Origin of the sequence: Streptomyces sp. NPDC003038 (genome assembly GCF_040611115.1) — a bacterium.
In the GTDB taxonomy this organism is placed as follows: Bacteria; Actinomycetota; Actinomycetes; order Streptomycetales; family Streptomycetaceae; genus Streptomyces.
On sequence record NZ_JBEXNN010000009.1, the window covers coordinates 171,568 to 227,785 of the forward strand.

At 72.9% G+C, this 56,218-nt stretch carries 54 protein-coding genes and 1 riboswitch (2 of these 55 running past the window's edge); of the genes, 32 read left to right on the top strand and 22 right to left on the bottom strand.

What is annotated here, in order from left to right:
* Window positions 1-1,472 carry the 5' portion of an endonuclease/exonuclease/phosphatase family protein gene (locus ABZX75_RS14660; protein WP_355410514.1) on the bottom strand. Its footprint begins 373 nt before the window's first position, so only the first 1,472 of its 1,845 coding nucleotides appear in the window; it begins with the start codon at window positions 1,470-1,472; the stop codon falls past the left edge of the window.
* A gap of 260 nt (window positions 1,473-1,732) precedes the next feature.
* On the opposite strand from ABZX75_RS14660, the gene ABZX75_RS14665 reads away from it, so the two are divergent.
* The gene (locus tag ABZX75_RS14665) at window positions 1,733-3,316 is read left to right on the top strand and encodes a hypothetical protein (protein WP_355410515.1); all 1,584 of its coding nucleotides are present in this window, start codon (window positions 1,733-1,735) and stop codon (window positions 3,314-3,316) included.
* A 240-nt stretch (window positions 3,317-3,556) separates the two neighbouring features.
* Window positions 3,557-4,996, top strand: a complete 1,440-nt coding sequence (locus tag ABZX75_RS14670) for an alkaline phosphatase PhoX (protein WP_355410516.1) — start codon at window positions 3,557-3,559, stop codon at window positions 4,994-4,996.
* A gap of 108 nt (window positions 4,997-5,104) precedes the next feature.
* Here ABZX75_RS14670 and ABZX75_RS14675 read toward each other — a convergent pair whose 3' ends face one another.
* The 4 genes from ABZX75_RS14675 to ABZX75_RS14690 form a co-directional block, all read right to left on the bottom strand.
* Window positions 5,105-5,281 (bottom strand): hypothetical protein, encoded by a 177-nt coding sequence (locus ABZX75_RS14675; RefSeq protein ID WP_355410517.1) that lies wholly within the window; start codon window positions 5,279-5,281, stop codon window positions 5,105-5,107.
* Window positions 5,282-5,382: 101 nt separating this feature from the next.
* A complete protein-coding gene (locus ABZX75_RS14680; RefSeq protein WP_355410518.1) occupies window positions 5,383-6,642 on the bottom strand; it encodes a TerD family protein in 1,260 nt (419 codons plus the stop codon).
* A 53-nt stretch (window positions 6,643-6,695) separates the two neighbouring features.
* Window positions 6,696-6,917, bottom strand: coding sequence for a hypothetical protein (locus ABZX75_RS14685; RefSeq protein WP_355410519.1), 222 nt, complete (start codon window positions 6,915-6,917; stop codon window positions 6,696-6,698).
* A 173-nt stretch (window positions 6,918-7,090) separates the two neighbouring features.
* Complete coding sequence (locus ABZX75_RS14690) at window positions 7,091-8,629, bottom strand: aldehyde dehydrogenase (NADP(+)) (protein WP_355410520.1); 1,539 nt, start codon at window positions 8,627-8,629, stop codon at window positions 7,091-7,093.
* A gap of 145 nt (window positions 8,630-8,774) precedes the next feature.
* Here ABZX75_RS14690 and ABZX75_RS14695 point away from each other — a divergent pair, with 145 nt between their 5' ends.
* The 10 genes from ABZX75_RS14695 to ABZX75_RS14740 all read left to right on the top strand — a co-directional run bounded on the left by ABZX75_RS14695 (window position 8,775) and on the right by ABZX75_RS14740 (window position 18,816).
* Entirely contained in the window at window positions 8,775-9,557 is a 783-nt protein-coding gene (locus ABZX75_RS14695) for an IclR family transcriptional regulator (RefSeq protein ID WP_355410521.1), read from the top strand.
* A gap of 93 nt (window positions 9,558-9,650) precedes the next feature.
* A complete protein-coding gene (locus ABZX75_RS14700) occupies window positions 9,651-10,634 on the top strand; it encodes a hypothetical protein (RefSeq protein WP_355410522.1) in 984 nt (327 codons plus the stop codon).
* A gap of 86 nt (window positions 10,635-10,720) precedes the next feature.
* Window positions 10,721-12,031 (top strand): histidine kinase, encoded by a 1,311-nt coding sequence (locus ABZX75_RS14705; protein ID WP_355410605.1) that lies wholly within the window; start codon window positions 10,721-10,723, stop codon window positions 12,029-12,031.
* Window positions 12,028-12,693, top strand: a complete 666-nt coding sequence (locus ABZX75_RS14710) for a response regulator transcription factor (RefSeq protein ID WP_355410523.1) — start codon at window positions 12,028-12,030, stop codon at window positions 12,691-12,693. Before ABZX75_RS14705 ends, ABZX75_RS14710 begins: the two co-directional genes overlap by 4 nt.
* A gap of 62 nt (window positions 12,694-12,755) precedes the next feature.
* Window positions 12,756-14,204: a penicillin-binding protein 2 gene (locus ABZX75_RS14715; protein ID WP_355410524.1), complete on the top strand. Its 1,449-nt coding sequence runs from the start codon at window positions 12,756-12,758 to the stop codon at window positions 14,202-14,204.
* A gap of 63 nt (window positions 14,205-14,267) precedes the next feature.
* Window positions 14,268-14,753, top strand: coding sequence for a GNAT family N-acetyltransferase (locus tag ABZX75_RS14720; RefSeq protein ID WP_355410525.1), 486 nt, complete (start codon window positions 14,268-14,270; stop codon window positions 14,751-14,753).
* A 103-nt stretch (window positions 14,754-14,856) separates the two neighbouring features.
* On the top strand, window positions 14,857-15,075 hold the full coding sequence (locus ABZX75_RS14725) for an antitoxin (RefSeq protein ID WP_355410526.1): 219 nt from the start codon (window positions 14,857-14,859) through the stop codon (window positions 15,073-15,075).
* Between the two features lie 112 nt (window positions 15,076-15,187).
* Window positions 15,188-16,246, top strand: a complete 1,059-nt coding sequence (locus tag ABZX75_RS14730; protein ID WP_355410527.1) for an aminotransferase class V-fold PLP-dependent enzyme — start codon at window positions 15,188-15,190, stop codon at window positions 16,244-16,246.
* Between the two features lie 209 nt (window positions 16,247-16,455).
* The gene (locus ABZX75_RS14735) at window positions 16,456-17,574 is read left to right on the top strand and encodes an amidohydrolase family protein (protein ID WP_355410528.1); all 1,119 of its coding nucleotides are present in this window, start codon (window positions 16,456-16,458) and stop codon (window positions 17,572-17,574) included.
* Window positions 17,575-17,892: 318 nt separating this feature from the next.
* Window positions 17,893-18,816 carry an SCO1860 family LAETG-anchored protein gene (locus ABZX75_RS14740; RefSeq protein ID WP_355410529.1) on the top strand — a complete coding sequence of 308 codons (924 nt, stop codon included), beginning with the start codon at window positions 17,893-17,895 and terminating at the stop codon, window positions 18,814-18,816.
* Between the two features lie 110 nt (window positions 18,817-18,926).
* Here the strand turns inward: ABZX75_RS14740 and ABZX75_RS14745 are convergent, their stop codons facing one another.
* The gene (locus ABZX75_RS14745) at window positions 18,927-20,156 is read right to left on the bottom strand and encodes a CapA family protein (RefSeq protein ID WP_355410530.1); all 1,230 of its coding nucleotides are present in this window, start codon (window positions 20,154-20,156) and stop codon (window positions 18,927-18,929) included.
* Window positions 20,157-20,320: 164 nt separating this feature from the next.
* A complete protein-coding gene (cobC, locus tag ABZX75_RS14750; protein WP_355410531.1) occupies window positions 20,321-21,745 on the bottom strand; it encodes an Rv2231c family pyridoxal phosphate-dependent protein CobC in 1,425 nt (474 codons plus the stop codon).
* Between the two features lie 110 nt (window positions 21,746-21,855).
* On the opposite strand from cobC, the gene ABZX75_RS14755 reads away from it, so the two are divergent.
* Entirely contained in the window at window positions 21,856-22,581 is a 726-nt protein-coding gene (locus ABZX75_RS14755; RefSeq protein ID WP_355410532.1) for a ZIP family metal transporter, read from the top strand.
* A 128-nt stretch (window positions 22,582-22,709) separates the two neighbouring features.
* Here the strand turns inward: ABZX75_RS14755 and ABZX75_RS14760 are convergent, their stop codons facing one another.
* The 7 genes from ABZX75_RS14760 to ABZX75_RS14790 form a co-directional block, all read right to left on the bottom strand.
* Window positions 22,710-24,185, bottom strand: coding sequence for a cobyrinate a,c-diamide synthase (locus ABZX75_RS14760; protein ID WP_355410533.1), 1,476 nt, complete (start codon window positions 24,183-24,185; stop codon window positions 22,710-22,712).
* Complete coding sequence (cobO, locus tag ABZX75_RS14765) at window positions 24,179-24,778, bottom strand: cob(I)yrinic acid a,c-diamide adenosyltransferase (RefSeq protein ID WP_161296251.1); 600 nt, start codon at window positions 24,776-24,778, stop codon at window positions 24,179-24,181. Before cobO ends, ABZX75_RS14760 begins: the two co-directional genes overlap by 7 nt.
* Window positions 24,778-27,024, bottom strand: coding sequence for a putative cobaltochelatase (locus ABZX75_RS14770; protein ID WP_355410534.1), 2,247 nt, complete (start codon window positions 27,022-27,024; stop codon window positions 24,778-24,780). The genes cobO and ABZX75_RS14770 overlap by 1 nt, the downstream gene beginning before the upstream one ends.
* Window positions 27,025-27,271: 247 nt before the next feature.
* On the bottom strand, window positions 27,272-28,792 hold the full coding sequence (locus tag ABZX75_RS14775; RefSeq protein WP_355410535.1) for a cobyric acid synthase: 1,521 nt from the start codon (window positions 28,790-28,792) through the stop codon (window positions 27,272-27,274).
* Window positions 28,789-29,748 carry a cobalamin biosynthesis protein gene (locus ABZX75_RS14780; RefSeq protein ID WP_355410536.1) on the bottom strand — a complete coding sequence of 320 codons (960 nt, stop codon included), beginning with the start codon at window positions 29,746-29,748 and terminating at the stop codon, window positions 28,789-28,791. The genes ABZX75_RS14775 and ABZX75_RS14780 overlap by 4 nt, the downstream gene beginning before the upstream one ends.
* 58 nt (window positions 29,749-29,806) lie before the next feature.
* Window positions 29,807-29,896: riboswitch (cobalamin riboswitch) on the bottom strand.
* Window positions 29,897-30,050: 154 nt separating this feature from the next.
* The gene (locus ABZX75_RS14785; protein ID WP_355410537.1) at window positions 30,051-30,272 is read right to left on the bottom strand and encodes a hypothetical protein; all 222 of its coding nucleotides are present in this window, start codon (window positions 30,270-30,272) and stop codon (window positions 30,051-30,053) included.
* A gap of 26 nt (window positions 30,273-30,298) precedes the next feature.
* The gene (locus tag ABZX75_RS14790) at window positions 30,299-31,567 is read right to left on the bottom strand and encodes an inorganic phosphate transporter (RefSeq protein WP_355410538.1); all 1,269 of its coding nucleotides are present in this window, start codon (window positions 31,565-31,567) and stop codon (window positions 30,299-30,301) included.
* A gap of 355 nt (window positions 31,568-31,922) precedes the next feature.
* On the opposite strand from ABZX75_RS14790, the gene ABZX75_RS14795 reads away from it, so the two are divergent.
* Window positions 31,923-33,053: an alpha/beta fold hydrolase gene (locus tag ABZX75_RS14795; RefSeq protein ID WP_355410539.1), complete on the top strand. Its 1,131-nt coding sequence runs from the start codon at window positions 31,923-31,925 to the stop codon at window positions 33,051-33,053.
* 223 nt (window positions 33,054-33,276) lie between these two features.
* Entirely contained in the window at window positions 33,277-34,719 is a 1,443-nt protein-coding gene (locus ABZX75_RS14800) for a hypothetical protein (RefSeq protein WP_355410606.1), read from the top strand.
* A gap of 67 nt (window positions 34,720-34,786) precedes the next feature.
* Here ABZX75_RS14800 and ABZX75_RS14805 read toward each other — a convergent pair whose 3' ends face one another.
* Complete coding sequence (locus tag ABZX75_RS14805) at window positions 34,787-35,182, bottom strand: VOC family protein (protein ID WP_355410540.1); 396 nt, start codon at window positions 35,180-35,182, stop codon at window positions 34,787-34,789.
* Window positions 35,183-35,242: 60 nt separating this feature from the next.
* Complete coding sequence (locus tag ABZX75_RS14810; RefSeq protein ID WP_355410541.1) at window positions 35,243-36,133, bottom strand: neutral zinc metallopeptidase; 891 nt, start codon at window positions 36,131-36,133, stop codon at window positions 35,243-35,245.
* 262 nt (window positions 36,134-36,395) lie between these two features.
* On the opposite strand from ABZX75_RS14810, the gene ABZX75_RS14815 reads away from it, so the two are divergent.
* The 8 genes from ABZX75_RS14815 to amaP all read left to right on the top strand — a co-directional run bounded on the left by ABZX75_RS14815 (window position 36,396) and on the right by amaP (window position 41,981).
* Window positions 36,396-37,994: an ABC-F family ATP-binding cassette domain-containing protein gene (locus ABZX75_RS14815; protein ID WP_355410542.1), complete on the top strand. Its 1,599-nt coding sequence runs from the start codon at window positions 36,396-36,398 to the stop codon at window positions 37,992-37,994.
* Window positions 37,995-38,346: 352 nt separating this feature from the next.
* Window positions 38,347-38,568 (top strand): helix-turn-helix domain-containing protein, encoded by a 222-nt coding sequence (locus ABZX75_RS14820; RefSeq protein WP_030010789.1) that lies wholly within the window; start codon window positions 38,347-38,349, stop codon window positions 38,566-38,568.
* A 140-nt stretch (window positions 38,569-38,708) separates the two neighbouring features.
* Window positions 38,709-39,488, top strand: coding sequence for an enoyl-CoA hydratase/isomerase family protein (locus ABZX75_RS14825; RefSeq protein WP_355410543.1), 780 nt, complete (start codon window positions 38,709-38,711; stop codon window positions 39,486-39,488).
* A 245-nt stretch (window positions 39,489-39,733) separates the two neighbouring features.
* A complete protein-coding gene (locus tag ABZX75_RS14830) occupies window positions 39,734-40,183 on the top strand; it encodes an Asp23/Gls24 family envelope stress response protein (protein WP_355410544.1) in 450 nt (149 codons plus the stop codon).
* Window positions 40,184-40,215: 32 nt separating this feature from the next.
* Window positions 40,216-40,407 carry a hypothetical protein gene (locus tag ABZX75_RS14835; RefSeq protein ID WP_355410545.1) on the top strand — a complete coding sequence of 64 codons (192 nt, stop codon included), beginning with the start codon at window positions 40,216-40,218 and terminating at the stop codon, window positions 40,405-40,407.
* 7 nt (window positions 40,408-40,414) lie between these two features.
* Window positions 40,415-40,807 (top strand): hypothetical protein, encoded by a 393-nt coding sequence (locus ABZX75_RS14840; protein ID WP_355410546.1) that lies wholly within the window; start codon window positions 40,415-40,417, stop codon window positions 40,805-40,807.
* Entirely contained in the window at window positions 40,804-41,418 is a 615-nt protein-coding gene (locus tag ABZX75_RS14845; RefSeq protein ID WP_355410547.1) for a DUF6286 domain-containing protein, read from the top strand. Before ABZX75_RS14840 ends, ABZX75_RS14845 begins: the two co-directional genes overlap by 4 nt.
* The gene (amaP, locus tag ABZX75_RS14850) at window positions 41,415-41,981 is read left to right on the top strand and encodes an alkaline shock response membrane anchor protein AmaP (RefSeq protein WP_355410548.1); all 567 of its coding nucleotides are present in this window, start codon (window positions 41,415-41,417) and stop codon (window positions 41,979-41,981) included. Before ABZX75_RS14845 ends, amaP begins: the two co-directional genes overlap by 4 nt.
* 35 nt (window positions 41,982-42,016) lie before the next feature.
* On the opposite strand, the gene ABZX75_RS14855 is transcribed toward amaP, so the two are convergent.
* The 5 genes from ABZX75_RS14855 to ABZX75_RS14875 form a co-directional block, all read right to left on the bottom strand.
* Entirely contained in the window at window positions 42,017-42,772 is a 756-nt protein-coding gene (locus ABZX75_RS14855; protein ID WP_355410549.1) for an SDR family oxidoreductase, read from the bottom strand.
* A gap of 9 nt (window positions 42,773-42,781) precedes the next feature.
* Window positions 42,782-43,567 (bottom strand): SURF1 family protein, encoded by a 786-nt coding sequence (locus tag ABZX75_RS14860; RefSeq protein ID WP_355410550.1) that lies wholly within the window; start codon window positions 43,565-43,567, stop codon window positions 42,782-42,784.
* A 174-nt stretch (window positions 43,568-43,741) separates the two neighbouring features.
* Window positions 43,742-43,975, bottom strand: coding sequence for a hypothetical protein (locus ABZX75_RS14865; protein ID WP_355410551.1), 234 nt, complete (start codon window positions 43,973-43,975; stop codon window positions 43,742-43,744).
* 114 nt (window positions 43,976-44,089) lie between these two features.
* Window positions 44,090-45,067, bottom strand: coding sequence for a DEDDh family exonuclease (locus ABZX75_RS14870; protein ID WP_355410552.1), 978 nt, complete (start codon window positions 45,065-45,067; stop codon window positions 44,090-44,092).
* A gap of 83 nt (window positions 45,068-45,150) precedes the next feature.
* Entirely contained in the window at window positions 45,151-45,831 is a 681-nt protein-coding gene (locus ABZX75_RS14875) for a TetR family transcriptional regulator (RefSeq protein WP_355410553.1), read from the bottom strand.
* Between the two features lie 119 nt (window positions 45,832-45,950).
* Between ABZX75_RS14875 and ABZX75_RS14880 the strand changes: the two genes are divergently transcribed.
* The 7 genes from ABZX75_RS14880 to ABZX75_RS14910 all read left to right on the top strand — a co-directional run bounded on the left by ABZX75_RS14880 (window position 45,951) and on the right by ABZX75_RS14910 (window position 53,096).
* Entirely contained in the window at window positions 45,951-46,748 is a 798-nt protein-coding gene (locus tag ABZX75_RS14880; RefSeq protein WP_355410554.1) for an acetoacetate decarboxylase family protein, read from the top strand.
* Window position 46,749: 1 nt separating this feature from the next.
* Complete coding sequence (locus tag ABZX75_RS14885) at window positions 46,750-47,634, top strand: SDR family NAD(P)-dependent oxidoreductase (RefSeq protein WP_355410555.1); 885 nt, start codon at window positions 46,750-46,752, stop codon at window positions 47,632-47,634.
* Window positions 47,635-47,645: 11 nt separating this feature from the next.
* Window positions 47,646-48,950, top strand: a complete 1,305-nt coding sequence (locus ABZX75_RS14890) for an amidohydrolase family protein (protein WP_355410556.1) — start codon at window positions 47,646-47,648, stop codon at window positions 48,948-48,950.
* Entirely contained in the window at window positions 48,947-50,173 is a 1,227-nt protein-coding gene (locus ABZX75_RS14895) for an amidohydrolase family protein (RefSeq protein ID WP_355410557.1), read from the top strand. Before ABZX75_RS14890 ends, ABZX75_RS14895 begins: the two co-directional genes overlap by 4 nt.
* A 185-nt stretch (window positions 50,174-50,358) precedes the next feature.
* A complete protein-coding gene (locus ABZX75_RS14900) occupies window positions 50,359-51,291 on the top strand; it encodes a sterol desaturase family protein (protein WP_355410558.1) in 933 nt (310 codons plus the stop codon).
* Window positions 51,288-52,022 (top strand): lysoplasmalogenase, encoded by a 735-nt coding sequence (locus tag ABZX75_RS14905; protein ID WP_355410559.1) that lies wholly within the window; start codon window positions 51,288-51,290, stop codon window positions 52,020-52,022. Before ABZX75_RS14900 ends, ABZX75_RS14905 begins: the two co-directional genes overlap by 4 nt.
* Window positions 52,023-52,052: 30 nt before the next feature.
* Window positions 52,053-53,096, top strand: coding sequence for a zinc-dependent alcohol dehydrogenase family protein (locus ABZX75_RS14910; protein WP_355410560.1), 1,044 nt, complete (start codon window positions 52,053-52,055; stop codon window positions 53,094-53,096).
* A gap of 84 nt (window positions 53,097-53,180) precedes the next feature.
* On the opposite strand, the gene ABZX75_RS14915 is transcribed toward ABZX75_RS14910, so the two are convergent.
* A complete protein-coding gene (locus ABZX75_RS14915; protein ID WP_355410561.1) occupies window positions 53,181-54,737 on the bottom strand; it encodes a S8 family serine peptidase in 1,557 nt (518 codons plus the stop codon).
* 255 nt (window positions 54,738-54,992) lie between these two features.
* Here ABZX75_RS14915 and ABZX75_RS14920 point away from each other — a divergent pair, with 255 nt between their 5' ends.
* Together ABZX75_RS14920 and ABZX75_RS14925 are read left to right on the top strand one after the other, a co-directional pair.
* Complete coding sequence (locus tag ABZX75_RS14920) at window positions 54,993-55,358, top strand: DUF485 domain-containing protein (RefSeq protein ID WP_355410562.1); 366 nt, start codon at window positions 54,993-54,995, stop codon at window positions 55,356-55,358.
* A protein-coding gene (locus ABZX75_RS14925; RefSeq protein WP_355410563.1) for a cation acetate symporter crosses the window boundary here: on the top strand, window positions 55,355-56,218 show its 5' portion. It continues 774 nt past the right edge of the window; only the first 864 of its 1,638 coding nucleotides appear in the window; it begins with the start codon at window positions 55,355-55,357; its stop codon lies off the right edge, out of view. The genes ABZX75_RS14920 and ABZX75_RS14925 overlap by 4 nt, the downstream gene beginning before the upstream one ends.

The window sequence follows — 56,218 nt, forward strand, 5'->3', positions numbered from 1 at the left end:
GAGGTCAGGCCCTCGTCGCCGCCCTTGGAACCGAAGTGGTTGGCGATGACGAAGACGGTCTTGCCGCGGAAGACGAACTCGCCGGCCAGCGGCTTGCGGCTGTCGGCCCACGCCGGGTTCGCGGGGTCGATGCGGCCGGGGGAGTGGGTCAGGGCGGCCTTGCCCTGCTCCCGGACCACTCCGGTCGCCGTCGTCGCGTCGCCGAGGGCGCGCTCGGTGAAGGAGGCCCGCTCCGGGTTGAAGAGGAACACCTGGCGGATGTTGCCGCCCGGCTCGCCGCCGTCCTTGTTGTTCTCCGGGTCGACGGTCCGCCACTGGTACGCCGGGCCGCCCGCCGCGGCGATCGCCGTCGTGAACCTCGTCAGCGTCTGCCCGGCCGAGACGGTGCCATCGTTCTTCTTGCCGTTGTCGTCCTGGATCTCCTCCAGGGCCAGGATGTCGGGCGAGGCCAGGTTCTCGACGACCGCCTTCGCCAGCGCGTCGAACTTCGTCTGCGGGTCGGTCGGGTCGAGGTTCTCGACGTTGTACGTGGCCACCGCGAGCTCGTGCGCGCCCTGGGCCTTGGTCTTCTCGGGGGCGAGGGTGCCCGCCTTGACGGTGCCGAGGGTGCGGGCCACGAGCGTGTAGCCGCCGAACTGGTTGAAGTCCAGCGGGCCCTCGGTGGTGCCGGTCAGCTTGTCGCCGACGTTGGCCACCGGGAAGGGCTGCTGCGCGAGGGGCGCGAGCTGCTGGATCTGGAGCCGGCCGGTGTTCTGGGACTCGTAGGAGCCGTAGACCGTGCCACCGCGCTTGGTGGCGTTCTCCCAGCCCTTCACGGTGACCCACAGCTCCGCGTACGGGTCGGTGGCGCCGACCACGCGCGACGTGCCGATGGCGACGTTCATGCCCTCGAGGGACTCGTAGAAGTCCAGCGCGTAGCGCGAGGGGTCCAGCGCCAGGCCCTTGATGCTGCCGCCGGCGGCCGGGTCGCCGGCCGGGGCGTACTCGGCGGGCACGGAGTACTCGTTGATGGCGGCGGCCTCGGGCAGTGCGTTGCCCGAGGAGACGACGGTGACGACCGGCTTGGAGATCTGGGTCGCCGACTGGTTGCCGGAGTTGACGCCGCCGGGGACGTACTCGCCGACCGTGCCCGACACCTTCACGGCGTCGCCCACGGCGACGGTCGGGACCGAGCCGGTGAAGACGAAGACGCCTTCGCTGGTGGCGGCGTTGTCGTCGGCGTCCTGGTCCTGGATCCAGAAGCCGCGCGAGCCGTACGTACGCACGCCCGTCACGATGCCCTCGACGCCGGCCACCTGCTTGCCGTTGAGCGGGGATATCCGGGTGGTGCCCTGAATGTCGTGAATGCGTATCGGATCGGCGGACACGGCGTCGCCTTCGGCCGCGCCGGCGGAGCCCGCGAGCAGGCCGGTGGCCAGCGCGGTGGCGACGAGGGCCGCGACGGCGGCGGAACGGGGATGCGAGGAGCGCATGGGCAGGAACTCCGGTGTGTGGGTGGGGGAAGCGGAGGTGGTGCGGTGTGATCTGCGGGAACCGCGGCGGCCTCCACACATCTACGCGCGTCAATTTCCTGGGTCACGAGCGAAGTTGTCAAGGCCTCCAGGGGAGACGGCAGCTGACTGTGGGATGAACCAAAGCCGATGCCCCGCCGGGGGCGCCCGAAATGCGTCTACGCTGGGGCGCCGAAACACCGTGCCGACAGGCCCACCGCGCCCGCGAGGAGAACCGCCCCATGTCCGCAGAGCCGCACCCCACGCTGCCGCCGGTACGGCTGCACTCCGATGCGGAACTGGCCCGCGACGCCCTCGTCGCCCCGCTGTTCGCCCGCGCGGTACGGCTGGCCCGCTGGGCCGGACCCGACACCCGCGTGGACGTCGGCGGCGAACTCGCCGCCGCCCAGCTGCCCGAGGCCGCCGCGGTGCTCGGGCTCGACGCTGCCGACGAGGATGCGGCGATGTACGCGAGCCGGGCCTGGCGGGTGGCCGTGGACACCGGCCTGGTCGATGTGACGGAGCCGGAGGAGGACGCCGAGGGCAGAGGGGAAGGCAGCGGCGAGGGCGCCGGCGAGGGCGCCGACGGAAGTGGTGGCCGCCCGTCGGCGCGCGCGGACCTCGGCGGCGAGGAACGGTTCGGCACCGCCCTGCCCGGCGAGGACCTGGCGCTGGTGACGAGCGGCGCGCCCGGCGACGTACTCGACCTGTGGCTGGCCGCTCTGGACACGGTCCTCGCCGACGCGGCGGTCCCCGATCTGGACGGCCTCGTCGACGCGCTGGACGCGGGCGGCGAGATCGACTTCGACCAGCTGGACTGGAACCCGCGCCGCGAGGCGGACTTCCTCGACGGGGTCCTCGCCAATCTCTACCTGCTCACCGTGGCCGAAGGCGGGACGGCGGACGGACAGGTTCCGCTGCCTGTGCTCGCCGCGTCCATGGTCGTACCCGACGACATGGGCGAGCCGACCGACGCCGTGCTGGAGCAGGTCTCGGACGCGATGATGCGCCTCGACGACCAGTTCCGGCAGCTGGAGCCGATCGGGCTGGTCGAATTCCGGCCCGTCGATGAGGAACTGTTGGCGGAGGTGGAGGACTCGGCCGCACCGGAAGCCGCCTCCGGATCTCCTTCCGGCTCCGCTTCCGGCTCTCTGGACGACGAGGACGTCTCCCGCTACGGGCTCGTCCGCCTGACCCCGCTCGGCCTGTACGGAATCCGCGCCCGGATGCTGGAAGCCGGAGTCCAGGCCCCCGCCGTCGGCGAACTCGCCGACAAGGGCGCGGACGCGCTGCTCGACGGGGTCTCCTTCTACCCCGAGAGCGCGGCCCAGGCCGAGATCGAGCAGTGGCTGGCCGGCCGGGAACTGCCCGCCGCGGTGGCCGAACTGCTGGCGGCGGCCCGCGGTGACGACGAGGGCGCGCCCTTGCGCCGACTGCGCTGCCAGCAGGCCCTCGCACCGGCCGGGCCGGAGGCCGAGCCGGCGGTCCGCGCGGTGCTGGACGACCCGCAGCTCGGCGGGCTCGCCCGGGTCTGGCTGGCCGAGCGCGGCGTGGCCGACGTACCGGCGCCGGACGGGGCGATGGTGTTCTGGCTGACGGTCGACACGATCGCGGCGCAGCTCGCCGCGGACGGGGAGACGGACGAACTGCCGCTCCTGATGGAGACGCTGACCGCACATCACTCGGGTTTCTTCGACCAGGTGTGGCGGGTGGAGCACCCGTCGACGGCGTACGTCCTGGAGGCGATGGGGCGGTTGCACCCGGACAGGAAGGCGGCGAAGGAGGCCCGTAAGGCCGCGTTCAAGGCGCGCTCCCGGCAGTTCTGAAGCGGTCGCGAAGCGGTTCTGAAGCGGTCCTCAAGCGGTGGTGCGCAAGCCCTGAGCGCCGAAAGGCCTCACCGGACGTCGAGAACTCGCCGTTTCTCGACCCGGAGTTGGCCATTCCGGCCACAGGCGAGGAGACGGTTCGCCTTCGTGGGTAATTCAGCCGCCGTTCACGTGCGGGCGGGAGCGTGTGCGCCGACGACCGCACGACAGGCGCACCACCTCCCCACCCCTGGAGACCAGATGCCGCTCAGCCGCAGAGACTTCACCGCCCGCACCGTCCTCGCCGGTGCGGGAGTCGCGCTCACCGGGACGGTCGGCGCCCTCGCCACCGCGCCCGGGGCGCTGGCGGCCGATGAGGGGACGCGGCGCGACGAGCACGGCCGGCCCTGCGAGCCCGGCTACGGTCCCCTCGTGGCCGACCCGGCCGGACTGCTCGCCCTCCCGGCCGGATTCACCTACCGGGTGATCACCCACAGCGGCGTGACGAAGCTCGAATCCGGCGAGAGCACCCCCACCCGGCACGACGGGACGGCCGCCTTCGAGGGCCGTCGCGGGGTCACCCTCCTCGTCAACAACCACGAGCTCAAGGGTAGGCGCGAAAACTGGGACCACCCTGTCCCGCCCGCCGAGGGCCTCGTCTACGACCCGGCCGCGGCCGGCGGCTGCACGGTCGTGGAGGTCCGGCGCGGCGGAGAGGTCGCCGAATGGGTGGGCATTGCGGGTACGTCGACCAACTGCGCCGGCGGCACCACCCCCTGGGACACGTGGCTGACCTGCGAGGAGAACACCGACCTGGCGGGCACGAACGGCATGACCAAGGACCACGGCTACGTCTTCGAGGTCGACCCGCACGACCGCCGCGCCAACCGCGACCCGAAGCCCGTCAAGGCCTTCGGGCGCTTCGACCACGAAGCCGTGGTCATCGACCCGCGCCAGGGGCACGCCTACCTGACCGAGGACGCCTCCGGCCCCAACGGGCTGCTCTACCGGTGGACCCCGCCGGGCGGCTTCCGCCACGGGCGCGGCCGGCTCCGCGAGCTCGCGGCCGACGCCGGCGTGCTCCAGGCCGCCAAGTGCTTCGACAGCTCCGGCCGGTTCGTCGACGACCTCTCGCGCGCCGTGAGGATAGGCACCGTCTACGGGGTCGACTGGGTGGACGTGGCGGACCGCGACGCACGGACCGTGCCGGTGCGGAGGCAGTTCGCGACCGGGGCCGTGACGCGGGGGCGCAAACTGGAGGGCATGTGGTGGGCCGACGGCGGCGCGTACTTCGTCTCCTCCTACGCCCGTGCGGAGAGCCCGGGCGCGGCGCACGACGGCCAGGTGTGGTTCTACGACCCCAAGCGGCGCACACTGCGGCTCACGGTCCTGATCGGCGTGAACGACGACCCGTCGGCGGGCGGCGGCCACGACGGCCCCGACAACATCACCGTGTCGCCGTACGGCGGGCTGATCCTCGCCGAGGACGGGGAGGGACTGCAGCACCTGTTCGGTGCGACCGCGTCGGGCCGCACGTACCCGCTGGCGCGCAACGAGCTGAACATCGGGTCGGCCGAGGAGCCCGAGTACTCCGAGTTCGCCGGCGTCTGCTTCTCCCCGGACGGGCGCACGCTGTACGCGTGCATCCAGGATCCGGGCATCATGCTGGCCATCACCGGGCCGTGGCAGCGCGCGCACTGACGGCGGCGCACCGACAGCCGACGCACGGACGGCCGACGCACGGACGGCGGGCACACGGACGGCCGGCATACGGACGGCCGGGCGCACAGACAGCGCCCGGCCGTCGCGTCACGGGGCCGCGGAAACCTCCGCGTGGGAGGCCGCGGCCCATTCGGCGAGCAGGAACTCATACGCCTCCGAGGGCCACTCGCCGTCCACCCGGGTCTCCACAAGGTGCCGAATCGCCTCGTTCGCCTCAGCGGCGGACGGGCGGGCGGGACCCACGGGTGCGAGTGTCTCGTGCATAGCTCAAGGCTACGGGTGGACACTGACAGCCACCGCCGGATTACGCGTGGCATCCATCACCCGCACGGCCGCCGGGTCGCGCCGTGTGCCCGCCCACCGGCTCAGAGTGCCTGCGCCGCCGGCTTGACCATGCCGCGCACTGTGCGCGACTTCACAAACTCGCCGACGGCCGTCATCTCCCACTCCCCGGAGAACTGCTTGATCAGCTTGGCCATCATCACGCCGGTCTGCGGCTCGGCGCTGGTGAGGTCGAAGCGCACCAGCTCCTCGCCGCTCGCCGCGTCGATCAGGCGGCAGTAGGCCTTGGCGACCTCGGTGAACTTCTGGCCGGAGAAGGAGTTGACCGTGAAGACCAGCCCGGTGGCGTCGGCGGGGAGCCGGCCCAGGTCCACGACGATCACCTCGTCGTCGCCGCCGCCCTCGCCGGTGAGGTTGTCACCCGAGTGCTTGACGGCGCCGCCGAGGATCGACAGCTTGCCGAAGTAGCAGCTGTCGATGTGGTTGCGCTGGGGGCCGTACGCGATCACGGAGGCGTCGAGGTCGATGTCCCGGCCGCGGTACGCGGGCTCCCAGCCCAGGCCCATCTTGACCTGGGAGAGCAGCGGGCGGCCTCCCTTGACGAGGGAGACGGTCTGGTTCTTCTGGAGGGTGACCCGGCCCTTGTCGAGGTTGACCTTCCCGGCGCCGAGGGGGGCGGCCGCGGCGGGAGCGGGAGCGGGGGCCGCGGGGGCGGGCGCGGCCGGAGTGGGTGTCGCACCGCCGAGCCAGGGGGAGGCCGGGTAGGAGGCCGGCGCGGCGGGCGGCGCCGGGGGCGCAGGCGGGGCCACGGGGGCGGGCGCCGCGGCCGCCGGAGCCGGCTCCTCCTCCACGGTCACGCCGAAGTCGGTGGCGATGCCGGCGAGGCCGTTCGCGTACCCCTGGCCGACCGCGCGGACCTTCCACACGCCGCCCCGCTGGTAGATCTCCACGACGACGAGCGCGGTCTCCCCGCCCAGCTGCGGCGGGGTGAAGGCGGCGATCACCGCGCCGCTCTCCGCATTCCGCACGGTGGCGGTGGGCTCGACGCCCTGGAAGGTCTGTCCGGCGGCGTCGGGGCTGGCCGTGACGACGATCCGCTCGATGCCCGGCGGCACCGCGCTGGTGTCGACGGAGATCGAGTCCGGCGCGGAACCGCCGCCGGAACGGTAGGTGACACCGGGCCCGGAGGGCTGGTTGTAGAAGATGAAGTCGGCGTCGGAGCGCACCTTGCCGTCCGCCGTGAGGAGGAGTCCCGATACGTCGAGCCGCACCGGAGCAGCCACATCCACCGTCACCCGGACGGTATTGAGCGGCAGATTGGAACCAGGGGTCATTGCGGTCATGCCCGGAGAACGACCGGAGGTGCTTTGCCGTTCCCTTACCCTCGCGGGATATTTCAGCGCCGATTGCGCGGGTGGTTCTTCGCGGCGCGCTCATTGCCGAACTTGTAGGCGCCGGTCCAGCGGGCCATCACGAGCTGCGCGTCGCCGGATTCCACCTCGGCCAGGAACTTGTCGGCGCGGCCCCCGCGCAGGGTGCCCGCTTCGCGACCGCGGTGCGTGATGACGACGCAATGGTCGCCGCGTATTTCGTACGTGAACCCGTGCGGCTTCGGCATGAGGCGCAGCCTGCCCCGCCGCGGGCGGGGCGGGCAACGGATTTACCGGCATCCCGGCAACCGCGGCGCCGCCGCCCCGCGGGTGGCGTGGCCCGACGGCGACCGGCGGCCTTCGCCCGAGGCCACGGGGAGCCCGCCACCGCCTCGCCGCAGCAGCCCCCCCCCGCAGCCCCTCAACCCCCCTCGGGTCCCGTGACGCGGCGCGGCAGCCCCAGCGGGTTGGCCTCGCGCAGCTGCGCCGGAAGAAGAGCGTCCGGCACCGACTGGTAGACCACCGGCCGCAGCCAGCGTTCGACTGCGGTCCCGCCGACGGAGGTGGAGTGCGAGGTGGCCGCGGGGTAGGGGCCGCCGTGGTGCTGGGCCGGAGCCACCGCGACCCCGGTCGGCCAGCCGTTCACCACGATCCGGCCCGCGAGCCCCGTGACCTGCTCGATCAGCTCGGCGGCCGGTCCCGGCGCCCCCTCCGTCTCGGCGGCCGACAACTGGAGGGTGGCGCTCAGGTTCCCGGCGAGCCGCCCGAGCACCGCGGCCGCCTCGCGCTGGCCGGCGTACCGTACGACGACGGTGACGGGGCCGAAGCACTCCTCCAACAGCACGTCGTACTCCCCGCCCGTCCCCTCGACCAGGCTGCGCGCCTCCACGGTCAGGAAGCCGGCGCCGACGGTGTGCTCCCCGCCGGAGCCCGGACTGACGGGCGCGGTGACTCCGGGCAGTTCGGTCCGCTCGCGCACCCCGGCGATGAAGTTCTCCCGCATCCGGTGGTCGAGCAGCACCCCCGGCCCGGTCTCGCCGAGCGCCTTGGCGAGCGCGTCGGTGAGCCGGTCGCCCTCCGGCCCCTCGGGCACCAGGACCAGGCCGGGCTTCACGCAGAACTGGCCGACGCCGAGGGTGACCGAGCCCGCGAGGCCCGTACCGATCTCCTCCGCGCGCTCGGCGGCCGCGGCCGGGGTGACCACGACGGGGTTGAGCGAGCCGAGCTCGCCGTGGAAGGGGATGGGCACCGGCCGGGCGGCGGCCGCGTCGAAGAGGGCCCGCCCGCCCCGGACGGAACCGGTGAATCCGGCGGCGGCCACCAGCGGGTGGCGGACCAGCTCCAGCCCCGCGTCGAAGCCGTGGACCACGGCCACCACCTCGGCCGGGAGCCCGGCCAGCGCCGCGGCCCGCCGCAGCAGGGAGCCGCACAGCTCGGAGGTGGCCGGGTGGTCGGGATGTGCCTTGACGACGACCGGGCATCCGGCCGCCAGTGCGCTCGCGGTGTCCCCGCCGGGGACGGAGAAGGCGAGCGGGAAGTTGGAGGCGGCGTAGACCGCGACCACGCCCAGCGGCACCTTGTAGCGGCGCAGCTCGGGGCGCGGAGGGCTGAGGGAGGGGTCGGCGCGGTCGATGCGGATGTCGAGGCAGGCCCCCTCGTCCACGGCGTGGGCGAAGGCCCGCAGCTGACCGGTGGTGCGGGCGAGCTCGCCGGTGAGCCGGCCGGGGCCCAGCGCGGTCTCGGCGTCGGCGGCCTCGACGACCTGGGCGGCGGCCTCGTCGAGGAGCCGGGCGGCGGTGCGCAGGAAGGCGGCGCGGGCGGTGGCGTCGGCCAGCGCGCCCCGGGTGGCGTGGGCCGCTCGTACGGCCTCGTCCACGTCCCGGGGTGTGGCTTGTGCCGCAACCTGCTCACGCTGCTTCCCGGTGCGGGGGTCCACACTCCAGACTGGTGTCGCTGTCACGGCCCGCTGCCTCCTGGATCGTTCAGTATTCTGAACGCCGTTCCGGTGGATGGATGATCACATCTGCTGCGGACTCTATTTCCGCGCCCTGTGCCTGACAAGAGGCGGCAGGGACGGCCAGGGGATGTCAGAGGGGAAGTGCCGTATGACGACGACCGATTCGGGGAGCCCCGTTGTGGCGGCGCCGGTCAAATCGGCGGTCCGGACCGTCCAGTTGCTGGAGCACTTCGCGGCGCGGCCCGGACTGCACAGCCTGGCCGACATTCAGAACGACCTCTCCCTGCCCAAGTCCAGCCTGTACATGCTGCTGCGCACGCTGGTGAACCTGGGGTGGGTGGAGACGGACGCGACGGGTACGCGGTACGGCATCGGCGTACGGGCGCTGCTCGTCGGCAGCTCGTACATCGACGGGGACGAGGTGGTCGCCGCGGCCCGGCCCACCCTGGACCGGCTCTCCGACGACACGACGGAGACCATCCACCTGGCCCGGATGGACGGCACGAGCGTGGTGTACCTGGCCACCCGGCAGTCCCAGCACTACCTGCGGCCCTTCACCCGCGTCGGACGCCGGCTGCCCGTCCACTCGACGGCGCTGGGCAAGGCGCTGCTGGCCACGCACACGGACGAAGAGGTGCGCGTCCTGCTGCCGCGGCGGCTGGAGGCGGTCACCCAGCACACCATCACCGACCGGGAGCGGCTCATCGAGGAGCTGGCGCTGGTGCGGGAGCAGGGATACGCGCTGGACCGGGAGGAGAACACGCTCGGGCTGCGCTGCTTCGGGGTGGCCGTGCCGTACCGGACGCCGGCACGGGACGCAGTGAGCTGCTCGGTGCCGGTGGCCCGGCTGACCGCGGAGCACGAGCACCTCATCAAGGCGGCGCTGTTCGAGGCACGGGACCGGCTGTCGGTGGTGACGCGGCGCATGTGAGGCGGCGGACGCAGCGGTTCCTCCCCCGGGTGGGGGAGGCGGTTCCCCTTCAAGGGGGAGGTGGCGGGGCGGCGCGCACGGGACCGTTGGGTCATGACCACACGAGCCGATGACACGACGTACGCGCAGCGGCCGCCGGCCCCCTTGCCGGGGACCGGGCGGCGCGTCCTGCGGGTGGTGGCCGTGGCCGCCACCGTGCCCTACCTGGCGCTCAAGACCGCCTGGTTGGCCGGTAGCCAGATCGGGATACCGGCCGGGAGTGTGCTGAGCGAGCCCGGGCTGTTCTACACCGTGGCCAATGCCGTGACGCTGGCCATGGACGCGTGCGTGATCCTGCTCGTGCTGGTGCTGACCACGCCCTGGGGCATACGGGTGCCGGCATGGTTGCTGACCGTCCCCGTCTTCGTGGCCACCGGTCTGCTGACCCCGATCCTCATCGGGTTTTCCGGCCAACTGCTCATACGCGCGCTCGGTTTCGGGGCCGACCCGGCCGGAAGCAGCGGGCAGGAGCCCTTCTTGGACCCCTGGGTCTTCCATGTCGTCTACGCGGGATTCAGCGTGCAGGGACTCGCCCTGGCCGGGCTCTTCGTGCCCTACGCGCGGGAGCGCTGGGGCCGGCGGTGGCAGGGCGTGCTGGGGGAGCGGCTGCCGTCGTCCACGGGGGTGATGGCGGCAGCCGCGGCGGTGACGGGCGCGGCCGTGGGCGCGGTGTACCTGTACTGGGCCTTCGGAGGGACGGCGGGGCTGGCCGAGGCACGGGTGGAGCAGTGGTCGGCGGAGACGGGCGTGGTGTCCGCGGCTCACGGGTTGTGCGCTCTGGCCGCCGGGGCGGGAGCGGTGCTGCTGGCCCGGGGCGGGGCACGCCGGGCGTGGTGGCCCGCGGCCCTCGCCTGGACCGGGTCGGCTGCGACGGTGAGCTGGGCGCTGTGGATGCTGATCGCCTCCGCCGGCGGGGAGTTGGAGACGGTGAAGGAGGCTCATGCGGTCATGTACCTGCCCTACGCTGGCCAGATGATCACAGGGTTGCTTTCGGCCGCCGTCCTCACCCGGTTCCTGACCGCCCGCCGCTCGGCGTGAAGCGGGGCGGGGCGGGCCGGCCCGTGGCGGGAGGGCCCGTGGGGGGACAGGGGATGGCGCGGGCACCGGGGGCTCGGGTGTGGGGAATGCGGGTGGTGGCGGCGCGGCTGCTGGGGGCGCGGGCTCGGCTGCGCTGGGTCCACCAGATACTCGGCGGCGCCCTGTTGATGCCCTACTTCCTGCTCGCCACCGTGATCGTCGGTGTCCTGCGGGGCGGGGGAAGCGCCTTCGACTCCGTGGCACTGCTGTTCGCCGCCTACGGCATCGCCCTGCCGATCGCGTCGGCCACCGCCCTGTTCCCGCTGGTCCGGCCGATGTCGGTGGCTGCCGTACGGGCCATGTGCGACGTGCCGGGCGAGCGGCTGGCCGAGGGCCCGGCCCGGTCCTGGGCAGCCCGTGGGCGGACCTCGGCCTGGTGGACGCTGCACCTCGGGGTCGGCGCCGTGATCAGTGGCATGAGCCTCGCGGTGCCGCCCATGGCGGTGGTGCTGATCGCACTGCCGCTGGTGGGCGCGCTGCGGGACGCCAGGCTGGGAATGGGCTGGTTCAGCACGAGCGCCGAGCCGTACGTCGCCCCCTTGCTCGGCATCGCGCTGCTGGCCGGGCTCATCCTCTGCGCCGCCGGAGCCGGGGCGCTGCTGGCGCGGCTGGCGCCCGTACTGCTGGGGCCGACCGGGGCGGACAGGCTGGCCGCGGCCGAGGAGCGAGCGGCCGACCTCGCGGTACGCAACCGGCTGGCCCGGGAGCTGCACGACGCGGTCGGGCACGCGCTGAGCGCCGTCACCCTCCAGGCGGTCGCCGCCCGGCGGGTGCTCGACACCGACCCCGCGTTCGCACGGGAGGCGCTGGCCGCCATCGAGGACACCACCCGGCGGACGGTGGGGGAGCTGGACGCCGTACTGGGCCTGCTGCGGGACGGGGACCCGGCCCGGGCGGACGCGGCGCCCGCCCCCACTCTCGCCGCCGACCTCGACGCGTTGCTGGCCCGCACCCGGGCGGCCGGCGCGACCGTCACCGCACACCAGGACCCCGGGCCGGCCGGGGACTGGGCGCACCTCCCCGCGATCGCCTCCCGCGAGGCGTACCGGATCGTCCAGGAGGGCCTCAGCAACGCCCTGCGCCACGGCGCTGGCCCCGTGGAACTGCGGCTCCGCGTACGGGGCGGACACGACAGCGGACACGACAGCGGAGACGACAGCGGACACCGTGAACTGGAGATCACCATGAGCAATCCACCGGCCGGTCCCGACAGTCGAGAGGCCCGCACCACCGGGGGCCGCGGGCTGCGCGGCGCCGCCGAGCGGGCCGCGCTGCTCGGCGGCGGCGTGGAGGCCGGCCCGCACGAGGGCCGCTGGCGGCTGCGGGCCGTCCTGCCGCTCGCCGGGGGCGAGCGATGAGCCGCCCGCCGGTGCGCATCGTGCTCTGCGACGACGAACGGATGGTCCGCACCGCCCTGCGGGTCATCCTCGAGGCCGAGGCCGATCTGGAGGTCGTCGGCGAGGCGACGACCGGGGCCGAAGCCGTCCCCCTGGTCCGCTCGCTGGCACCCGACGTGGTGCTGATGGATGTCCGGATGCCCGAGATCGACGGCATCCGCGCCACCGAGCAGATCCTCGCCACGATGGCCGAGCCGCCCCGGATCGTGGTCGTCACCACCTTCGAGAACGACGCCTACGTCTACGACGCGCTTCGCGCGGGAGCCGCCGGGTTCCTCCTCAAGCGGGCCGACCCCGACGAGCTCATCGGCGCGGTCCGGCTCGTCGCCCGCGGCGACTCCCTGCTCTTCCCGGCCGCCGTCCGCGCGCTGGCCGCCGCCCATACGGCCGGTTCCCCGCCCGCGGCCGCGCCCTGGGTGGCCCGGCTCACCGACCGGGAGGCCGACGTCCTGCGTCTGATGGCCACCGGACTGTCCAACCAGGAGATGAGCGGTCGCCTGGGCGTCGGACCGCAGACGGTCAAGACGCATGTCGCCGCGGTCCTGGCGAAGACCGGTTCCCGGGACCGCACACAGGCGGTCATCGCGGCCTACGAGGGAGGCTTCATCATGAAGAAAGGCTGAGAACCCCGCCACAATCAGGGCAGAGCGGAACGGCCGGGGCCCCTGATACGTCCTTCCGGGGGATGAACAAGACGATCAGGCGTGCGTCGGTCTTCTGTCTGCTTCTGGTGCTGGCCCTGCTGGTCCGTGTCACCTGGGTGCAGGCATACCAAGGCCAGGCGCTCGCAGACGACAAGAACAACCGCCGGAACCTCATCGGGCAGTACGAGAACCCGCTGGGCAACATCATCGTGGGCGGGGAGGCGGTCACCGGCTCGACGAAGACGGGCGGCAAGGACTTCGCGTACAAGCGCACCTACACCGAGGGCCCGCTCTACGCACCGATCACCGGCTACAGCTCCCAGGCCTTCGGCACGAGCATGCTGGAGGGCGTCTACAAGAACATCCTCAACGGCTCCGACAGCCGGCTGAAGACCATGATGGACGTGCTCACCAACAAGCGGGCCGCCCCCGGCAACGTCCTGACCACGATCGACAAGGACGTGCAGAAGGCCGCCTACGACGCGCTCCAGGGCAAGCAGGGCGCGGCCGTCGCCATCGATCCCGCGACCGGCGAGATCCTCGCCGTCGTCAACAACCCGTCCTTCGACCCCGGCCGGATCACCGGGGCCAATGACAAAGAGGCCTGGAAGGAGCTCTCCGCGGACCAGGGCAAGGCCATGGAGAACGTGGCCCTGCGCAAGCCGCAGGCGCCCGGCTCCACCTTCAAGCTGGTCACCCTGGCAGCGGCGATCGAGAACGGCCTGGTGGGCGACATCGACCAGCCGACCGGCATCCCGGACCCGTACACGATCCCCGGCACCCGCACCCTGCTGCCCAGCGAAGCGGGATCGGCCGCCTGCAACAACGTTTCCCCGCGCACCGCGCTCAAGCTGTCCTGCAACAACGTCTTCGCGGAGCTGGCGTCCAAGCTGGGCCAGGACAAGATGCGCGCGACGGCCGAGAAGCTCGGCTTCAACGTGCAGATCGACACCCCGGTGCGGACCAACCCGCCGAGCAAGTACCCCTCGGCGAAGATGTCGGTCGACCAGGTCGCCCAGACCGGTATCGGCCAGTTCGACGTCCAGGCCACCCCGCTCCAGATGGCGATGGTGACGGCCGCGATCGAGAACGGCGGCAAGCTCGTCGCCCCGCACATGGTCTCGGAGGTCACCGACGCCGACGGCGATGTGCTGGAGAGCCTCAGGAATCCGAAGTCCCAGCAGGTCATGAGCGAGAGGACCGCCTCGATGATCCGCGACGCCATGCGCACGGTCGCCACCGAAGGCGGCGGCAAGCCGGCCCAGGTGGCGGGCGCCGAGGTGGGCGGCAAGACGGGTACCGCCCAGCGCGGTGTCAACAACAGCCTGGCACCGCTGGCGTGGTTCACCTCGTACGGCAAGCTGAAGGGCAAGCAGATCGCCGTCGCCGTGGTGGTCGAGAACTCCGACACCGACCGCTCCGAGATCGGCGGCGGCAGGCTGGCCGCCCCCATCGCCCAGAAGATGATGGAGGCGTGGCTGAAGAAGTAGCCACCCGGCTGCGGCGGCGGACGCGCCGGGAACCGACACGGTTCCCGGCGCGTTTCCCTTCCCATGATCAGAAGCGCGCAGCCCGCCGACGTCGACGCGATCGCCGCCCTCCACACCCGGGCCCGAGCCACCTACTACCGGGGCCGCGTCCCCGAGCAGGCGTACGGTGGCGACGTCGAACTCGCGCGGACCCGCGAGGGCTGGTCCCGGGCCGTCGCCCGTGCCGCCGCCGACGGCGGGGTGCTCTGCGCCGAGCGGGACGGCGAACTCACCGGCGTCGCCGCCTTCCGCACGGCGGACGGCGAGACCACCCTCACCCAGCTGCACGTCGACCCGCCCCACTGGCGCCGCGGCACCGGCGCGGCCCTGCACGCGGCCTGCCTCGACACCTGGCGCCTCGCCGGAATCCCCCGGGTCCGCCTGGAGGTCTACGTACACAACCTCCGCGCCCAGGCCTTCTACGCCACCCACGGGTGGCTCCCGGCCCCGGAGCCCGGCCCCTCCGCCTCCCACCGCACCCTCTGGCTCACGGTTGCGCCCCCGCCGTGACGCGGCCCCCGGCCCGTGGGGTGACCCGTGGTCGCTCCAGGTGCAGACACCGGTCTTCCCGGCGAAGCTGGAAACGACAGGCATTCCGTAGAGAGGACCCCTCATGTCCATGCTCGACAAGCTCAAGGGCCTGATCAAGGGACACCCGGACCAGGCGCGCCAAGGAGTCGAGAAGGCCGGAGACGCCTTCGACGCGAGGACTCAGAACAAGCACCAGAGCCAGGTCGACACGGCGCAACAGAAGCTCAATGAGCAGATGGGCAACCAGCAGACGGGCAACCAGCCCCCCACCTCCGGCGACGGCCGCCCGCCCCAAAGCTAGGGCGAGCACTCCGGGAGCAACACCGAGGGTGCGAGGATCCCCGCGCGGGCCATGCGGGGCATGCGGGGACGGACCATGGACTTCGGGTCACCCCTCGCGCAGAGTTGACGGCATGGATCTTCTGCTCGCCGAAGCCGCCGGCGCCGAGTTCACGCATTCCACCACCTACCTCAACACCGCCACCTGCGGGATCCTCCCGCGGTCCGCCGTTGCGGCCGTGCGGGACCAGGCGGAGGCGGCAGGGGCCGCAATCCCCGCGGGATTCGGTGACTTCGACGGGGTCAACCGGGTCCGTGCCGCCTTCGCCCGGCTCGTCGGGGTCGCCACCGAGAGGGTTGCCGTCGGCTCGGCCGTGGCCACGCACGTCGGCCTCGTCGCGGCGTCCCTTCCCGCCGGAGCCGAAGTCCTCGTGCCCGAAGGGGACTTCGCCTCCGTGATGAACCCCTTCGTGATGCGGGGCGACCTCAAGGTGCGCTTCGCCCCGCTGGAGGCCATGGCCGAAGCCGTCGGCCCGGACACCGCCCTGGTGTCACTCAGCGCCGTACAGTCCGCGGACGGGCGTACGGCGGACCTGGCGGCGGTGCGCGCCGCGACGACCGCCCACGGTGCCCGGATGCTGGTGGACGCGACCCAGGCGGCGGGCTGGCTTCCCTTCGACGCCTCGCCCTACGAGTACACGGTCACCGCCGGGTACAAGTGGCTGCTCGGCTCGCGCGGGGCCTCCTATCTGACCGTCTCCGAAGAGGCCCAGGACACCCTGATCCCCCTGCACGCCGGGTGGGTGGCGGCCGAGTCGATGTGGGAATCCACTTACGGCCCCATGCGCCGACTGGCCCGCGACGCGCGGCGGTTCGACGAGTCCCCGGCCTTCCTCGCCTACCGCGCGGCCGAGCCCTCGCTGGCGCTGCTGGAGCGGATCGGCATCGAGGCCGTCCACGCACACGACACCGCACTGGCCGCCCGCTACCGGGCCGGTCTCGCCCGCCTCGGCCACGAGCCCGTGCCCGGCGAGGCCGCCATCGTCTCGGTGCCGGGCCTCGCCGGCCGGCAGCCCGCCCTGCAGGCCGCCGGCATCGCCACCTCGGCCCGCGCGGGCGCCCTCAGGGCCTCGTTCCACCTGTACACCACGGAGGCGGACGTCGACCGGCTGCTGGACGCCCTGGCCGACTGAAACCACGGCCGGCGGTCAGTGCGGCGTCTCGGCCCCGGTCGACTCCGCCGCGTCCCGGCGGGTGCGGAGGAGGTCGGCGAGCCCCGGTCGATCGACGCGAAGGCTTCCCCGTGAGCGGCGGAAGGTCCGGGAGGAGGTGGGTCACGGTGGTGCTCTCTTCGTCCGGGGGTCCCGGGGGAGCGCACCGAGCCCGCACGTACAGTGCCGACATGACCGATGCCGCGAGGACGGATGTGGGCGCCGTGCACGACGTACTGCATGTGAAGGGGCGGGTGCTGGTCGGGCCCGACGAGGTCCGCGACGAGCTCTGGGTGGTCGGCGGGAAGGTGTCCTACGAGCGCCCGCGCGCCGCCCGGGAGATCACCACGGTGACCGGCTGGGCGCTGCCCGGGCTGGTCGACGCGCACTGTCACGTGGGACTGGATTCCCACGGCCCGGTGGACGCCGGGACCGCCGAACTCCAGGCCCTCGCCGACCGGGACGCCGGCACCCTCCTGATCCGTGACGCCGGATCACCCTCCGACACCCGCTGGATCGACGACCGCGAGGACCTGCCGAAGATCATCCGAGCCGGTCGGCACATCGCCCGCACCCGCCGCTACATCCGCAACTACGCCCACGAGATCGAGCCCGCGGACCTCGTCGCGTACGTCGGGCGCGAGGCCCGGCGCGGCGACGGCTGGGTGAAGCTGGTCGGGGACTGGATCGACCGCGACGCCGGGGACCTCGCGGCCTGCTGGCCGCGCGCCGAGGTCGAGGCGGCCATCGCCGAGGCGCACCGGCTCGGTGCCCGGGTCACCGCGCACTGTTTCGCCGAGGACTCGCTGCGGGACCTGGTCGAGGCGGGCATCGACTGCATCGAGCACGCGACCGGCCTCACCGAGGAGACGATCCCGCTGTTCGCGCAGCGCGGGGTCGCGATCGTCCCGACGCTCGTGAACACCGCGACGTTCCCGAAGCTGGCGGCGGGCGGCGAGGCGAAGTTCCCGAACTGGTCGGCGCACATGCGGCGGCTCCACGAGCGGCGGTACGACACCGTCCGGGCGGCTTACGACGCGGGCATCCAGGTGTACGTCGGCACCGACGCCGGAGGTTCCCTGCCGCACGGCCTCGTCGCCGCGGAGGTGTCGGAGCTGGTCAAAGCTGGGATCCCGCCGTTGGACGCCCTCTCGGCGACGGCCTGGGGGGCACGCGCATGGCTCGGCAGGCCGGGGTTGACCGAGGGGGCGCCGGCGGACCTCGTGGTCTACGGGGCCGACCCCCGGGCCGATGTGCGTGAGCTCGTGCGGCCGCTGCGGGTCGTCGTGAACGGCACGGTCCGGGCCTGAGCGCCGGGTCGAGCCGGGGGCGGCACGCGGCTGTTGACGCCGCGTGACATCAGCGGCCCGGCGGTCGTTATGGATGCCCGCTCGGGCCCGCGCGGCCCGGTCGTGGTCGTCCAGCCTGGGACGGGAGAGAACTCGCGTTCCTCATGAGGCGCGATAATTCGAATCTATGCGTGGAAACCACCCTTTGGGGTGAACTCACGTCAGGTTGACCCCCGTTCACTCTCAGTGCGTAAAGATTCCGGGGACGAAGCCGTCGGCGCGCGCAATGTCCCCCATTGGCGGCGCGACGGCACCCATCTCCCTGGGGGTTCCACCACCTTGAACAGCAACACCTTCCGCATGCCCGCGGCCGCACTGCTCGCCACGGGAGCGGTAGCCCTGCTCACCGCGCCGCCCGCCCACGCCACGGACGGCGCCGGCGCCGGGAGCGAAGGCAAGGCCAGCGCCGTCGTCCTGCGCGCCACCCTGGACGTGGGCCTGCTCAACAAGACCGTGCACGTCCCGCTGAAGGCCACCCTCAACGAGGTCAGCGCCCCGGCGGCAGCCGAGAAGACGGCACTGACCGTCACCCTGGACGGGGTCGAGGGAGGCCGGCCGGTGAACGTCCTGCGCGCCGACGTGGCCACCTCCAAGGCGACCGCGGACAAGACCCGCGCCGCGGCGGAGGCGAACCTCGCCAAGGCCCGGGTGCATGTGCCGGGCCTGCCGGCGCTCTCCCTCATCGAGGTGGAGAAGGTGACCTCCAAGGCCGTGTGCGAGGCGGGCAAGAAGCCGGTGGCCGGCGCGAACGTCCTCGGGGCGGTGACCGTGCTCGGCAAGAAGGTCACCCTGTCGGCGGGCGGACCGACCAAAGTCGAGGTTCCGGGCGTGGGCATGGTCGGCCTGGAGCTCTCCGGTACGGAAACCACCTCCACCACGGCCGCCGCCGCCGCGCTCCGGCTGAAGGTGTCGGTCGATCCGCTGGAGCTGAACGTGGCGGAGGTCGAGGGCGAGGTGGTCCTCGCCGAGGCGCGCTGCGAGTCCCCGAAGGGGCCGGCGCCGATCCCGTCCGCGACCCTGCCCGTGAAGCCGGACGTCAAGCCGCAGACCGGAACCGGGACGGGTGGCGCCGTGTCCACCGAGGCCAACCTGGCCGAGACCGGCGGCGGTTCGCTGACCCCGTACCTGGCGGGCGGCGCGCTGATCCTGCTCGGGATCGGCGCGGGCGCGATCGTCATGACCCGGCGGGGCAGGGCCTCGTAGGGCGCGCGACCCGCGTCGGACCGGCCGGTCGGCCGGAGGCCGGGGCCGGGGCCGCGGGGGCGGGGCGGGGCGGGCCGGGGCAGGCCGGGGCGGTGGCCAGGGCGGGGCGGTCACCGCGTCGCGTGCACCAGCCCCTGACCGTCCGCGCCGAGTGACATCACGGCCCGGGTGACCTGTTCGTCGACGCGGGTGTACTCGGTCCGCTTGGCGGCGGGGAGGGTGGGGTCGGCGGCCGCGCAGGAGGCGCAGACGACACGGAACGGCGGGCCCATGTCCGAGTACTGCGTCAGGTATTCGGCCTTCACCACCTCCCAGCGGCCCGGATGGGCGGCTGCCGGGGCGAAGGTGAAGCGGGGGACCGAGGACTGGTTGCCGCGCAGTTTGTCGGCCGGCACGAAACTGGCCACCTGGTCGCCCATGCCGAAGACCACCCAGGTCCCGTTGATCTTTTCGTAGGGCTGTGGCACGTGGTTGTGCGTGCCGATGACCAGGTCGATGTCGGCGAGTCCGTCGGCCGAGCGTGAGGCGGTCAGGGCCTGTGCCAGCTCGCGTTGCCGCTGGTCGGGCGCCGTCTGCCACTCGGTGCCCCAGTGGATGCTGAGCACCACCACGTTCGCGCCGGCGGCCCGGGCCGCGCGGGCGTCGGCGAGGATCCGGTCCTGGTCGATGAGGTTGACGGCCCACGGCTTGTCCGCGGGGAGCGGGATGCCGTTCGTGCCGTACGTGTACGACAGCTGGGCGACCTTCGCGCCGCCGGCCGAGAGCAGAGCCGGGGCCTTGGCCTCCTCGGCGCTGCGGGCCGAGCCGACGTGCGGGATGCCGACCCGGTCGAGGTGTTCGAGGGTGCGGGCGAGGCCGTCGTAACCGTCGTCCAGGGTGTGGTTGGAGGCGGTGGAACAGCTGTCGTACCCGGCGTCCTTGAGGGCGTCGGCCAGCTGGTGCGGGGCCTTGAAGGTGGGGTAGCCGGTGTAGGGGCCGCCGGGACGCCCGTACGGTATCTCGTGGTGGCATATCGCCAGGTCGGCGGCGGAGACGAGGGGTTTGACCCCCGCGAGTATCTTCCGGAAGTCGTACTCCCCGGCCTGGTCCGCGTCGTCCGCGGACCGCTGGACGATCGACGGGTACGGGATGATGTCGCCGGTCGCCACGAGGGTGAACGGCCGCCCGGGCGGGGTGGTGCCCGCCGTCGGGCCGGTCACCGCCGGGGCCGGCTCGCCCCGCAGCCGCTGCTGGGCGGCGGGCGCGCCGGCGGTGTCGAGCAGCCGGGGCGCGGCGTAGATCCCGCCGCCCACGACGGCCAGCCCGGCCAGGGCCGCGCCGATCTTGGCTGATGCCTTCATTCCCGAACCCCCGGTGTCGCCCAGCCGATGCGGGGAGCTTCGCCCGCCCCCGCCCCCGCCGCCATCCTACGTAGCCCGTACGGGTGATCCGGCTCGCGCGCATGACGCCGGACCGGTAACGGGCGCTGGTGGAACGTCGGCCGGGCGGCGCGCCAGGCTCCGGGTCAGCCGGCGCCGGTCAGGGTCAGCGCGTGGTCCAGCGCCTGGAGCAGCCGGCCCGTCGTCGCCCGGTCGCGCACCGCCAGCCGGAGCCAGGAGTGGTCCAGCCCCGGGAAGGTGTCCCCGCGGCGGACGGCGAACCCCAGGGCGCGCAGGCGGGTGCGGACCTCGGCCGCGCCCGCCACCCGGATCAGGACGAACGGCCCCTCCGCGATCCCCGCCACCGTCACCTCGTCGAACTCCGCGAGCCCCGCCAGCAGATGCGCCCGGTCCACCGCGATCCGCCGCGCGGCCTCCTCCGCCTCGGCCAGCGCCGCCGGAGCCACGCAGGCCTCGGCGGCCACCAGGGCCGGGGTCGACACCGGCCACAGGGGCTGCGCGGCCGCGAGCTTCGCGATCACCTCCGGCTCGGCCAGTACGTAGCCGATCCGCAGCCCGGCCAGCCCCCACGTCTTCGTCAGGCTCCGCAGGACCACCAGCCCCGGCAGGTCCGTCCGGCCGGACAGCGCCTCCCGCTCGCCCGGGACGGCGTCCATGAACGCCTCGTCCACGACCAGGATCCGGCCCGGCCGGGCCAGCGAGGCCAGCGTGGCCGCCGGGTGCAGGACGGACGTCGGGTTGGTCGGGTTGCCGATCACGACCAGGTCCGCGTCCTCGGGTATCGCCGCCGGGTCCAGGCGGAAGCCGTCCGCGGCCCGCAGCACCACGCGCTCCACCCGGTGGCCGGCGTCCCGCAGGGCCGCCTCCGGCTCGGTGAACTGCGGGTGCACCACGACGGGCCGTACGGCGTCCAGGGCCCGCGCGATCAGCACGAAGGCCTCCGCCGCCCCGGCCGTCAAAAGCACCCGCTCGACCGGCAGCCCGTGCCGATCCGCCACCGCCGCGCGGGCGCTCCGGCCGTCGGGGTACGCGGCGAGATCGCCGAGGGAGGCGGCGATCCGCCGCTTGAGCCAGTCGGGGGGTGTCTGCGCCCGTACGTTGACCGCGAGGTCCACCAGCGCGGCGCCCGCGTCCATCACCTCCGCGTCCCCGTGATGCCGTAGGTCGTGGGCCTGCGTCGTCGCGACCGCGCAGGTCGCCGCCACCGACCGCCGCTTGGGTACGAGGAGTTCCCCGCCTCCCGCGAGCGCCGCGGCCTCCGCCACCGAGGCGGTCCCGGTGGCCTCGCGTGCGGCGTCGGAGGGATGGGGCACCGTGATCGCGGCCAGCTCCTCGGCGGAGTAGCTGAGCAGGGGCACGCCGAAACGTTTCGCCGCACCCGTGATCCCCGCCTCGCCCGCCTTCGTCCTCACCGTGGCCAGCGCCGTCACCGCTCCCGAGGCCAGCCCGGCCCCGCGCAGTGTCTCCTCGACCAGGGCGCAGACCTCCGCCACGGAAACCCCCGCGCGTCCGCCGACCCCGACCACCAGCTGCGTCGCGTACTCGCCCACCGGGGGTCCTCCCTCCGTAGTCACCATCACCGGTCAGTCGTCAACAGTCCGCCGCCCGCCACCTGCGCACGGACGTGCGCGCGGGGCGAGGAGTCGGTATTCAGGGGCACATGGCCGTGATCGTGGCGTTGGGCGCCTTCCTGATGACCCTGGCGGGCGGATGGACGGCGCAACGCGTCACCGACCGCCGCCACCTCGTGCTGGGGCTGGCGGGCGGCCTGATGCTCGGCGTCGTCGGGCTCGACCTGCTGCCGGAGGCGATGCACGCGGCGGGCGACGAGATCTTCGGCGTCCCGCTCGCCCTGCTGCTCTTCGTGGCCGGATTCCTCGTCGCGCACGTCGCGGAACGCCTGCTGGCCGTACGTCAGGCCGCGCACGGCGCCGAGGACGGCGCCCGCGTCCCCCAGGTCGGGCTCACGGCGGCCTCCGCGATGGTCGGCCACAGCCTCGCCGACGGAGTGGCCCTGGGCGCGGCCTTCCAGGTGGGCGGGGGGATGGGCGTCGCCGTGGCGCTGGCCGTCATCACCCACGACTTCGCGGACGGGTTCAACACGTACACGCTCACCAGCCTGTACGGAAACGCCCGCCGCAAGGCCCTGATGATGCTGTTCGCGGACGCCGTCGCCCCGGTGGTCGGAGCGGCGTCCACTCTGCTGTTCACCCTTCCGGAGGAACCGCTCGGTGCCTACCTCGGCTTCTTCGGCGGAGTCCTGCTGTACCTGGCCGCCGCGGAGATCCTCCCCGAGGCGCACCACAAGCACCCCGCCCTCTCCACGCTGATGTGCACGGTGGGCGGGGTGGCCGGGATCTGGCTGGTGGTGGGCCTCGCGGAGTGAGGGCACCGGGGTGACGGCGTCGGCGCCAGGTCCGGCGCCAGGTCCGGCGCCGGATCCGGTGAAGGGGCGGGCGACACAGCCGGTGACAGGGCGGGCGACACGGCGGGCGACAGGGCTGGTGACGGGGCTCACCGGGCCCCCGCCGCGGCTTCCACGAAGCGACGGGCGACGGAGGGCTGCGCCGCCCAGTGCGTGTGCAGGTAACTGGCGTGCACACCCCGCTGTACGAAGCCCTCGACGCGGCGCTCCGGATGCGTGAACCCCCACGCGGCCGCGGCCCCGGCGCCCGGCTCGATCGCCGTCCGGTGGAACTCGTGCCCCCGCAGCCGGGTTCCGGCCTGCGCGAGCGGGCTGTCGGACACGGCCACCGCCTCGCGGTAGCCCAGCGTCAGCCGCTCCGTCATACGGGCGTCGGCGTCGAGCACCCCGCACATGGGCTTCCCGTCCAGCGACCGCGCGAGGTACAGCAGCCCGGCGCACTCGGCGGCCACCGGGCCGCCGGACGCGGCGAAGGCGGCGACGGCCGCGCGGAGCGGCTCGTTGGCGGACAGCTCGGGCGCGTACACCTCGGGGAAGCCGCCGCCGATGACCAGACCGGCGGCGCCGGCGGGCAGGCCCTCGTCCCGGAGCGGGTCGAAGGTGACGACGTCCGCGCCGGCGGCGGTGAGCAGCTCCGCGTGCTCGGCGTACGAGAACGTGAACGCCGGCCCGCCCGCGACGGCGACCACCGGCCGCCGGCCGGCGCTCTGCCCCCGGCCCGGTGCCTCCCCCGCCGCCGGCGCCGGAACTGCGCTCCGCCCCACTCCAAGCCCGTCCGGGGCTTCGAGTCGGGGGTTGGGAGCGGAGCCCGGACTTCCCGCCAGAGCAGCCTGCGCCGACCAGGCCTCGCAGGCCAGCGGCGGTGCGGTGCGCGCCAGAGCGAGCAGCGCGTCCAGGTCGCAGCCCTGGCGGACCTGGTCGGCCAGGGCGGCCACCGAGGACACCGCATCCGCCCGCCGCTCGGCGACCGGGACCAGTCCCAGGTGCCGTGACGGCGCCGCCACCTGCGGAGCCCGCCGCAGGACGCCGAGCACCGGCATGCCCGCCTCCTCCAGCGCCTCCCGCAGCATCACCTCGTGCCGGTCGGAGCCGACCTTGTTGAGGATCACGCCGCCCAGCCGCACGTGCGGGTCGAACGACGCGAAGCCGTGCACCAGCGCCGCCACCGACCGGGACTGCGAGGAGGCGTCGACGACCAGCACCACCGGCGCCCGCAGCAGCTTCGCGACATGCGCGGTCGACGCGAGTTCGCCCCGGCCCGCGGCCCCGTCGTACAGCCCCATCACGCCCTCGACCAAGGCCAGGTCGCACCCGGCCGCCCCGTGCGCGAACAGCGGGGCGACCAGATCCGGCCCGCACATGAAGGCGTCGAGGTTGCGTCCCGGCCGGCCGGTGGCCAGCGCGTGGTAGCCGGGGTCGATGTAGTCGGGCCCGGCCTTGTGCGGGGACACGGCGAGGCCGCGCTCCGAGAAGGCCGCCATCAGGCCCGTCGCGACGGTGGTCTTGCCGCTGCCGGAGGACGGCGCGGCGATGACCAGTCGCGGAACGTGGAGCGAGGTCACCACTCGATGCCCTTCTGGCCCTTCTGGCCGGCGTCCATCGGGTGCTTGACCTTGGTCATCTCGGTGACCAGGTCCGCGAACTCCACCAGCTTCTCCGGCGCGTTGCGCCCCGTGATCACCACGTGCTGCGTGCCGGGACGGTTCCGCAGCACCTCGATGACCTCGTCGACGTCGATCCAGCCCCAGTGCATCGGGTACGCGAACTCGTCGAGCACGTACAGCTTGTGCGTCTCGGCGGCCAGGTCGCGCTTGACCTGCTCCCAGCCCTCCTTGGCCGCCTGCTCGTTGTCGAGCTGGGCGTCGCGCTGGACCCAGGACCAGCCCTCGCCCATCTTGTGCCAGACGACCGAGCCGCCCTCACCGGAGGCGCCGAGCACCTTGAGCGCGTTCTCCTCGCCGACCTTCCACTTCGCCGACTTGACGAACTGGAACACCCCGATCGGCCAGCCCTGGTTCCAGGCACGCAGCGCCAGCCCGAAGGCGGCCGTCGACTTGCCCTTGCCGGGGCCGGTGTGGACGAAGACGAGCGGGCGGTTGCGGCGCTGGCGCGTCGTGAGTCCGTCGTCCGGAACGACGGACGGCTGTCCCTGCGGCATTACGCGGCCTTCCTGTTGCTGCTGACATTGCTGTGTGACGCACGAGACGGGGAAGAGGCGGAAGAGGCGGAAGAGGCGGGAGAAGAGGGAGCTGCGGAAGCCGTCACCGGTGTCCGTACGTTCTTCACGAGCCCGGCCAGCGAGTCGGCCCGCAGCCCGTCCAGCGTGACGGCGGGCCCGCCCAGGTCCGTGGCCAGCACCCCGGCCAGCCCCAGCCGGACCGGCCCGGATTCACAGTCCACGACCACGGACGCGACACCCTCGGCCTGCAACAGCCGGGCCCCACGGCCCGCGAGCTCGCGCGGCGTGCTCTGCGTCCGGCCGCCGAGGCCCCCGGCCGAGGTGGCCCGCCCGTCGGTGACCACCACGAGCAGCGGGCGCCGCGAGGGGTCCCGCAACCGCTCGATCCGCAGCACCTCGCGGGCCTTCAGCAGCCCGGCGGCCAGCGGGGTGCGGCCGCCGGTCGGAAGCCGCTCCAGCCGGGCCGCGGCCGCGTCCACCGAGGAGGTGGGGGGCAGCGCCAGTTCGGCCGAGGACCCCCGGAAGGTGATCAGTCCGACCTTGTCGCGGCGCTGGTAGGCGTCCAGCAGCAGCGACATCACGGCGCCCTTGACCGCGCTCATGCGCTGCCGGGCGGCCATGGAGCCGGAGGCGTCGACGAGGAAGAGGACGAGGTTGCCCTCGCGCCCCTCCCGCGTCGCCTGCCGCAGATCGTCCTTGCGCACGATGAGTCCCCGGCCGGTGCGCCCGCGGACGTTCTGGTGTGGGGCGGCGGCCTGGATGGTCGCGGCGAGGTGCAGCTTGGTCAGGTGGCCGCGGGGGCGCTGGGCGCCGGTGGTGCGGCCGTGTGCGGTGCGGGCCCGCGAACGCCGCCCCGCCGCGCCCTCGCCGAGCCCCGGCACGCTCAGCATCTTGGTCCGGAACGGCTCGGCGGCCCGTACGGCGGCCTGCTCGGGCGCGCCGGATCCGCCGTCGCCCTGGGCGGGCTGCGGCGCAGGAGCGTCGGGGGCCTCCGGCGCATCCGGGTTCTCGCCGGCCTCGGTAGTCTCGGACGGTGCCTGCGGCGCCTCGGGCCCGCCACCCTGCGGCGGGACACCGCCGCCCCCGCCGCCGTCCGGGCCGCCCTCGGGCCCGCCGTCGTCCGGACCGTCCGGCTCCGGACCAGGTTCGTTCCCGGGCTCGTTCCCGGGCTCCGGACGGGGCTCGTTCTCCGGCCCGCCGTCCGGCTCCTCGTCGGGGAACCGGTCCAGGATCTCGTCGAGCTTGTCCTCGTCGAGCCCGGGCGCGTCGAACGGATTGCGCCGCCGCCGGTGGGGGAGCGCCAGCAGCGCGGCCTGCCGTACGTCCTCCTTCAGCACCCGCGTCCGCCCGGCCCAGGCCGCCAGCGCGGTCGCCGTCCGCGCCATCACGATGTCGGCCCGCATGCCGTCGACCTCGAAGCCGGCGCAGGTCGCGGCGATCCGGAGCAGCGCGGTGTCGCCGAGCGCGACCTGCGGCAGCAGCGCCCGCGCCGCCACCACCCGGGCGCGTACGTCCTGTTCGTCCCCGGCCCAGCGGGCCGCGAAGCCCGCGGGGTCGTCCTCGTACGCGAGCCGGCGCCGCACCACCTCGACGCGCTGGGCGGGCTCACGGGAGGCCGCGACCTCGACGGTCAGTCCGAACCGGTCGAGCAGCTGCGGACGCAGCTCGCCCTCCTCCGGGTTCATCGTGCCGACGAGCAAGAAGCGGGCGGCGTGGCGTACGGAGACGCCCTCGCGCTCCACGTACGAGGCGCCCATGGCGGCGGCGTCCAGCAGGACGTCGATCAGGTGGTCGTGCAGCAGGTTGACCTCGTCGACGTACAGGATGCCGCGGTGCGCGTCGGCCAGCAGGCCCGGCTCGAAGGCCTTCACGCCCTCGGCGAGGGCCCGTTCGATGTCGAGGGCGCCGACGAGGCGGTCCTCGGAGGCTCCGACGGGCAGCTCCACCATGCGGGCGGGCCGAGAGCCGCCGGGGCCGGGCTCGTGCGGCCCGTCGGGGCAGGCCGGGTCCGGTGCACCGGGCGCGCACGAGAACCGGCAGCCGGGCACGACGTCCACCTGCGGCAGCAGCGCGGTCAGCGCCCGCACGGCGGTGGACTTGGCGGTGCCCTTCTCGCCGCGCACGAGCACACCGCCGACCGCCGGGCTCACGGCGTTGAGAAGCAGAGCCAGCCGCAGGTCGTCCTGACCGACCACGGCCGAGAAGGGGAAGAGTGCGCCGTTCATGAACCGATCACTCCTTCGAGTGGTTTGTGCCGACGCACCCGCCGACGGGCTCCTGCCGTGCAAGGGTCGCCCTGTGCTCCCCGCTGACGCGGGGGTGGTCCCGGGTAGGGCGTGTTCATGTGTTGCTCACTCCTGTGCTCCTCGCCCACGCGGGGATGATGTTTTCCTGCCCGACCGTTTGATGGGGCTGCTGCCTGTCTCCCCGCCCGCGCGGAGACAGGGGTGGTCCGCGCGGAGACAGGGGTGGTCACGGCGCACCCGGCGGAAGGAACGGCAGCCCCGTAGGGGCGCCCTTCTCGATGAGCCGCAGCAGCCCGCCGGTATCGGCGTGCTCCTCGATCAGATCGCCGAGCAGGTCCAGCTGCTCCTCCCGCAGCGCCCCGAAGGACGTGTCCGGCGCCGGTACGAAGCGCCGCCCGGCCGCCGCCGCGACCTCGCGCAGGAACGCCCGGCGAAAGCCGTCGGACTCCAGCGAGCCGTGCCAGTGGGTGCCCCACACCTCGCCGACCCGGCAGCCGTCCAGGAAGGGGTCTCCGCCCAGCACTTCGGCCACCCCGTGGTGGATCTCGTACCCCTCGACCGGCTCGCCCAGCGCCGAACCCACCGGCCGGGCCAGGGTCTTCTCCGGCGCGAAACGGACGCGCACGGGCAGCAGGCCGAGGCCGGCCACCGATCCCGCCCGCGACTCGACCTCGTCCTCGATGTGCTCGCCCAGCACCTGGAACCCGCCGCAGATGCCCAGCACGGGCCGCCCCTCGGCGGCCCGCCGCGTCAGCGCGTCCGCGAGCCCCCGCTCCCGCAGCCACTCCAGGGCCTTCACCGTCCCCCGCGTACCGGGTACGACGACCAGGTCTGCGTCGGCCAGTTCCTCGGCCCGGTCCACGAACCGCACCACGACCCCGGGCTCCGCCGCGAGCGCGTCGACGTCCGTGAAGTTCGACATCAGCGGCACCGCGCAGACCGCCACGCGCAGCACGTCCGCGCCGATGGGCGGGGTGACCACGGACTCCCGCACCGCGCCCCGCAAGGAGACGCGGAGCCCGTCCTCCTCGTCGATGCCGAGCCCGTGCTGGAAGGGCAGCACTCCGTACGTCGCCCGGCCGGTCAGGCCGCGCAGCATCTCCATGCCCGGCTCCAGCAGCGACACATCGCCCCGGAACTTGTTGACCAGGTACCCCGCGATCAGCGACTGGTCCTGCGGGGACAGCAGCGCCGTCGTCCCGAAGAAGGACGCGAAGACCCCGCCCCGGTCGATGTCCCCGACCACGACCACCGGGAACCGCGCGGCCCGCGCGATCCCCATGTTCACGATGTCGGTCCGGCGCAGGTTGATCTCGGCCGGACTCCCCGCCCCCTCGCAGATCACGGCGTCATACGTGCCCCGCAGCTGCTCCAGGCAGTCCGTGACGATGCCGAGCAACTGCTCCTGCCTGCCCCCGTGGTAGCCGCGCGCCGTCATCTCGCCCACCGGCTTGCCCAGCAGCACCACCTGACTGCTGCGGTCGCTGCCGGGCTTGAGCAGCACCGGGTTCATCAGCGCGGTCGGCTCCACCCGGGCCGCCTGCGCCTGCATCGCCTGGGCGCGCCCGATCTCGGCGCCCTCCCGCGTCACGAACGAGTTCAGCGACATGTTCTGCGCCTTGAAGGGCGCCACCTTCACGCCCTGCCGGGCCAGCCAGCGGCAGATGCCCGCCGTGACCACGCTCTTGCCCGCGTCCGACGTCGTTCCCGCGACGAGCAGTCCGCCGCCCCGCTTCGCGCCGCTCATGCGCGCCGCCCCTTCCTCGTACCGGAAACCAGCAGCCGGGCCGCCACACAGGCCCCCAGCGCCAGCCAGGTCACCTGCCGCGACAGCCGTACCGCCCGCTCGATGTCCGCGACCTCCACCGGCCGCCCCGACTCGCCGTTCAGCACGGCCCGGTGCTCCACCCGCCCGCCGTAGGCCAGCGTCCCGCCGAGCCGTACGCCGAGCGCCCCGGCGAAGGAGGCTTCCACCGGCCCGGCGTTCGGGCTCGGGTGTCCGGCGGCGTCCGCGCGCCAGGCCCGTACGGCTCCCCTCCGGTCGGGGCCGGCCAGTACGGCCGCGAACGCCGTCAGCCGGGCGCCCGGCCAGCCCGCCAGATCGTCGAGCCGGGCGGAGGCCCAGCCGTAGCGCAGGTAGCGCGGGGACTTGTGGCCGACCATCGCGTCCAGGGTGTTCACGGCACGGAAGGCGAGCAGGCCGGGGACGCCGGCGACGGCTCCCCACACCAGGGCCCCCACCACCGCGTCGGAGGTGTTCTCGGCGACCGACTCGACGACGGCGCGGGCCATCTGCTGCTCGTCGAGGGCCTGCGGGTCGCGCCCGCACAGGTGGGGCAGCCGCTCCCGGGCGACCTCGGCGTCTCCGGCGGCGAGTGCCCCGCCGATGGCGCGGGCCTCGCGGCCCAGCGAGGTACCGCCGACGACGGCCCAGGTGGCGGCCGCGGTGAGGGCGATACGGGCGGCCGCGGGCCGGGAGCGCACGGCGCGGGCGCCGAGCGCGCCGACGGTGGCCGCGCCCCCGGCGCAGATCAGGGTGTGCAGGAGGCCCCGGGCGCGGTCGTCGCGCCACAGGGCGCGGTGGACGGCGGCGGCGGCGCGTCCGAAGGCGGCCCCGGGGTGCCCTCGGCGCGGATCCCCGAGGATCCGGTCGCCGATCAGGCCCGCCGTGGCGCCGTACGCGAAAACGCGATCGGCACGCATGGTGGCAGGTATGTCCTCACTCAGGGTCCGCGCCCCGGTTCGACGTGTCCGGCGGCGAGAGTTCCTGGCTCCCGGGGCGCACGCGCTGCGTGGGCTGCTCCCCGGTGACAGTGGCGGGACCGCGCCGGATTCGCACCGGACTTCCTCTCCATGCCGCCGTATTGGCTCGGGCAGTCCACCACGCACCGCGAACGCCCGTCAACTCGCCGTTGACCTGCGGTGCGGCAGAGGGAGGTGAGGGGCGGGGGATGCGAAAGCTCCCCCCGGGACAAACCCGGAGGGAGCCTTCACCACGCGGTGCCTCAGGCGACGATCAGGTAGATCCCGTACGTCACGGCCGCCGCGACGAGCGCGAAGCAGACGTACGCGCCGCTGCGGGCCAGGGTGGCGGTGCCGCCCCGCTCGGTGGCGGCCTCGTGCTTGGACAGGCCCACCAGGCCCAGGGTGAAAAGGGCCACGAGGGCGACGGTGGCGGAGAGGCTGACCCCGAAGACGGAGCCGAGGGCTTCCCAGTCGATCTTCATACTGCCGTTTCCTCTGTGTGTCTCGGTCAGACCGCGGCGGCCGGAGCCGCCGGGGTCGTCGTCGCGGCCGGGATGGTGGCCTTGAGGTCCTCATCCGTCACGGCGGCGGTCGTACCGGCCGCGGCGACGGTCGGCGGGACGGTGACGGCCGCGATCGCCGTGGTGACGACACCCGGCTCGTGGGCGTCGACCGGCCCCACGTCGTTGACGTTGTGGTGATCGACGACCTGGCGGCGCGAGATGAGCCAGATGGCGAGGCAGGAGGCGACCAGGAAGACGGTGACGGCGGCGATGCCGATGTCACCCGTGCGCATGACCAGCTCGGCACCGGCGGAGACCAGCGCGGCGGCCGGCAGGGTCAGACCCCAGGCCACGAACATGCGGGTCGCGGTGGACCAGCGGACCACACCGCCCTTGCGGCCCAGGCCCGCACCCATGACCGCACCGGAGCACGAGTGGGTGGTGGAGAGTGAGAAGCCCAGGTTGGAGGAGGCGAGGATGACGGACGCGGCCGAGGTCTGGGCGGCGAAGCCCTGCTGCGGCTGCAGGTCGGTCAGGCCCTTGCCCATGGTGCGGATGATGCGCCAGCCGCCCAGGTAGGTGCCCATCGCGATGGCCACACCGGCCGAGACGATGACCCAGACCGGCGGGTTCGAGTCGGGCGCGATCGCACCGCCGGCGATGAGGGCCAGGGTGATGATGCCCATCGTCTTCTGCGCGTCGTTGGTGCCGTGCGCGAGGGAGACGAGACCGGCCGAGGCGATCTGACCGGCGCGGTAGCCCTTGGCGGAGGTCTTCTCGCCGACCCTGTCACCCATCTTGTAGGTGACCTTGGCGGCCAGGTACGCGGCGATGCCGGCCACCAGCGGGGCGGCGATCGCCGGGATCAGCACCTTGGTGACGAGCGTGTCGCCGTTGACCGCGCCGATACCGGCGGAGGCGACCGCGGCACCGATCAAGCCGCCCATCAGGGCGTGGGAGGAGCTGGAGGGCAGTCCGACCAGCCAGGTGACGAGATTCCAGAGGATCGCGCCGACCAGGGCGGCGAAGATCACCTCTGGCTGGATGCCTTCCTCGTTGACCAGGCCCTTGGAGATCGTCTTGGCGACCTCCACGGACATGAACGCGCCGACGAGGTTGAGCACGGCGGACATGGCCACCGCCGTCTTGGGCTTGAGGGCGCCGGTCGAGATGGTGGTGGCCATCGCGTTGGCCGTGTCGTGGAAACCGTTCGTGAAGTCGAACACGAGAGCGGTGATGATCACGATCCCGAGGAGAAGCGTTACGTGCTCCATTTACCCAGGCTTCTGTTTGACGTCAGTGGCTCGGCGACCGTAAGCAACCTGGATGAACGGAAGATGAACTGACACGGTCGGAGTGGTGTACTGGTGCGGCGCAGGATCGGGACCTTCGTCCCGATTCTGCCGTAGATATCTCGATTAATGCACGTCAAAGCCGGGTGAATGAACGCCTCCGCCCGGGACTTCCCGTACGCCGGCCCGTCCGCCCGGCGCTCCGGAAGAGACCCAGATCACCCCGCCGGGACCACGCGTCACCCCACGGCGGCCGGTCGGCGGGCCCTGCGCTCGGCAGCTTGCGGAATGGTTTCCTCCGGTGGCCCGCCCGAGCCCGCGCCTCGACACTGGAGCGGTGCGTACCGCCACAGCGACGGCAGCGGCCGTCACCACGACCCTCCTGGGCGCCGGCGCGGCCGCCGTCGCGGTCGGCCGGTACGCCGCCGACGCCGCCCTGCGGCCCCGGCCCGGCCGCCCCCTGCCCGGCGGACCACGGCTCACCGTGCACTCCACCGCCGCCGGCCGGGTCGCGCTGACCCGCTCGCTGGGCTCCCTGCGCCCCGGTACGTACGGCCTGGACGCGCCGGGAGTGCACGCCGTCGTCGGGCCCGTACTCCCCGACGCCCCGCACGACGCGGACACCGTCGTACGGCGGCTCCTCGCCGTCACCCACGGCAGCCTCGGCCCCGGCACCCGGGTCCGTCTCACCCCGCAGGTCCACCTCGGCAACCCGCGCACCGCCCTCGGGCTCGACCACGCCGACGTGGACATCCCCGCCGAGCTCGGCCCGCTGCCGGCCTGGTTCGTGCCCGCGGCCCGGGACACCTGGGTCATCACCGTGCACGGGCTCGGCGCCAGCCGCGAGCACCCGATGGTGGTCATGCCCTTCCTGCACCGCCACCGGCTGCCCGTCCTCGACCTGGCCTACCGCGGCGACCTCGGCGCCCCCGCCCCGCCGGACGGCCTCGGCCACCTCGGCGAATCCGAGTGGCGGGACCTGGACGCCGCCATCCGCTACGCCCTGCGCTACGGCGCCCGGCGCGTGATCCTCCACGGCTGGTCCACCGGCGCCACCATGGCCCTGCACGCCGCCGAGCGCTCGGCCCTCGCCGGCCGCATCGCCGGGCTGGTGCTGGACTCGCCCGTGCTCGACTGGCACGCCACCCTGCGCGGGCTCGCCGCGGCCCGCCGCACCCCGGCCGCCGTGCTGCCGCTCGCGGTACGCGCCGCCGAGGGCCGCGCCGGCCTGCGCGCCGACCGCCGGTCGCCGGGCGCGGACCCCGCCGCGCTGCGCGTCCCCGTCCTGATCTTCCACGGCCCGGACGACACGCTCGCCCCCTGGGAGCCGTCCCGCCGCCTCGCCGCCGCCCGCCCCGACCTCGTCACCCTGCACACCGTGCGCGAGGCGGGGCACGGGGCGATGTGGAACGCGGACCCGGACGCGTACGAGGAAACCCTGCGCCGCTTCCTCGTTCCCCTCATGTGAGGGCCTGTCATATGTGAAGGCAATGTGCCGGGCGGGCCGGGGAGGGCGGCTTGTCCTGGTCTGCACCAGGGGCGGCAGTGGTAACGGTCGGTTCCGTTTGGGCTTTCGGCCAGTGACGGGCGAGACTGCTTCCGTGACGTCCCGAAAGCCTGATGAGCAGTTGGCTCGCGACTCCAGACTCCGACTCGTCTCCCCGCGTTCCGTCGCCACGGCCCGCAAGGCGGTGACCGACCGGCGCACCCGGACGGCCCCGCGGCCCCCGGCGGGCACGCCCGCCACGGCCGACCTCGCGAACCGGGCCCGGGCCTCGCTCGCCGACGCCGTACGCCTGACCCGCTGGGCCGAGCGCAACCTCGGCGCCGGAGACGGGGGCCGCCCCGCCCCCGCGGGCGCCCTGCCTGCCTCCGACGTCGAACGCGCCGCCGCGGACCTGAACCTGACACACGGCCAGATCCGGGTCGGCTGGGACCGTGCCCGGCTCGCCGGCCTCGTCGAGGTGCACGGCGGCCACGCCCGGCCCGGCTGGCGACTGCGCGCCTGGGACCGTGACGACACCGCCGTCCTGCGCGGCTGGGTCGCCCTCTTCGACGCCTGGTCGCTGGTCCACCCCGCCCCGGCGGACATCGCCCCCGCGGTCGTAGCGGAGGTCGTCGAGGCGATGCCCCAACTCCTCTCGCTGCTCCAGCTGTCGGCCGGCCCCGTGACCGTCCCCGACCTGCTCGACCTGCTCGGACAGCGCGTCACCGAACTGCGCGACGAGCGGTGCGAGATCCCCTACGCCGCCTCGCCGCAGGAAGCCGCGGAGGCCCGGGAAGCCGCAGACGTCCAGGGCGGGCAGCAAGGCCGGTGCGGCCAGGATGCGCCGGACGCCCAGGGCACGCCCGACGCCCGGGGCGACCGGCTCGCGGCCGTCACCGCGCCGGCGACCCTCCCCGCGCCCCCCGTCCCGCTCGCCCGGCTGCTGCGCTGGGCGCTCGGCGGGCTCGCCGCCGTGGACGCCGTCACCCTCGGCCCCGCGCAGGCCACCCTCACCCCGCTCGGCAGCTGGGCCGTCTGGGTCAAGCTGGAGCAGATCTGCGTCGCGGCCCAGAGCCCCGCCGGGAACATCGAGCAGTCGGCCGCCGCCATGCTGCACGGCTGCGCCCGGCTCACCCCCGGCCCGGCCCGCGCCGAATACCAGGCCTGGCTCGCCGCCCGGCCCGTCGGCCACGCCGTCAGCGAGCTGCTGCACGCCGCCCGGGGCGAGGACGCCCTGCTGCGCGGCCTGGCCTTCGAGGCACTGCGCGTGGTCGGCGCCCCCGCCGAGCCCGATGTGCGCGCCGCCGTACGGGACCCCGCCCTGCGCCCCTACGCCCTGCTCTGGCTGGCCGAGCACGACGGAGTCGACCCCGACGAGGCCCAGGACGTCCTCACGGCCGAGGAGTCGACCTGGCTCTGGGTGGACACCGCGGCCGCCATCGCCGACCACGGCGAAGCCGACCTGCTGGCCCGCCACTTGGACTCGGCCGTCCGGACCACCGTCCCCCGGCTCCTGGACGAGGTCCGCGCCGTCGGCCATCCGCGCACCGTGCAGGTCCTGGTCGCCCTGGCCGCCGCCCATCCCGACCCCGCCCTGGCCAAGGCGGTCCGCCGGGCCGCCTTCCAGGTCCACACCGGCGGCGCGTAGCGCCCCGTACGGCATGTGCGTATGGCACGGCATGTGCGTACGGGGCGGGTGCGGACGCGCCGCGCGGTCAGACCTGCGGCGCGTACGTCCCGAAGCTCCAGATGTTGCCCTCGCCGTCCCGGGCCATGTAGTCCCGCGAGCCGTAGTCCTGGTCGGTGGGCTCCATCAAGATGTCCGCGCCGTGCTCGACGGCCCGCCGGTGATGCGCGTCGACATCCTCCACGACGACATACGCGCCCGACGGCCCGGCGTCCTTCATGGCCTTGGCGAAGACCCCGCCGGTGCCCTTGCTGCCCAGCATCACGACGCCGTTGCCGTACGCCAGCTCGGCGTGCACCACCGCGCCGTCCTCGCCTTCGTACACCGCGACCTGGCTGAAGCCGAACGCCTCGGTCAGCAGCTTGATGGCCGCCTTCGCATCGCGGTAGACCAGGGTGGGACAGATGGACGGAACGCCTGCCATGACGATCACTCCCTCTCGTGTGTGTGACCCACGGCACAGCATGGCAGGCGCCACCGACAGTCAGCGGAAGGTGTCGCACCGGGCCATGTCGCCGGTGCGGTAGCCCTGGTGGAACCACTGCCGGCGCTGCTCCGCCGACCCGTGCGTCCAGGACTCCGGGGTCACCCGGCCCTGGAGCTTCTCCTGGATCCGGTCGTCGCCGACCGCGGCCGCCGCGTCCAGCCCGTCCTGGATGTCCTGGTCGGTCAGGCTGGTGATCAGCGGCCGGCCCGTGGACTCGTCCGGGGTCGTCGTGGCGTGGTGCGCCCACACCCCGGCGTAGCAGTCGGCCTGGAGCTCGACCTTGACCCCGTTGCTGTTCGCGCCCTGCCGTCCGTCCTGGGCCCGCTGGAGCGTTCCGATCAGGTTCTGGACGTGGTGCCCGTACTCGTGGGCGACGACGTAGGCCTGGGCGAAGGGGCCGCCGCTCGCCCCGAACCTCGTCCGCAGCTCCTCGAAGAAGTCGAGGTCCAGGTAGACCTGCCGGTCGCCGGGGCAGTAGAAGGGGCCGACCGCCGAGGTGGCCGCCCCGCAGGCGGTGCCCACCCGCGCGGTGAAGAACACCGTCCGCGCCGGGCCGTACCGGCCCTGGCGCCTGGTGAATTCCTGCCTCCAGAAGTCCTGCGTGCTGTTGACCACCGCGACCAGTCGGCAGTCCTCCCGCGCGTTCGCGTCCCGGCCCTTTCGGCAGGACTCCTCGACCTGGTTGACGGAGGACGCGGCAGGCTCCGGCTCCTGGTCCCCGGAGGACAGCCCCAGCTGCTCCGGGCCCACGCCGAGCAGCAGCCCGAGGACCAGTGCGATGAGACCGGCGATACCGCCGCCGATCGTGGCCTTCCCGCCCGGGACGCGGCTGCCGCGCACGTCCTTGACCTCGGAAGTGTCCAGATCGGCGTTGTCGTCGAACTGCATCCCGCACCGCCCTCGGTTCCACGTGGCCGCCCCTGGGGCGGGTATCAACCTCTTCATCCTGATACGCGCTCTCGGCCACCGGCGTGATCGTTGACCCGAACGAGCGACGCCTGGGAGGGGGCCCGGGCCACCCGACCGCCCCATAAGTAGTTGCGCACCCCCGGTAGAATGTCTCTCATGGCAAATCTCCTCGCGGATTAGCGGCGTCGAAGCTTCGCGTCCTGCCCCCCTTCCGCCGTCCCCACCGCCCTGGAGTATTTCCGTGATCACCGCCACCGGCATCGAGCTGCGCGCCGGCGCCCGCATCCTCATCGAGTCCGCCTCCTTCCGCGTCGCCAAGGGCGACCGCATCGGCCTGGTCGGCCGCAACGGAGCGGGCAAGACGACCCTCACCAAGTGCCTCGCGGGCGAGGGACAGCCCGCCGCCGGCGCCATCGCGCGCTCGGGCGAGGTCGGCTACCTCCCGCAGGACCCGCGCACCGGCGACCTCGACGTCCTGGCGAGCGACCGGATCCTGTCCGCCCGCGGCCTCGACGTCCTGCTGAAGAAGATGCGCATGAACGAGGAGCGCATCTCCACCGGCTCCGGCGCCACCCGCGAGAAGGCGCTGCGCCAGTACGAGCGCCAGGAGACCGAGTTCCTGACCAAGGGCGGGTACGCCGCCGAGTCCGAGGCGGCGACCATCTCGGCCGCCCTCGGCCTGCCCGACCGGGTGCTCGGCCAGCCGCTGCACACCCTCTCCGGCGGCCAGCGCCGCCGTGTCGAGCTCGCCCGGATCCTGTTCTCGGACGCCGACACCCTGCTCCTCGACGAGCCCACCAACCACCTGGACGCCGACTCGATCGTCTGGCTGCGGGACTACCTGAAGAACTACCGCGGCGGCTTCATCGTGATCTCCCACGATGTCGACCTGGTCGAGACCGTCGTCAACAAGGTCTTCTACCTGGATGCCAACCGCGCCCAGATCGACGTCTACAACATGGGCTGGAAGCTCTACCAGCAGCAGCGCGAGGCCGACGAGAAGCGCCGCAAGCGCGAGCGCCAGAACGCGGAGAAGAAGGCCGCGGCCCTGAACTCGCAGGCCGACAAGATGCGGGCCAAGGCGACCAAGACCGTCGCCGCCCAGAACATGGCCAAGCGCGCCGAGCGGCTGCTGTCCGGCCTGGACGCGGTCCGCGTCTCCGACAAGGTCGCCAAGCTCCGCTTCCCGGACCCGGCGCCCTGCGGCAAGACCCCGCTGACGGCCGAGGGCCTGTCGAAGTCGTACGGCTCGCTGGAGATCTTCACCGACGTCGACCTGGCCATCGACAAGGGCTCCCGCGTCGTGATCCTCGGTCTCAACGGCGCCGGCAAGACCACCCTGCTCCGTCTGCTGTCGGGCACCGAGAAGCCCGACACCGGCCAGGTCACCCCCGGCCACGGCCTCAAGCTCGGCTACTACGCCCAGGAGCACGAGACCCTGGACCCGGAGCGCACGGTCCTGGAGAACATGCGGTCCTCCGCACCGGACCTGGACCTGGTCTCCGTCCGCAAGACCCTCGGCTCGTTCCTGTTCTCCGGGGACGACGTGGACAAGCCCGCGGGGGTGCTGTCGGGTGGCGAGAAGACCCGGCTGGCCCTGGCCACGCTGGTCGTCTCCTCGGCGAACGTGCTGCTCCTCGACGAGCCCACGAACAACCTCGACCCGGCCAGCCGTGAGGAGATCCTCGGCGCGCTGCGCACCTACAAGGGCGCCGTCATCCTCGTCACGCACGACGAGGGCGCGGTTGAGGCGCTGGAGCCGGAGCGGATCATCCTGCTCCCGGACGGCGTCGAGGACCTGTGGGGCCCGGACTACCGGGACCTGGTGGCCCTCGCCTGAGCCTTCCGCAGCGGTGATCCAGTTCCTTATGGATCATTCGGCCCACGGGTGATCCATCATCTGAGTGAGGACCTCTCGTACCGTTGCACGTCGTATGACGTCCCCGGCCGCGCCCGCAAGGGTGCGTGACCGGGGCCGTTCCGCATCCCGCACCCTGCCCCTGACCTGGCGATTTCCGGTACGGAGGGTGGAGTGTGACGGAGATCATGCACCGGAAGGGGAGATTCCGTTCTGCTCCGGTGTCCACTGTCCGGGAAATGCCGTCGTACCGACCTTGCTGAATGGGTGGCCAGGAAGCGTGGGAGGGGTGATCATGAGAAGTCCAGAGCGCACTTCCCATGAGGAGGCACGGGTGGCCGAGACTCTGAAGAAGGGCAGCCGGGTAACCGGCGCCGCGCGCGACAAGCTCGCGGCAGACCTGAAGAAGAAGTACGACTCCGGTGCGAGTATCCGGGCGCTGGCCGAGGAGACCGGCCGGTCCTATGGATTCGTCCACCGAATGCTCAGCGAGTCCGGGGTCTCGCTCCGTGGTCGCGGTGGCGCGACACGCGGCAAGAAGGCGGCTACGGCCTGACCCTGGTCCCACGGATCCACATCTTCACCTGTTCCAACGGTTCCTCCGGTGACCCCCGGTCGGCTCAGCGGTCGGCTGGGTGGTTACTGTGCAGTCACTTAGGCCGGGCTTGCGGCCGACTGCACACCGGAGGCATACAGATGGCTCTGCTCGACAAGGACGGCGTACGGCTCACCGTCGACGACACGGTCGCCACGGTGACACTGACCAATCCGGCCAAGCGAAACGCTCAATCCCCTGCGCTCTGGCGGGCTTTGGCGGAGGCCGGAAGGTTGTTGCCGGGCACCGTCCGGGTCGTCGTGCTGCGCGGTGAGGGCAAGTCCTTCTCCGCCGGACTCGACCGGCAGGCGTTCACCCCCGAGGGTTTCGAGGGCGAGCCGTCCTTCCTCGATCTGGCGCGCGGTGCGGACGATCTGCTCGACGCCACCATCGCCGAATACCAGGAGGCATTCACCTGGTGGCGGCGTAACGACGTCATCTCCATTGCCGCCGTGCAGGGGCACGCGATCGGTGCAGGCTTCCAGCTCGCGCTCGCGTGCGACCTGCGCGTGGTCGCGAACGACGTGCAGTTCGCCATGCGCGAGACCAGCCTCGGTCTGGTCCCCGACCTGGCCGGCACCCAGCCCCTGACCTCCCTGGTCGGCTACGCCCGCGCGCTCGAGATCTGCGCGACGGGCCGTTTCGTGCATGCCGAGGAGGCCGAGCGGGTCGGCCTCGCCAACCTGGTGGTCCCGGTGGACGAGCTCGACGCCGCCGTCCAGGACCTCACCACCGCCCTGCTCGCCCCGCCGCGGGACGCCGTGATCGAGACCAAGGTGCTCCTGCGCGACGCGCGGTCCCGCCCGTACGACGACCAGCGCGCCGCCGAGCGCGCGGCCCAGGGCCGGCGGCTGCGCGACCTGGCGGGCCTCTCCGACTGACACCGTCCGGCCTTCCGGCCCGGATTCCCCGCCCCGTCTCGCTCTGAGGCGGGGCGGCGGCATGCCCGGGCCGATGCGGGGCAGAAACAGGCGGGCAGGTCCGGACGCGGGCGGGATCCGAACCCGGTCCGCCCGACCGGCCCAGTCTCGGGCGCGCCGGAGGGCATGTCCGCTTACGGTGGTGAGGAGTCCGCACAGCGCGAAGGACGCTTCCGATTCAAGCTTCCGATTCCTAAGGACCAGCGATGACCGAATCCGCATCAGGGGGCCCCGCAAAGCCGGCAGGCTCCGCCAGGGAGCCCGCCGAGCGAGGCCGTACGACCATCGCCGACGGGGTGGTCGAGAAGATCGCCGGGATGGCCGCCCGTGAGGTGGTCGGCGTGCACGCCATGGGCAGCGGCAGCGGCCTCTCCCGTACCTTCGGCGCCGTCCGTGAACGAGTCCCCGGCGGGGCCAAGGCGGCCGTCAGCCGCGGGGTCAAGGCCGAGGTCGGCGAGGTCCAAACCGCCCTCGACCTGGAAATCGTCGTCGACTACGGCGTGTCGATCCGTGACGTGGCCCGGGCCGTCCGTGAGAACGTCATCGCATCGGTCGAGCGGATGACCGGCCTGGAGGTCGTCGAGGTCAACATCGCGGTCGGCGACGTCAAGCTGCCCGACGAGGAGGAAGAGGAGCCGGAATCCCGGCTCCAGTAGCAGCGTGTGCCATTGCGCCGAAAGGAGTCCGCATGAGCATGGCGGTCGTCGGCCTGCTGGCCGGCATGGCACTCGGGTTCGCCGGGTATTTCGGCGGCTTCGGGGCCTTCCTGCTGGTGGCCGCGCTCGGAGCCATCGGCTTCGTCGTCGGCCGGTTCCTCGACGGGGACCTGGAACCGGGCGACCTGTTCCGCCCCCCGGGCCGCGACGAGCGGCGCAGGTGAGGCGCCGGTGAATACGCCGCGGCCCAGCACGCCACAGCCCGGCCCGGACCGGCCCGCCCCGTCCAGGGTGGCTCCCGCCGACCGGGGGTCCACTCGTATCGCCGACCGGGTCGTGGCCAAGATCGCGGCGCAGGCGGCCCGCGAGGCGCTCGACGCCAAGCCGGACGCGGCCCCCCATGCCACGGTCACGGTGCACCATGACATCGCTCGGGTACGGGTGAGCCTGGAGCTCGACTACCCCTCCGACCTCGCCGCCCAGTGCGCGGCCGTGCGGCGCCAGGTCGCCCTCCGCATCGAGGAGTGCGCCGCCATGGCCGTACCCGAGGTGGACATCGACATCGAGCACCTGCACTCCGCGCACGCCCGGCCCGCCGCCGGGCACGACCGGCGGCTGCGGTGACGGCCCCCGCCCCCGCGCCGGAGGCCGCCCCGGCGCGGCCCGCGGTCCACCGGTTCCGCTCCGCCCGCAGGGTCCCGGCCGCCCTCACCGCCCTCGCGGTGCTGGCGGTCGCGGGCCTGTTCCTGTACGACCTGGCCGCCGTACGGGCCCACCGGCCCGGCATGCGCTGGCGCCGGGAACTCGTCCACCAGCTGGAGCGGCGCACCCCGGCGGACCTGGAGGTACTGCTGGCGGGCGGGGTCCTCGCCGTCATCGGCGCGGTACTCCTGGTGCTGGCTTTGACCCCCGGACTGCGCGGGATCCTGCCGATGCGGCCGCCGGATCCCGGCGCGGACGGGGCGGCGGGCGCCGACGTACGGGCCGGGCTCGGGCGCAAGGCCGCCGCGCTGGTGCTGCGGGACCGGGCCATGGAGGTGCCCGGGGTGCGGTCGGTCCGGGTCAAGGTGGGCCGGGCCCGCATCACCGCGCGGGCCACCTCGCACTTCCGCGAGCTGGACGACGTACGGGCCGACCTGGACGCGGTGCTCGCCGTCGGCATCCGGGAACTGGGCCTCGCGCATCCTCCGCAGCCACGTGTACGGGTCGGCCGGGCCGCCGGCGTGAAGGGGTGACGGGAATGCTCGGGGTCGTGAACCGGATCCTGCTGGCCGTGACCGGGCTCGTGCTGCTGGCCGCGGGTGCCTCGGTGCTGACGGCATCGTGGCCGCTGGGCGGCCGGCACGCGCCGCTGCTGACCGCGGCGGCCCGGCGCCGGTACCTGCATGCCGAGGGCTGGTGGTGGTGGGCGGTGCTCGCCGGACTCGGGCTGTGCGTGCTGCTGGCGCTGTGGTGGCTGCTGTCCCAGCTGAAGCGGTCGCGGCTGGCCGCGGTGGTCGTGGACACCGGGGACGGGGCCTTCGCCCTGCTGCGGGGGCGCGCGCTGGAGGAGGCGGTGGCCGCGGAGGCCGGCGCCCTGGACGGAGTGGCCCGCTGCCGGGTCGCGCTGCGCGGACGACGCGGAGCGCCCACCCTGCGGGTCGCGCTGGAGCTGGAGCCGCATGCCGTCCCGGCCGATGCCCTGGCCGGCCTGGCGGGGCCGGTCCTGACCCGCGCCCGCACCTCGGCGGGCCTGGCCCAGCTGCCCACGGAGGCCCGCCTCCAGGTCGCCGGCCACCGCGCGCAGCGGGTGACGTAGCCGCCGCCCGGCCGGCGCACCCCCGGGACGGCAGGTCAGAAACCGTGCCGTGAGCCGCCGTCGACCGGGAGCATGACGCCCGTCAGGTAGGAGGCCGCCGGGGAGAGCAGGAAGGCCGCCGTGCGGCCGAACTCCTGCGGGGTGCCGTAGCGCCCCAGCGGAATGCGCGACTCGTGGCCGGCCCGCGCGGCCCGCGCATCGCCGGACAGGGAGTCGAGCTCCCGGACGCGGTCGGTGTCGATGCGGGCCGGGAGCAGGCCGACGACCCGGATGCCGCGCGGTCCGAGATCCACCGAGAGGGACTTCGCGAAGCCGGCCAGACCGGGGCGCAGCCCGTTGGAGATGGTCAGGCCGGGGATCGGCTCGTGGACCGAGCCCGAGAGGACGAAGCCGATGACCCCGCCCTCGCCCAGCTCGGCGGCCGCGGCGCGGGCCAGGCGGACCGCGCCGAGGAAGACGGACTCGAACGCAGCCGTCCACTGCGCGTCGGTGTTGTCCGCAGCCGTGCCCGGGGGCGGGCCGCCGACGCTGATGAGGATGCCGTCGAAGCGGCCGAAGCGCTCACGCGCGGTGGCGATGAGCTGCCCGGCCGTCTCCGGGCCGGAGTTGTCGGCCGCCACACCGATGGCGTTCGGGCCGAGTGAGGCGGCGGCGTCGGCCGCGCGCTTCTCGTCCCGGCCCGTCACGACGACCTTCGCGCCCTCGGCGGCCAGTTCACGGGCGGAGGCGAAGCCGAGGCCGCGCGTGGCCCCGGTGACGACATAGACACGGTCCTTCAATCCAAGATCCATGCCGACACGCTACGCCGTCGCGGGCTCCCGCCGGACGGATCGGGCCGCTTCCTCCTCGCGGTCGCGCTTCTCCCGCCGGACGAGGATCACCCAGCCCAAGGGGACTCCGGACGCGAACAGCCACCACTGGACGGCGTACGCCATGTGCGCGCCGATCGAGTCGTGGTCGGGCTCGCCGACCGGCTCGGGGCTGCCGTCCGGCGGGACCGGACTGGTGAGTTCCATGTAGCCGCCGAGGACGGGCCGGCCCAGGTCCGCCGCCTGCTGCGTGCTGTTGATCAGCATCACCTGGCGGTCCGGAAGACCCTTGCGGTCCTTGATCCCGCTGCCACCGCTGGTCTCGTCGGCCTTCAGCCGCCCGGCGACCGTCACCTCTCCGGCGGGCGCGGCCGGAACCGCCGGGTAGGCGCGGGGATCGCCTCCGCCCGGCACCCAGCCGCGGTTGACGAGCACGACCCGGCCGTCACCGAGCACGAGCGGGGTCACGACGTGGAAGCCGACCTTGTCGTCGTTCGAGGTACGCATCCGTACGACGACCTCGTGCGCGGTGTCGTAGGTACCGGTCGCGCTGACCGCCCGCCAGAAGTCCGCACGCGGGACCCGATGGCCGGGTGAGGTGATGTCGGTCACGGGTACCGGCTCGGCCCGCAGGTTCGCCTCGATCAGCCGGTTCTGTGCGACCCGGTGCTCATGGCGGTGGAACTGCCAGAACCCGAGCTTGACCATCACGGGGATGAGGACGAGGGCGACGAGGGTGAGGCACACCCACTGCCGGGTCAGCACAAAGCGGTACACGCCCACGACGGTACCCCAGCCGCGCCGACCCCGGCGGCCGGGTGGCCGTCCGGGGTCGTGGCGTACGGACGAGCCGTACAGGGGGAGTCGGGGGAGGGGTCGTTCAGGTGCGCTGGGGGTGGCGTTCGCCGGGGTGCGCCGTGATGTCGGGCCGAGGAGTCAGACGTGGAGGAGTCAGACGTGGTCGATGACGCCCACCTTCCCCTCCGCGCGGGCGCAGTGCGCTCCGCAGAACCACTGCCCCTCGACCTCGACGCCCTGCCCGATGATCTGGACCCGGCAGTGCTCGCAGATGGGCGCCATGCGGTGGATGGCGCAGGAGAAGCAGTCGAAGACGTGCACCGCGCCCTGCGCGTGCACCTCGAAGGACATGCCGTAATCGTTTCCGCAGACCTCGCAACGTGCCATGCGCCGCATGCTCCGCAAGGCGGCGGACCGGAACAAGATCCACCGGGGTGAGTCGCCGCGCCTGCACCCGGCCGGCGCAACGCCCGGACGGTCCGGTCCTGCGGTCCGGCCGGCTCAGTCCTGGGCCGCCGCCACGTCCCGCAACAGCTGGGTGAAGGCCGCCTCGTCGACGACCGGAGTGCCGAAGGACTTGGCCTTGACCGTCTTCGAGGTCGCCGAGTCCGGGTCGTTCGTCACCAGCAGGCTGGTGAGCCGCGACACACTCGTCGCGATGTGCAGGCCCGCCTCGACCGCGCGGTCCTCCAGCAGCTCCCGGTCCACGGAGGTGTCACCGGAGAAGGCGATCCGCATGCCCTGCTTGAGCGGCTTGCCGTCCTCGAACCGCCCCGGGTTCGGATGCGGGCACGGCGGCCGCTTGCGCGAAGGCCGCCAGTTGCCGCTCTGGTACGAGGCCTGGCGGCCCACCCGCGGCGTGACGGGCGAGTCCGACCACTCCGTCAGCGGCCGGCACTCCAGCAGCGGCAGCCGTACGCCGTCCCGCGCGGCCGCGTGCAGTGACGGACGGAAGGCTTCGGCCAGCACCCGGGCGTCGTCCAGCGCGTGGTGGGCGCGCTGCTGGACCACTCCGAAGTGCGCGGCGAGCGATTCCAGCTTGTGGTTGGGCAGCGGAAGATTCAGTTCCTTCGACAGGGCGATGGTGCACAGCCGCTGACGGACCGGCGCGGCCCCGGCGGCACGCGCGTACTCCCGGGCGATCATCTGCCAGTCGAAGATGGCGTTGTGCGCCACCAGCACCCGGTCCGCGAGCCGGTCCGCGAACTCCTCGGCGATGTCCTTGAAGAGCGGCGCGTCCTGGAGCATGTCGCTGGTCAGGCCGTGGATCCACACCGGTCCCGGATCCCGCAGCGGATTGACGAGGGTGTACCAGTGGTCCTCCACATCGCCCTGCGCGTCGAGCCGGTAGACGGCGGCAGAGATGATCCGGTCGTCGCGAGCGAGCCCGGTGGTCTCCACGTCGACGACCGCGTACCCCTGGGGGTACGCGGTCGGCCACATCGTGTCTGCGGTCGTACGGTCGTCGAGCATGGTCACAGAGGATATCGGCCCCGACCGACAGCGATGGCCGCGATGTCCTTCCGGCTCGGCCGTATCCGCCGGGCCCCCGGCGCCCGCCGTCAGTCGCCGGGGGTGGCCAGCAGGGAGGTGACCAGGGCCCGTACGGACAGCAGGAACAGCCGTTCCGGGTCGGCCGGACGGGCCAGCGCGTGGGCGAGGGCGGGGTCGTGGGGGGCCGCGGCGGGGTCCCACAGTTCACTCTCGGCGGGGGACTGCGCGGGGGAGCGCTCGCGGTTGCGCTCGACGAGGAGGAAGCCGACGATCTGGAACTGGACGGCGCGCACCGCGTCGGCGGCCCGGGCACCGCGCAGCCCCGCGGCGTGCACCTCGTGGACGAGCGCCTGCTGGGCCGGGAGGAACATCCGCTCGGTGAGCCCGCGTTCGTGGACCATCGCGATCAGGTGCGGGCGCTCGCGCAGTTCGCGGCGCAGGATCCGGGCCACGGAGAGGATCCGGTCGGCCGGGGTGCCGTCGGCCCCGGGGGGCTCGCCGAGGGGGCTCTTGCCCGCAGGGGCCGGGGGAGGGATCCGGGGGAGGATCGCGCCCATCTCCTGGACGGTCCGCTCGACGAGGGCGTCGAGCAGCGATTCGCGGTTGCCGACGTGCCAGTAGATCGAGGTGACCGCGGTGCCCAGCTCGGCGGCGAGTTTGCGCATCGTGAGGGCGTCCGGGCCGTGCTGCTTGACCAGGTTCGCGGCGGCGTCCAGCACCTCGCGGCGGGTCAGCGCGCTTCTGGCCATGTCGGCCCACCTGCCTGTTCATCTGTCGAGACGTCAGTTTCCTTGTGCGCACGGGTATTTACCCTTCACCGGCGGCGGTGTAACTGTGTTACAGAACCGACCGAAGGGTGGTGCGAAGGATGGCACGCGTACGGTACGGAGCGCGCACGGAGGCCGAGATCGCGGCGTCGCGCGAGAAGAGCTCAAAGCTTCCCGACATCTGGTCCACCGGAGTGGTGGCCGTCTGGGAGAGCGACCCGGACGTGGTGGCGGCGGTCCTGCCACCACCGCTCAAGCCCGCCGAGCGGCCCCTCGTACGGGCCGGCATCAGCAAGGTCGACCTGCCCGGCTACCCGCTGGGCGCCGGCTCGGTGGCCGTCGCGGCCCGGCACGACGGGGTCCAGGGCTGGTACCCGCTGGTCATGCCGATGACCCTCGAGCGCGCCCTGATCGGCGGCCGGGAGGTCTTCGGCGAGCCGAAGAAGCTGGGCGAGGTCACCGTCGAGCGCGACGGACTCGTCGTACGCGCCTGCCTCGCCCGGCACGGGATCGCCTTCGTGGAGGTGCGCGGCGCGGTGGACCGCGCGCTGCCGCTGCCCGAGCCCGTCCGGAAGACCGACTTCTACTTCAAATTCCTTCCCGCGGTGGACGGTTCGGGCTTCGACGCGGATCCGGTCCTCGTGCACTGCACGCGGAACGAGAAGGTCCGCAAGCTGGAGCACATCACCGGTGACATCGTCCTGCGCGAGTCGATGTTCGATCCCGTGGCCGACCTCCCCGTCCGCCGGATCGTCGAGATCACCATCGGCGAGAAGACCACCGACCAGCAGGGCCGGGTCGTCGAGCGCGTGAGCGCCCAGGCCCTGCTCCCGTACATCCACCAGCGGTACGACGACCCGGCGCAGATCCTGGACGGTCCTCCGGAAGGCGGTGTGTGACATGCGACTCGAACCGGGACAGGTGGCCGTCGTCACCGGCGCCGCCAGCGGCATCGGGCTGGCGATGGCCCGCCGCTTCGCCGCCGAAGGGCTGTCGGTCGTCCTCGCCGACGTGGAGCGGGGCGCCCTGCGCAAGGCCGCCGACGAACTCGCCGCGGACGGTGCCCGGGTGCTCGCCAGGACCGTCGACGTCAGCGACCGCGACTCCGTCGTCTCCCTCGCCGACGCCGCGTACGAGACCTTCGGCGCCGTTCACGTGCTGTGCAACAACGCGGGCGTCGGCTCCGGCGCCGAGGGCCGGATGTGGGAGCACGAGCCGAGCGACTGGAAGTGGGCCTTCTCCGTCAACGTGTGGGGCGTCTTCCACGGCATCCAGGCCTTCCTCCCCCGCATGGTCGCGGCCGGCGCCCCCGGCCACGTCGTCAACACCTCCTCCGGTGACGGCGGCATCGCCCCGCTCCCCACGGCCTCCGTGTACGCCGTCACCAAGGCGGCCGTGGTCACCATGACCGAGTCGTTGTACGCCCACCTCAAGGCGGAGGGCGCGGCCGTCGGAGCCTCCGTCCTCTTCCCCGGGCCGCACATGCTGCGCACGGGGCTGTGGGAGTCCCACCGCAACCGGCCCGAGCGCTATGCGAAGCAGCGGCCGCGCAAGGCCCCGTACCGCAGCCTCGACCAGTACGAGGCGGCGATGCGGCGGGCCGGCCACGAGGTGCGCTTCACGCCGGTCGAAGAGGTGGCGGAACACGTCGTCGACGGCATCCGCGCCGACCGCTTCTGGATGCTCCCGGCCGGCGAGCACAGCGACCGGCAGATCCGCGCCCGGGCGCAGTCGATGCTCGACCGCGCCAACCCCGCCTACCTGGAAAACTTCATCCTCGACTGAGGGGCCCAGCCGTGCCTGACACGTACGCGAAAGACCCGGCCGAAGACCCGTACCTGATCATCTCCTCCGACTGCCACGCGGGCCTGCCCACGGAGCAGTACCGCCCCTACCTGGAATCCCGCTTCCACCGCCGGTTCGACGAGTTCCTCGGCCAGCGCGACGCCCGCCGTGAGGAGGCCACCCGCCTGGGCGTCCGCAACGAGGCCTTCGCCGAGAAATGGTTCCGCGACCACGAGGAAGGCCTCAAGGGCGGCTGGGACACGGGACAGCGCCTGAAGGAACTCGACGGCGACGGCGTGGCCGCCGAGGTCGTCTTCCCCGACGCGGACGCCGTCGACAGCCAGACCGCCGCCCCCTTCGGGGTGGGCCTCGGCCTCTCCGGCGACCAGGACCCCGAGCTCGGGATGGCGGGCGCGCAGGCGCACAACCGCTGGCTGGCGGAGTTCGTCTCCGCCCGTCCCGAGCGCCACTGCGGCGTGGCCCTGCTCCCCATCACCGGCGAGTCGTCGAAGGTGGTCGCGGAGATCCACCGGGCCAAGGAATCCGGGCTGGGCGCGCTGATGATCCCCGCGATGTGGGTGGACAAGGCGCCCTACCACGACCGCCGTTACGACCCCGTGTGGGCGGCGGCCGCCGAGACGCGGATGCCGGTCGTCACCCACTCGGGCTCCTCGCCGCGCCACGAGTACGGGGACCACCTCGGCATCTTCGTCTCCGAGGTCACCTGGTGGCCGGCCCGCCCGCTGTGGTTCCTGCTCTGGTCGGGGGTCTTCGAGCGGCACCCGGGCCTGAGGTTCGGCGTCGCCGAGTCGGGCTGCTGGTGGCTGCCGAACCAACTGTGGTTCATGGACCGCCTCTACCTCGGCGCGCACGGCGGAAAGAAGCTGTCACCGTTCGAGGAGCTGAAGCGGCCGCCGAGCGAGTACCTGGACCGGCAGGTGTTCATCTGCGCGACCAACACCAAACGGCGGGAGCTCGCGCAGCGCTACGAGATCGGCGTGGACAACATCCTGTGGGGCTCGGACTTCCCGCACCCCGAGGGCACCTGGCCGGCCACCCGCACCTGGCTGAAGAACACCTTCCACGACATCCCGGTCGCGGAGACCCGCCGGATGCTCGGGCTGGCGGCGGCCGAGGTCTTCGGCTTCGACACCGCCGAACTGGCCCCGATCGCCCGCCGGATCGGCCCGACCCCGGCCGAGCTGGGCCAGCCCGCGGACCAGGCGGCCGTGGAGGCCTCCTGGGCCCGCTCCCGCGAGGTGGGCCGCCACTGGCTGACCGGCCACGACTTCCCGGTAGTGGGGGTGGGCGGATGAGCGGTGCGGCGGACCGCTACACGGTCATCTCGGCGGACTGCCACGCGGGCGCCGACCTGCTGGACTACAAGCCGTACCTGGAGAAGCGGTACCACGAGGACTTCGACGCCTGGGCCGCCACGTACGTGAACCCGTACGAGGACCTCCTGGCGGACACGGCGGACCGCAACTGGAACTCGGCCCGGCGCCTGGCCGAGCTCGAAGCGGACGGCATCGTCGCGGAAGTCCTCTTCCCCAACACGATCCCTCCCTTCTTCCCGAGCGCCTCCCTGATGGCCCCGGCGCCGACGGCGGCGGAGTTCCAGCTCCGCTGGGCGGGGCTGCGGGCCCACAACCGCTGGCTGGCTGACTTCTGCGCGGACGCCCCCGGCCGGCGGGCGGGAGTGGCCCAGATCCTCCTCAACGACGTGGACCAGGCCGTCGAGGAGATCCGCCGCACGAAGGAGGCCGGCCTCACCGGCGGCATCCTGCTCCCCGGCGCCCCGCCCGGCAGCGGAATCCCCGAGCTGTACTCCGCCTCCTACGACCCCATCTGGGCGGTCTGCGCCGAACTCGACGTCCCCGTCAACCACCACGGCGGCTCGGCGTCCCCGCCGCTCGGCGACGAACCGGCGGCCCGCGCGGTGTTCATGGTGGAGACCACCTGGTTCTCCCACCGCGCCCTGTGGCACCTCGTCTTCGGCGGCGCCTTCCACCGTCACCCGGGACTCAAGCTGGTCCTGACGGAGCAGGGATCCGGCTGGATCCCGGGCGTGCTGGAGATGCTGGACTACTACCACGGCCGCCTGGTCGCGGCATCGGCCACCGCCGAGGCCAAATTCGGCGCGGGCCTCGCGCGGTCCATGGGCAAGGCGCCCAGCGAGGTGTGGCGGGACAACTGCTTCGTGGGAGCGAGCTTCATGCGTCCCCACGAGGTCCCGCTCCGGGAACGCATCGGCCTCGACAAGATCATGTGGGGCAGCGACTACCCCCACGACGAGGGCACCACCCCCTTCTCCCGCGAGGGCCTGCGCATCGCCTACGCCGGCCTCCCGCGCGCGGAGGTGGCCGCGATGGCCGGCGGCAACGCGGCTCGCGTCTACGGCTTCGACCTCACCCTCCTGGACGCGGTGGCCGCCGAACACGGCCCGCTGGTCTCGGAGATCGCGAAGCCCCTGACGGCGATCCCCGAGGGAGCCACCAGCCCCACGTTCGCCCGCGGCGGTTCGGTCCGCGTCTGGTGACGCCGCGGCTGCGGTGACATCCCCTCCGGTCTGCCCGCCGGTGCGGCCCACGGCATCGCCGCTCGGGCCGCACCGGCGCCGGCTCCCGGCCGGCGCCGCCCCGCGCGAACCGTCGGTAACACCGATGAATACCGAACGGTAACAACCCCTAGCGGCACCCCTGGAGCCGCCTCTATGGTGCGGACATGCCGAACCTGCCCGATGTCGTGCTGTGGTCCATACCCGCCTTCGTGCTGCTCACCGTCGTGGAGATGGTGAGCTACCGGATCCATCCCGACGAGGACGCCGCCGGGTACGAGACCAAGGACGCCGTCACCAGCATCGGCATGGGACTCGGCAGCCTGGTCTTCGACCTCCTCTGGAAGATCCCGGTCCTCGCCATCTACACCGCCGTCTACGAGCTGACCCCGCTGCGCGTGCCCGTCCTGTGGTGGACCGTCCTGCTGATGCTCCTCGCGCAGGACTTCCTCTACTACTGGCAGCACCGCGGCCACCACGTCATCCGCATCCTGTGGGCGTGCCACGTCGTGCACCACAGCAGCCGCAAGTTCAACCTCACCACCGCCCTGCGCCAGCCGTGGACCAGCGCCACCTCCTGGCCGTTCTACCTGCCGATGATCGCCCTCGGCGTGCACCCGGCCGCGGTCGCGTTCTGCTACTCCGTCAATCTCGTCTACCAGTTCTGGATCCACACCGAGCGCATCGGCACCCTCCCGCGCCCCGTCGAGTACGTCTTCAACACCCCCTCCCACCACCGCGTGCACCACGCCTCCCAAGGCGGCTACCTGGACCGCAACTTCGCCGGGATCCTGATCATCTGGGACCGGATGTTCGGCTCCTGGGTGGGCGAGACCGAAAGGCCCGTCTTCGGGCTGACGAAGAACATCGACACCTACAACCCGCTGCGCGTCGCCACCCACGAGTACGTCGCCATCGCCCGGGACGTACGAGCCGCCACCAGCTGGCGCGAGCGCGCCGGACGGGTCTTCCGCGGTCCCGGCTGGCAACCGGCAGCGACCGCCGTTGGCGCCGGGGCCGCGGCGAGCGCGGCGGCCCCCGCGGACCGGTCGTCCCCCTCGGCTTCCTCCGGGCAGACGGCTCCGGAGCCCGCCGCGTGAGCGCCACCGCATCCCGTACGCCCTCCTGGGCCCGCCCCGCGGGCGACGGAACCGGCGGCGCCGCCCGGGTCCTGCTCGTCGCCTTCGCCGTCGCGGCCGCCGCAGACCTCGGCTCGCTCCTGGCCGACTGGCACCTCGGCCACCTCATCTTCAAGCCCCTGCTGATGCCGCTGCTGGTCGCCCACGCGGTCACCCGCGGCGCACCCCGGCTGCTGGTCGCGGCCCTGCTGTTCGGGTGGGGCGGTGACCTGGCCCTGCTCTTCGACGCCGAGGCCGCCTTCCTCATCGGCATGGGCTCCTTCGCCGCCGGACACGTCTGCTACCTCGTGCTCTTCGGCAAGCGGGGCGCGTACGCCCTGCTCGGCGGGGCGTACGCCGTCGCCCTCCTCGGCACGGTGGGCCTGATGTGGACGGACCTGCCGGCGGGCCTGCGCGTCCCCGTCGCCGGCTACAGCCTGCTGCTCACCGCCATGGCCTTCCGCTCCAGCGCCCTCGGCCCGCGCGCCGGGATCGGCGGGGCGCTCTTCCTGATCTCCGACACGCTCATCGCCACCGGGGTCGCCGAGTGGCCGCAGCCGCCCCGCCCGGACTTCTGGATCATGGCCACGTACCTGGCCGCCCAGTACCTCCTGGCCACGGGCGTGACGGCGCGCGAGCAGGCGTACCGTAGGGAAGTCGCACAAGGCCCACAAGGCCCACAAGGCATACAACCCACACAAAGCGACGACTGAACGATCCCTGAACCGGAGGACTGCACCACCATGCGCGCCACCGTCATCCACGCCCCGCACGACATCCGCGTGGAGGAGGTGCCCGACGCCGCGATCCGGCGTCCCGAGGACGCCGTCGTCCGCGTCCTGCGCGCCTGCATCTGCGGCAGCGACCTCTGGGCCTACCGAGGTGAAGCCAAGCGCCAGCCGGGGCAGCGGATCGGCCACGAGTTCCTCGGCATCGTCGAAGAGACCGGCTCCGCGGTGTCCGCGCTGCGCGCGGGCGACCTCGTCGTCGCGCCCTTCATGTGGTCCGACGGCACCTGCGACTACTGCTCCGAGGGTCTCTACACCTCCTGCGAGCACGGCGGTTTCTGGGGCTCGGTCGGCCACGACGGAGGCCAGGGCGAAGCCGTCCGGGTCCCGCACGCCGACGGCACCCTGGTCAAGCTCCCCACCGCGGCCGCCTCCGACGACGCCCTGCTCACCGGGCTGCTCGCGCTCTCCGACGTCATGGGCACCGGCCATCACGCCGCGCTCGGCGCGGGCGTGCGCAAGGGCTCCACGGTCGCCGTCGTCGGTGACGGCGCGGTCGGCCTGTGCGGCGTCCTGGCCGCCAAGCGCCTCGGTGCCGAGCGGATCATCGCACTGGGCCGCCACACGGCCCGTACGGACGTGGCGAAGCTCTTCGGGGCCACCGACATCGTCGCCGAGCGGGGCGAGGCGGCCGAGGCGGCCGTCCGTGAACTGACCGGCGGCCGGGGCGCGCACGCCGTCATCGAGGCGGTCGGCACCGAGCAGTCCATGCGCACGGCCGTGAACATCACGCGCGACGGCGGGGCGGTCGGCTACGTCGGCGTCCCGCACGGCAGCGGCACCGGCCTCGACCTCGGTGTGATGTTCGACCGCAACATCACCCTGCGCGGCGGCGTCGCCCCGGTCCGCGCGTACATCCCGGAGCTGCTGGAGGACGTGCTCAGCGGCGCGATCGACCCCTCGCCCGTCTTCGACCGGGCCGTCTCCCTGGAAGAGGTACCGGACGGCTACCGCGCGATGGACGACCGCAGCGCGCTCAAGGTGCTGATCCAGCTCTGACGTTCAGGCGTACGAGGAGGGGGCCGGGCGGGGAGATCCCCGCCCGGCCCCCTCACGTACCCCGCGTACGGCGTACCGAGCCGGTTACTTCACGGCCTTGAGCGCGTCGACCACGCCGTAGCCGTAGTAGCCGGTCTGGCCCCACTTGCTCTCACAGGTGGTGGCGTCGACCAGGACGCCCGCGCTGTTGTAGATCTGAGCCGGGCAGGCCGTCTTGGTGGCCTGGCCCTTCAGCATCGCCTGGAGCTGCGACGGCGTCGCCGACGGGTGCGCGCTCTTGAGGAGCGCCGCGACACCGGCGACGTGCGGCGCGGCCATCGAGGTGCCCTGCTTGTAGCCGTAGCCGCCGTCCAGGACGGTCGACAGCACCCGGCCGTTGGCGTCCGGGGTGGCCGGGACCTGCCACTTGTCGCCGCCGGGGGCGGCCACGTCCGCGACGCCCAGGCCGTAGTTGGAGTAGTACGACCGCAGACCCTTGTCGCCGGTCGAGGTGACCGTGACGACGCCGGGCAGCTGCGTCGGCAGGTCCAGGCAGACGCTCGGGTCGATGGTGCGCGGCACCGGGGTGGTGTCGTTCGGACTGGAGTCGTCGACGATCGAGTCGGCGGCCAGGTCCATGTTCGAGTTGCCCGCCGCGGCGACGTGGAGCACGCCCTTGCGCTCGGCGTACTTGCTCGCCCGGCCGAGGGCCTCCACCAGCGCCTTCTGGTCGTCGTCCGTCTTGCAGTTGAAGTACCAGGGGTCGACGTAGTAGCTGTTGTTGGTCACCTCGATCCCCTTCTCGGCGGCGAACATGAAGCCACAGACGACCGCTTCGGTGAAGAAGAGGCTGGTCGCGGGCTCGCTCACCTTGATCGCGGAGATCTTCACACCGGGCGCCACACCGCTGACGCCGACCCCGTTGCGCGGGGCGCCGATGGTGCCGGCCACGTGGGTGCCGTGGTCGCTGCCGTCGGCGTACGGGCGCCAGGCGCCCTCGGAGGTGTCCGCGACACCGCCGACACAGTTGGCGGACTGCTCCTTGGAGAAGTTCGGGGCGAGATCGGGGTGGGTGTCGTCCACGCCCGTGTCGATGATGCCGACGGTGACGTCCGGGCTGCCATCGTTGATCTTGTGAGCCTCGTCGGCCTTGATCGTCCGCAGGTCCCACTGGTTGGGCTCCAGCGGCTCCTGCCCCGGCTCGGCCTGCGCCGCCGCCTTGGCGGCGTCCGCCGCGCTCAGCTGCTGCGTGGTGCCCTCTTCGGTGGTCTGCACCGACTTGAGGGGGGCCGTACGGGTGGCGCCGACCGACACGAACAGACCGCGCTGGGTCCGCAGCTGCTTGGCGAACTCCGGGTTCTGGGAATGTGCGACGACGACCCCGATCTGCTCATAGGCCGTCACCACCGTTCCACCGGCCCGCTCGATGGCCTTCTTCGCCTGCTTCACGGTGCCGTACGCGGACAGGTTCGCCACGTACGACATCTTGGGGCCGGAGGTGTCGGGCCGCGAGGCCGCCGCCGCGTCCGCCGTGTTGCCCAGCGGAGCGGCGGATGCCGTCACCGAGGGCAGGAAGGCGAGCGAGGCGGTGAGCACCAGGCCGACCGGTACGGCGAGAGCGCGGCTCTGCTTCTTGACGGAACGTGACCCCAGATGCGCCATGGGTTCTCCACATCATCCTTGAAAAAGCCGTCCGGGCGCGGTCGCGACGGACGGTGCATGACAGGCGAACCTAGCGCTCGCGTTCCCCTCTACGCCATCAGTTCGAGAAATCAGTTTCCAAAGAAACAGTGGGTGTTGAACCGTCGCGACACGCCGACCGTGCCGTTGACAGGGGGGATCAGCACCGCGCCCCCCTACACGGAGGTTGTTTTGTCCGTCGTCCCCACCGCACCAGCGTCACAAGGAGATTCCCCCGTGACCACCGAAGCAGCGCCGCCGCCGGGCGGCGCGGGAACGCCGCCGGCGAGCCCCTCGGACGAAGCGTTCGCGAGCGTCCAGCAGAGCGCCGAGTTCGCCGAACTACGCCGTTCCTACCGTTCGTTCGCCTTCCCGCTCACCGTGGCCTTCATCGCCTGGTACCTGCTCTACGTCCTGCTGTCCAACTACGCGGGCGGCTTCATGGGGACCAAGCTCTTCGGCAACATCAACGTCGCCCTCGTCTTCGGCCTCGCCCAGTTCGCGACGACCTTCCTCATCGCCTGGCTGTACTCGCGGCACGCCGCCGCCCAGCTCGACCCCAAGGCCGCGGCCATCAAGGCGCGGATGGAGGCCGGCGAATGAGCACCGGCACGAGCACCCTCCACCTGACGACGGTCGCCGCGGGCGCCACCGAGCACCGGCCGCTGATCATCACACTTTTCGGACTCTTCGTCGTCGCCACCCTGATCATCACGATCCGGGCCGGCCGCCAGACCAAGGACGCCGCCGACTTCTACGCGGGCGGCCGCCAGTTCACCGGCTTCCAGAACGGCCTCGCCATCTCCGGCGACTACATGTCCGCCGCGTCCTTCCTCGGCATCGCCGGAGCCATCGCGCTCTTCGGCTACGACGGCTTCCTCTACTCCATCGGCTTCCTCGTCGCCTGGCTGGTCGCCCTGCTGCTCGTCGCCGAGCCGCTGCGCAACTCCGGCCGCTACACGATGGGCGACGTCCTCGCGTACCGGATGCGCCAGCGGCCCGTCCGTACCGCCGCCGGCACCTCCACCATCGTGGTCTCGATCTTCTACCTGCTCGCCCAGATGGCCGGCGCCGGCGTGCTGGTCTCCCTGCTCCTGGGCATCACCAGCGACGGCGGCAAGGTGGCCGTCGTCGCGCTGGTCGGCGTACTGATGATCCTGTACGTGACCATCGGCGGTATGAAGGGCACCACCTGGGTCCAGATGATCAAGGCCGTCCTGCTCATCGCGGGCGCCCTGCTGATCACCTTCCTGGTGCTGCTGAAGTTCAACTTCAACATCTCCGACCTGCTGGGCAAGGCCGCCGAGAACAGCGGCCAGGGCGTCAAGTTCCTTGAGCCGGGACTCAAGTACGGCCAGGACTCCACCTCGAAGCTGGACTTCATCTCGCTCGGCCTCGCCCTCGTCCTGGGCACCGCCGGCCTGCCGCACATCCTGATCCGCTTCTACACGGTTCCCACCGCC

What these genes read in the sequence shown, in the direction of transcription:
- ABZX75_RS14665 (WP_355410515.1), top strand. Translation starts at nt 1,733, where the DNA reads ATGTCCGCAGAGCCGCACCCCACGCTGCCGCCGGTACGGCTGCACTCC.
- ABZX75_RS14670 (WP_355410516.1), top strand. Translation starts at nt 3,557, where the DNA reads ATGCCGCTCAGCCGCAGAGACTTCACCGCCCGCACCGTCCTCGCCGGT.
- ABZX75_RS14675 (WP_355410517.1), bottom strand. Translation starts at nt 5,281, where the DNA reads ATGCACGAGACACTCGCACCCGTGGGTCCCGCCCGCCCGTCCGCCGCT.
- ABZX75_RS14680 (WP_355410518.1), bottom strand. Translation starts at nt 6,642, where the DNA reads ATGACCGCAATGACCCCTGGTTCCAATCTGCCGCTCAATACCGTCCGG.
- ABZX75_RS14685 (WP_355410519.1), bottom strand. Translation starts at nt 6,917, where the DNA reads ATGCCGAAGCCGCACGGGTTCACGTACGAAATACGCGGCGACCATTGC.
- ABZX75_RS14695 (WP_355410521.1), top strand. Translation starts at nt 8,775, where the DNA reads ATGACGACGACCGATTCGGGGAGCCCCGTTGTGGCGGCGCCGGTCAAA.
- ABZX75_RS14700 (WP_355410522.1), top strand. Translation starts at nt 9,651, where the DNA reads ATGACCACACGAGCCGATGACACGACGTACGCGCAGCGGCCGCCGGCC.
- ABZX75_RS14705 (WP_355410605.1), top strand. Translation starts at nt 10,721, where the DNA reads ATGCGGGTGGTGGCGGCGCGGCTGCTGGGGGCGCGGGCTCGGCTGCGC.
- ABZX75_RS14710 (WP_355410523.1), top strand. Translation starts at nt 12,028, where the DNA reads ATGAGCCGCCCGCCGGTGCGCATCGTGCTCTGCGACGACGAACGGATG.
- ABZX75_RS14715 (WP_355410524.1), top strand. Translation starts at nt 12,756, where the DNA reads ATGAACAAGACGATCAGGCGTGCGTCGGTCTTCTGTCTGCTTCTGGTG.
- ABZX75_RS14720 (WP_355410525.1), top strand. Translation starts at nt 14,268, where the DNA reads ATGATCAGAAGCGCGCAGCCCGCCGACGTCGACGCGATCGCCGCCCTC.
- ABZX75_RS14725 (WP_355410526.1), top strand. Translation starts at nt 14,857, where the DNA reads ATGTCCATGCTCGACAAGCTCAAGGGCCTGATCAAGGGACACCCGGAC.
- ABZX75_RS14730 (WP_355410527.1), top strand. Translation starts at nt 15,188, where the DNA reads ATGGATCTTCTGCTCGCCGAAGCCGCCGGCGCCGAGTTCACGCATTCC.
- ABZX75_RS14735 (WP_355410528.1), top strand. Translation starts at nt 16,456, where the DNA reads ATGACCGATGCCGCGAGGACGGATGTGGGCGCCGTGCACGACGTACTG.
- ABZX75_RS14745 (WP_355410530.1), bottom strand. Translation starts at nt 20,156, where the DNA reads ATGAAGGCATCAGCCAAGATCGGCGCGGCCCTGGCCGGGCTGGCCGTC.
- ABZX75_RS14755 (WP_355410532.1), top strand. Translation starts at nt 21,856, where the DNA reads ATGGCCGTGATCGTGGCGTTGGGCGCCTTCCTGATGACCCTGGCGGGC.
- cobO (WP_161296251.1), bottom strand. Translation starts at nt 24,778, where the DNA reads ATGCCGCAGGGACAGCCGTCCGTCGTTCCGGACGACGGACTCACGACG.
- ABZX75_RS14770 (WP_355410534.1), bottom strand. Translation starts at nt 27,024, where the DNA reads ATGAACGGCGCACTCTTCCCCTTCTCGGCCGTGGTCGGTCAGGACGAC.
- ABZX75_RS14775 (WP_355410535.1), bottom strand. Translation starts at nt 28,792, where the DNA reads ATGAGCGGCGCGAAGCGGGGCGGCGGACTGCTCGTCGCGGGAACGACG.
- ABZX75_RS14780 (WP_355410536.1), bottom strand. Translation starts at nt 29,748, where the DNA reads ATGCGTGCCGATCGCGTTTTCGCGTACGGCGCCACGGCGGGCCTGATC.
- ABZX75_RS14785 (WP_355410537.1), bottom strand. Translation starts at nt 30,272, where the DNA reads ATGAAGATCGACTGGGAAGCCCTCGGCTCCGTCTTCGGGGTCAGCCTC.
- ABZX75_RS14790 (WP_355410538.1), bottom strand. Translation starts at nt 31,567, where the DNA reads ATGGAGCACGTAACGCTTCTCCTCGGGATCGTGATCATCACCGCTCTC.
- ABZX75_RS14805 (WP_355410540.1), bottom strand. Translation starts at nt 35,182, where the DNA reads ATGGCAGGCGTTCCGTCCATCTGTCCCACCCTGGTCTACCGCGATGCG.
- ABZX75_RS14810 (WP_355410541.1), bottom strand. Translation starts at nt 36,133, where the DNA reads ATGCAGTTCGACGACAACGCCGATCTGGACACTTCCGAGGTCAAGGAC.
- ABZX75_RS14825 (WP_355410543.1), top strand. Translation starts at nt 38,709, where the DNA reads ATGGCTCTGCTCGACAAGGACGGCGTACGGCTCACCGTCGACGACACG.
- ABZX75_RS14830 (WP_355410544.1), top strand. Translation starts at nt 39,734, where the DNA reads ATGACCGAATCCGCATCAGGGGGCCCCGCAAAGCCGGCAGGCTCCGCC.
- ABZX75_RS14835 (WP_355410545.1), top strand. Translation starts at nt 40,216, where the DNA reads ATGAGCATGGCGGTCGTCGGCCTGCTGGCCGGCATGGCACTCGGGTTC.
- ABZX75_RS14855 (WP_355410549.1), bottom strand. Translation starts at nt 42,772, where the DNA reads ATGGATCTTGGATTGAAGGACCGTGTCTATGTCGTCACCGGGGCCACG.
- ABZX75_RS14865 (WP_355410551.1), bottom strand. Translation starts at nt 43,975, where the DNA reads ATGGCACGTTGCGAGGTCTGCGGAAACGATTACGGCATGTCCTTCGAG.
- ABZX75_RS14875 (WP_355410553.1), bottom strand. Translation starts at nt 45,831, where the DNA reads ATGGCCAGAAGCGCGCTGACCCGCCGCGAGGTGCTGGACGCCGCCGCG.
- ABZX75_RS14880 (WP_355410554.1), top strand. Translation starts at nt 45,951, where the DNA reads ATGGCACGCGTACGGTACGGAGCGCGCACGGAGGCCGAGATCGCGGCG.
- ABZX75_RS14885 (WP_355410555.1), top strand. Translation starts at nt 46,750, where the DNA reads ATGCGACTCGAACCGGGACAGGTGGCCGTCGTCACCGGCGCCGCCAGC.
- ABZX75_RS14895 (WP_355410557.1), top strand. Translation starts at nt 48,947, where the DNA reads ATGAGCGGTGCGGCGGACCGCTACACGGTCATCTCGGCGGACTGCCAC.
- ABZX75_RS14900 (WP_355410558.1), top strand. Translation starts at nt 50,359, where the DNA reads ATGCCGAACCTGCCCGATGTCGTGCTGTGGTCCATACCCGCCTTCGTG.
- ABZX75_RS14910 (WP_355410560.1), top strand. Translation starts at nt 52,053, where the DNA reads ATGCGCGCCACCGTCATCCACGCCCCGCACGACATCCGCGTGGAGGAG.
- ABZX75_RS14915 (WP_355410561.1), bottom strand. Translation starts at nt 54,737, where the DNA reads ATGGCGCATCTGGGGTCACGTTCCGTCAAGAAGCAGAGCCGCGCTCTC.